This window comes from Ramlibacter sp., from assembly GCF_050250995.1.
In the GTDB taxonomy this organism is placed as follows: Bacteria; Pseudomonadota; Gammaproteobacteria; order Burkholderiales; family Burkholderiaceae_C; genus Ramlibacter.
The window spans coordinates 1-42,336 of the sequence record NZ_JBFWNP010000044.1; the positions used below are offsets into that span (position 1 = coordinate 1).

Genomic DNA, 42,336 nt, shown 5'->3' on the forward strand with positions numbered 1-42,336 from the left:
GGGGTGGCCCCTGCAGCGAAGTAAAGGAGGAGGAGCGCGCACGCGCGCGACGGGGGACATTCGCGGAAGGGGTCGCCCCCGTCCCGGTCCGGGGCGCGCCACTCCCTTCTGCCGCCCACACTCCTAGGCGCCTGGGCGGCAGAGGGCAGGTGAGCGTCCTCTGACCTTATCCACACGCCCGCACTAGCTTCCCCGGCAACGCACCCGTCGCCTCCCCATCCCGATACGTGATCTCGCCCGACGCCATCGTGATGCGATAGCCGCCCGCGCGCTGAAGCAGCCGCTTGCCGCCGCCGGGCAGATCGAACTCCAGCCGCGGCGGCGGCAGGTCGAGCTTCGAAGGATCGATCACGTTCAGGTCCGCCTTCAACCCCACCGCCACCACACCGCGATCCCGCAGCCCGATCGCACGCGCCGTGTCCGACGTCTGCCGCTTGATCAGCCACGAGAGATCGAACCCGTCCGCATTGCCGCACTCTTTCGACCAGTGCGTCATCAAAAAGGTCGGAAAGCTCGAATCGGAAATCGTCCCTACGTGCGCGCCGCCATCGCCGAGGCCGATGACCGTATGGGGGTCGGCGATGAGCTCGCGGCAGACGTCGAGGTTGCCGCCGTGGTAATTCGCGTGCGCGGCGTACAGCAATGCACGCCCCTCGTCCTCCAGGATCATGTCGTACGCGAGATCCAGCATCGTCCTGCCCTGGCGCCTCGCCTGCGCGCCGATCGACATCTCCATGGCGGGCTCATAGTCCGCGGGCTCGCCGAGCGCGAAGATGCGGTCGAGATCGAGTCGACGCCGTTTGCCCTCGAGTTCCTCCAGCACGCGCGACTTGAACGCGGGCTGGCGCATCGTCGCCACGCGCGACGCGAGCGGCTCCTCGGCGATCTCGCGATAGGCCTTCGACAGCGAGAACGGATTCAGGCTCGCCTGCAGCCCGAGCAGGACGCCGACCGCGCGCGGCGCGACCTGGCCGCGAATCTCCAGGCCATCGGCCACGGCCTCATGCACCATCGCGCGCAACTTGCGCCAGCTGTCCGGCTCGGTGTGCTTCTGGAACAGGCTGAACGACAGCGGCCGGCCCGACTGCGCCACCACGCGCCGCAGCATCGCGAACTCCTCCTCCATCGAGGGCTGGTCGAAGTCCGACAACAATTGCAGCACGCCCCGGCCCGCATCGCGCAAGCCCATGGCGATGCCCATGAGCTCCGCCTCGGCCGCGCGAAGCGAGGGTGTGGGATCGCCTTTCGTGCTGCGATGGTTGATCGACCGCGAGGTGCTGAAGCCGATGGCGCCCGCACGCATCGCCTCGGCGGCGAGCTCGCGCATGCGCGCGATGTCGTCGGCGTTCGCGGGCTCCAGCCGCAGCGCACGCTCGCCCATCACGTACACGCGCAGCGGCCCGTGCGGCAGCTGCGCGCAGATGTCCATGTCGTGAGGGATGCGCTCGATGGCATCCATGTATTCGGCGAAGGTTTCCCATTTCCAGTCGAGACCCTCGTGCAGCGCCACGCCGGGAATCTCCTCCACGCCCTCCATCAGTTCGATGAGCTTCTCGCGCGCTTCCGCACGCACGGGCGCGAACCCCACGCCGCAGTTGCCCATCACCACCGTCGTCACGCCATGCCAGCTCGACGACGCAAGGCGCGAGTCCCACATCGCCTGCCCGTCGTAGTGCGTGTGGATGTCCACGAAGCCCGGCGCGACGACCGCGCCCTTCGCGTCGACCTCTTCGCGGCCCGTGCCGGCGATCTTGCCGACGGCGGCGATGCGGCCGTCGCGCACGGCCACGTCGCCTTCGTGGAGCGGCGTGCCGAGGCCGTCCGCGATGCGGCCGCCGCGAATGACGATGTCGTAGTCGGGTTTCATCTCGAAGTTCCGTTTGTCCAGATATCCAGTGTTCAGATCACAGACGCCGCGCGCAGCGTCTCCAGCCGGTCCGCATCGAGCTTCAGCAGGCCGCGGTAAATCTCGTCGTTGTGTTCGCCGAGCGCGGGCCCCAGCGTGTCGAGCCGCCCCGGCGTGCGCGACAGGCGAGGCACGACGTTGGGTACCGTCACGTCGCCCGCCTGCGGATGCCTCATCGTGACGAGGTTGCCGCGTGCCTTGTAGTGCGGGTCGGCGAAGATGTCCGCGACGCTGTTCAGCGGCCCGATGGGCACATCGCATTCGAAACAACGGTCGAGCAGCTGCGCACGCGGCAGGCTCTTGATCCAGTCGGCCACGAGCCTGTTCACTTCGTCGCGATGCTCGACGCGGCGGTCGACATGCCCGTAGCTGTCCGCGCCCGCGAGTTCGGGCCGGCCCATCGCCTCGGCCAGGCGCGCGAACATGCGGTCCGTCGTGCAGGCCAGCGCGACCCAGTGCCCGTCCTTTGTTTCGTAGTGGCTGTGCGGCACCGCGTTCACCGTGTCCGCGCCCATGCGCTCGCGCACGAAGCCCGTGCGGGCGTACGCCGGCGCGAGTTCGTCGAGCATGCGGAACACGCCCTCGTACAGGCCGATGTCGACCATCTGCCCGCCGCTGTGCCCGCGGCCGATCAGGGCCACGAGCGCGCCCACCGCTGCATACAGACCCGTGACGTAGTCCGCAAGCGAGGTGGAGCCGGGAATGACCGGCGGCCCGCCCGCTTCGCCCGCGAGGAAGCTCAGCCCCGCGAAGCCATGCGCAACGCGCGCGAAGCCGGGGCGGTCCTTGTACGGGCCGGTCTGACCATAGGCCGAAACGCGCACGAAGATCAACTCGGGGCGGATCGCGCGCAGCACGTCTTCGCCCAGCCCCCACCGCTCCATCGTGCCGGGCCGGAAATTCTCGATCACGACGTCGCTCACCGCGATCAGCTCTTTCGCGACACGCGCGCCCTCGACCTGCCGGAGGTCCAGCGTCACCGACTTCTTGTTGCGCCCCTCGTTCAGCCAGTTCAGCGTCGAGCCGGACTCCGTCATCGTGCCGAAGCGGCGGAACGCGTCGCCGCCGTCGGGCTGCTCGACCTTGATGATCTCCGCGCCGAATTCGCCGAGGATCGCGCTGCAGAACGGGCCCGCGACCATCGTCGAGAACTCGACCACACGGATGCCGGCGAGGGGCAGCCGTGCGCGCTCGCTGGTGGGTGGCGATGCTTCCATGGTTGGCACTGTATTCATGCGCGCGACTTCTTCATAGATTCAATTCACTTAAACCGGATATCATGAAATTCAGATGCCAGCCCCTCGACCCGTCGCGACCGTGTTCCCCAGATGGAAGACGTTCGTCAAGGTTGCGACACTCGGCAGCCTCACGCGCGCCGCCGCCGCGCTCGACGTCCACCAGTCGGCCATCAGCGCGCAGATCGCCGCCCTCGAAGAGGAGTGCGGCGGCCGCCTCTTCAACCGCACGGGCCGCGGCGTCAAGCTCACCGAGCTCGGAGCCCGCGTGCTGCCGCAGGTGCAGGCGCTGCTGCAACAGGCGGACCAGTTCTCCGACGACATCCTCGCCAACGGCAGCGTGCCGCGCGGCGACGTCACCGTGGGCGTGGTCGCATCGACCGCGCGGCCCCTGATCCGGGTACTGTTCCAACGCACCCGCGAGCGATTTCCCGGCATCCGGCTGAACGTCGTCGAGGGCTTCAGCGGCAACCTCGACGAGTGGCTCGCGAGCGGCCTCATCGATGTCGGCGTGCTGCATCGCTACGGAACGACGCTCGGCCCGTCCGAGCAACGCCTCGCGATGGGCGAGACCTATCTCGTCGGCAGGACCGGCGAGCCTTTGTGCGAAGCGTCCGAGGTTGAATTCGCGCGGCTCGACCGCGTGCCGCTCGCCCTGCCCGCGAACCCGAGCAGCATGCGCAGCCTCGCCGAGCAGATCGCCCGCCGTGCCTCGGTCTCGCTCGACGTGGCATTCGAGACGAATTCGCTTCATCTCATGAAGGACATCGTCATCAACGGCGGCGTCTACGCGCTGCTGCCCTTCCAGGCGGTGTTCGCCGAAGTGCAGGCGGGCGTGCTGCGCGCTTCGCGCGTGGTCGGCCCGAGCATCGAACGCACGGTGGCGCTCGGCACGCGCAAGCATCAGCCGCTGTCGCTCGCCGCGCGCGAGATCGCGACGCTCCTTGCGGAGATCGCGACCGGGCTCATCGATTCGGGGGACTGGGACCCGCGCGCGCTGGCTCCGGCCGGCGCGCCGACTTGAGCGCGTCACTCCAGCGGAATGTTCGCGTCCTTCACCGCTTTCTTGTAGCGGGTGATGTCGTTGGCAAGTCGCGTGGCGAGCACGCTCGCGTTGCCGTACTTCGGCTCGAAGCCGAGCGCGCGGAACTGCTCGATGACATCGGGACGCGCCATGATCTTTCCGATCTCGTTCGTCAGGCGCTGCTGTACCGCGGGCGGAATGCCGGCCGGCGCATTGACGGACACCCACGACGAGTATTCGTACCCGGGGACGGCCTCCGCCACTGCCGGAATTTCCGGGTGAAGGAAATGACGCTCGGGGCTCGTGATCGCAAGCACCTTCACCTTGCCCGTCTTGAACTGCGGCGCGGCCGTGGTCGTCGTCTCGAAGATCATGTCGAGTCGTCCGCCGACGGTGTCGACCAGCGCCTGGCTGTTGCTCTTGTACGGAACGTGGTTGATCTGGATCTTCGCGGCCGTGTTGAAGATTTCGATGTTGGCGCGCGCGCCGCTGCTGCCCGAGCCATAGTTGAACTGGTTCGGCTTGGCGCGAACCATCGCGATGAACTCGCTCATCGTGTTGGCCGGCGAGTTGGCCGGCACGAGCACCGCGTAGTACACCTGGCCCAGGATCGCGATGGGCGCGAGGTCCGTCATCGGATCGTAGGAGAGCTTGCGGTACAGGGCCGGGTTGATCGCGAGATTGGGCGCGCTGCCGAGCAGGAGCGTGTAGCCGTCCGGCGGCGCTTTCGCGACCGCCTCGACGCCGATGATGCCGTTGGCGCCCGCCTTGTTGTCGACGATGACCTGCTGACCGAGTGCGTCGCTCAATCGGGTCGCAAGCACGCGGCCCAGCACGTCCGCCGCGCCGCCCGCAGCCTGCGCGACGACGAGTTTCACGGGGCGGTTGGGATAGTCCTGCGCATGCGCGGACGGGGTTGCGACGAGGGACGCGATCGCAAGCAGGGCGCCGCACAGCGTCGCTTTCAGGCGATGGATCGAATGCATGGTGTCTCCTTGTTTGTTGTACGTGGCGCGACTGCATGCCACGGGGATGTTCCACGCACAGCGTCGAGCGTCCGCTCGCGAACGTCAAACCGTCGCGAGGCAACGTTCCGTACAACGGGTCGTCGCGCGTCGAGCCATCACAAGGACTTGATAGCTTCTTTTAAGCGGCCTTGATCGCAGCCGCCCCATCGCCCTTTTCGACCCGGCGGCGCGGCCGCGCACGTCTATCCGTCCGGCACCGCCGGATTGCTCGCCCCCGCGGGAAAGACCGCCTCCACCCGCGTGCCCTTGCCCGGCGAACTCCATAGCGTGCCGACGCCGTTCAGAAGCTGGATGCGCTCCTGCAGTCCCCGGAGGCCCAGGGCCGTGCCCCGGCGCGGCGCGTCGACGTCGAAGCCGACGCCATCGTCCTCGATGACCACCGACAAGCCTCTTCCGCGGGCCGCCACGAAGATCTGCACCCGCGTCGCGGCCGCATGCTTGGCCGCATTCGACAAGGCCTCCTGCACCATCCGGTAGACCTCGGTCGAATGCACGCTGTCGACGTACAGGTCCGGCTCCATGTCGACGATGCAGCGCGCGCCCGTGCGCTCGGCGAACGTGTCCGCCAGGTGCTCCAGCGCCGCGGGCAGGCCGAGCTCGTCGAGGATCACCGGCCGCAGGTCCGCCGCGATGCGCCGCACGCCGACGATGCCCTCGCTCAGCACATGCCCCATCCTGCGCAGCTTCGTGCGCGCGGCATCCGTGAAGTTGCCGTTCTCGATGAGCCAGGCGATGTCGAGCTTCAGCGCCGCGAGCGTCTGCGCGATGTCGTCGTGCAGTTCGCGGGCGATGCGCTTCTTGTCGTGCTCGCGCAGCGCCGCCGCCCGCGCCGAAAGTTGGCGCAGTTCCTCGACGGCCCGCATCTTCTCGGACACGTCGCGCACGACCGCCGTGAAGAGCAGGCCCTGCGACGTCCGGACCTGCGAAATGGAAGCCTCCAGCGGAAACTCCGAGCCGTCCGCCCGCAGCCCGTGCACGATGCCGAGCGCGCCCATCCGCCGCGTGGTGGCGCCGGACGCCCCGAAATCGTCGACGTGGTGGCGATGCCCCTCCCGCAGCCGCGCGGGAATCAGGGTCTCGAGGCTCTGGCCGACGACTTCCGCGCGCGACTTGCCGAACATCTGCTCGGCCGCGCGGTTGAACACCACCACGTTCTGCTGCGCGTCGACGCTGACGATGCCGTCCATCGCCGACTCCACGAGGCCGCCGAGCCGATCGTTGGCCATGCGCAGCTCTTCCTCGCGCGCGGTCAGCTCGGCGTTCGCCTGCCGCAACTCGCTCGACGCCCGGGCGACGTGCGTGCTGAGTTCCTGCGCCTCCAGGAAACTGGCCTCGATCGACTCGACCGGCTGGCCCGCGCCCAGCCGCACGGCCTGGCGCTTCAGCTCCTGAACCGAGGCGCTGAGCCGACGGCCCTGGATGACGGCGAACGCGATGCTGGCGGCGAGAACGGCCAGCGTCCCCAGGGTCAGGAGGGTGAGCGCCTGCCGCAGTTCCCGGGTCAGGTCGGCCAGCGGCATCGACACGACCACGCGCCAGCCGGAGAGCGGCGCGGTGCTGAACGTCGTGAGCACGTCCACCCCCGAGAGGCTCGTGCCTTCCATGCTGCCCTCGGGCGCGGCATCGAGGCGCCCGCGCAGGGCATCGCGCACCGGCACGCCGACGAATTGCGCGTGATCGGCGGACCGTGCGACGACGGTCCCTTCCCGGTCGACGACGGCGGCCGTCCATCCCTGCGGAAGCGTCTGGCGCAGCAGGATTTCGCGCATGCTCTCCGGCGCGAGGCCGCCGACGAGCGCGTAGCGGGCCTCGCCCGCACGCACGACCGGGACGGCCATTGCGAAAGTGTGCATGCCGGTGAGCGAGCCGCGAAACAGATTCGTCGTCACGGGACGGCGCGACACGAAAAGATCGCCGAGATGCGCGGCCGACGACGGCGGCCGCAGTGCGCTGCCGACCGGCTGGGCCGTGTTCATCACGGGCCGGAGTTCACGGTCGACGAGCCCGATGACGGCGAGGCCCTGCATCGACTGGACTTCGCGCGCCTGCTCCTGAAAGGCGTGCAGGGTGTCGGGGGCGATCAGGCGAGATGTCGCGAGCACGTTCAGGGCGCCCTGCAGCCCCGCCAGCCGCTGGTCGATGGCCGTCGCCATCGCGCGCGCGGTGGCCGTTGTCGACGTCTCCAAGTGCAGGCGCTCCCGGCGATATTCGGAGACCAGCAACGCTCCGACCAGCAGCGCCGCCGGCAGGATGCTGACCAGCACCAACAGGATCAAAAGACGGCCGATCGGCGCGGGCTGCCTCTTCACGCGTATCTCCGCGGCTTGCGGGCGCCGCCTCTCCCGGGAAAGTTATCCCACGGGGCACGTCCCGACGCAAGAACGGCCCCAATGCGACAAGGGGCATCGCGGGCCCGCCTGGCCCGGCAATTCAGCGGTCCACGTCCCCGATGCAGAGGTACTTCATCTCGACGTACTCGTCGATGCCGTGGCGCGAGCCCTCGCGGCCGAGTCCCGACTGCTTCACGCCGCCGAAAGGCACGTGCTCCGTGGAGATGAGGCCGGTATTGATGCCGACCATGCCGTATTCCAGCGCCTCGCCGACGCGAAAGATGCGACCGACGTCGCGGCTGTAGAAGTAGCTGGCAAGGCCGAACTCGGTGTCGTTCGCGAGCGCGATGGCCTCCGCCTCGGTCTCGAACCTGAACACCGGCGCGAGCGGACCGAAGGTTTCCTCGCGGGCGCACAGCATCGATCGCGTCGCGTCGGCCACCACGGTCGGCTCGAAGAACTGGCCGTGCATCCGCCTGCCGCCAACGACGAGGCGAGCGCCCTTGCCCACCGCATCGGCGATGTGCCGCTCCATCCTGTCGAGCGCGGCCGGCTCGATCAGCGGACCCTGCACCACGCCGTCGTCGAAGCCGTTGCCGACCGCGAGCGACCCGACGCGCCGGGCAAACCTGTCCACGAAGGCGTCGTACACGCCCTCCTGCACGTAGATCCGGTTCGTACACACGCAGGTCTGGCCCGCGTTGCGGTATTTGGATGCGATCGCGCCCTCGACGGCCGAGTCGATGTCCGCATCGTCGAACACGATGAAGGGCGCATTGCCGCCCAGTTCCAGCGCGAGCTTCTTCACTGTCGGCGCGCACTGCGCCATCAGGATGCGGCCGACCTCGGTCGACCCCGTGAAGCTCAGGTGGCGCACCGTATCGCTGGCGCACAGCGATTTTCCGATGGCGATGCTGTTCGGGCCATCGGCCGTCAGCACATTGACGACGCCGCGCGGAATGCCCGCGCGCACGGCGAGTTCGGCGGCCGCCAACGCGGTCAAGGGCGTCAACTCCGCCGGCTTGATCACGACCGTGCAGCCCGCCGCGAGCGCCGGCGCCACCTTGCGCGTGATCATCGCCAAAGGGAAGTTCCACGGCGTGATGGCGGCGCACACGCCCACGGACTGGCGCAGCACGAGCACGCGCTTGCCGTTGTCCCAGGAGGGCAGCACCTCGCCGTCGACGCGCTTCGCCTCCTCGGCGAACCACTCGACGAAGCTCGCGCCGTAGGCGACCTCGCCCAGGGACTCGGCCAGCGGCTTGCCCTGCTCCGCGGTCATGATGCGCGCGAGGTCGCCCGCATGGTCCGTGAGCAGGTCGAACCACTTGCGCATCAGCGCCGAGCGCGCCTTGGGCGTGGTGCGCCGCCAGCCGGGGCCGGCGGCATCCGCGAACGCGATGGCCGCGTCGGCGTCGGCCGCGCCGAGGTTCGCCACGTCGGCGAGCTTCGCCCCCGTTGCGGGGTCATGCACGTCGAAGCGCGCCGCGCCGCGCAGCCACTCGCCGCCGACGAGCGCGTCCGTGCGCAATAGCGTCGGGTCGGCGAGAAAGGACAAGGGCGATCCGCTACCAGCCATGAAGCAGCATCCCGTCGGAATACGGCAGATCGCCCATGGCCGCCTCTTCGAGCCGGCGGTATTGCCCGCGGTAGAACACGAGCGGTTTGGGCGGCGTGCCCACGCGCGCCTGCATCGCCATCACCTCGCCGACGAAGATGACGTGGTCGCCGCCTTCGTATTGCGCATAAGGCTTGCACTCGAACCAGGCGAGCGAGTTGTTCAAGAGCGGCAGGCCCGCATACGCGCCCTGCCTCGGCATCACGCCTTCCCACTTGTTCGACATCGGCCGCGCGAAGCGGCTCGACATGTCCGACTGGTCCTGGCTCAACACGTTGACCGCGTACGCATCGACCTTGCTCCATTCGTCGAAGGCCTTCGCGCTCTTCGCGATGCTGAACAGGACAAGAGGCGGATCGAGCGACACGGAGTTGAACGAGCTCACGGTCGCTCCCAGCCGCTCGCCGCCCGGCGAGACGGCGGTGATGATGGCCACGCCCGTCGGAAACAGGCCCAGCGCGTCGCGGAAAGCCCGCGCGTCCACGGTCGCCGCCCCGGTGCTCATGCGTGGTTCAGCGCGTCGTCGACCATGGACGTGCAGCGGTTGAAGTCGAACGCGCGGTACATGTTCATCTTCACGAGGAACGAGGCGCCGCCGTAGAACTTCTCGTACTGTGCGCTGCGGTTGCCGAACTCCGAGCCGATGAAGTCCCAGGCGAGGCGCATCAACGCGATGCGAGACCGGGCGTCCGACGTCGCCGATGCCATGTACTTCCCGATGTCGCCGGCGGTGTGGGGACTGGTCAGGTCCTTCACCGACGAGGGCAGCGAGATCATCGCCGAGCCGGTGAGCTCGCGCACGATGTCGAGCATGCGCGGGTTGATCTCGGACTGCAGCGCCATCACCGAATACAGCGCGGTCTTCGACGGCCACACGACACCGTTGCGGTCGATGTCGGCCTTGACCTCCTGGCTCTCGAGCATGCCCTCGACGATGGCGATCAGCGCGGCGAGCTCGCCCATCTGCACCTGCACCGGCGGCGCGGCGTCGTTGCCGGTCATCTCGTTCATGCGCTTGGCGATGCCCATCATGAAGCGCAGCTTGGTCGCGTAGCGCGCCTGCGCCTGCAGGTTGCCGTACGAGTGCGCGGGGGTCTTCCACCACTGGTCGCGGCAGACCTCGATGTTCTTGTAGATGAAGACGTTCTCCCAGGGCACGAACACGTTGTCGCAGACGACGAAGCAGTCGGTCTCGTCGAAACGGCTGGAGAGCGGAAAGTCGAACTTGTTGTCCGCACGCAGGGCGAAGGGGCGGCGCGGATACAGGCGAAGGTTGGGGTCGCCCATCGGGATGACGACGCCGATGGCGTAGTTCTCGTCGCCGGGCGCGAGCGGATGAATGCAGCTCAGGTACAGGTAGTCGGAGAACACGCCGGCCGTCGCGAGCTGCTGGCCGCCCTTGATGACGATGCCGCCGTCGCGCTCTTCCACCACGCCCGCGTAGAGCGTCGGGTCCGACTGCTTGTGGCCCGGCTTGCTGCGGTCGATTTGCGGCGGCACGATGGCGTAGGTCGCCCACAGGTCGTTGTCGCGCGCCTTTCTGTAGAAGTTCGAGACGTTGTCGGCGAACTGCTGGCCGCCCTTGGCGAACACCTCCGGCACGGCCGCGTAGCCCGCGAAGTAGCCCGCCACGTGGTCGGGCGTGCGGCCGACCATGCCGTACGACACCTCGGCCCAGGTCTCGGAGGCGAGGCGCTTGGCCTTCAGGTCTTCGCGCGTCTTCGGGATCTGGTAGGCGCGCAGGTGCGAGCGGCCGGTGTCGGGGTCCGTGTAGCGCATGCGTTCGCGCATCGAGGGGTCCGCAGCCACGTCGAAGAGGCGCGCGCAGGTCTTCGCCGTCTCGGAGAACGCGGGATGCTTCGTCACGTCGCCGACGCGCTCGCCGTCGACGAAGACGTTGCGCCCGTCGTCGAGCGAACGCAGGTACTCGGCGCCGGTGCGGATCGTGCCGGTGGAGGTGGCTTTCTTGAGCATTTGGGGTTTACTCCAGGTGGGGACGGGGATGACTGACAGGGTGTGTTCGCAGCGGCGCTCGCGGGATCAAGCCGCCGCCATGACTTCGTCGAAGACGAGGCGCGCGCTGTCGCGCGCCTTCGTCACGTGCGCCACGGCGGCCGCCCGCGCGCTGCGCTTGTCCTTCTTCTCGATCGCGGCGAGCATCTCGCCGAGTTCCTTCGCGCTCTGGACGCCGCGGCCCGGGCGCGACATCGACTGCGCACGCAGGTAGTTGATGCGCGCGGAAATCTGGTTGAGCATCTCCTCGATCACCCTGTTGCCGCACTTGGCGAGCATGGCGTCGTAGAAGTCCTGCGTGCTCGTCACGCGGCCGGCGGCATCGTTCTTCTTCACCGCCGTCTCGAAGCGGCGCAGCGCCTCGCGCATCCTGCGCACCGTGTCCTCGTCGGCCAGTTCGGCGCAGCGGTAGGAGGCCTCGCCTTCCAGCAGGGCGCGCACGTCGTAGATCTCGCAAGCCTCCGGCCAGGTCATGACGGGGATCGACACGCCCTTGTTCGGCGTGGTCGTGACCAGCTTCTCGGCCTCGAGCTTGCGCAGCGCCTCGCGCACCGAGGGGCGGCTCACGCCGAGGCGCTTGCACAGGTCGGCCTCGACCAGGCGCTCGCCGGGGCGGAAGGTGCCGTTGAGGATGGCGCCGCGCAGCTTCTCCCATACCTGGGACTGCACGGTCTGCGCGATGACGCGCAGTTCGTTGTCGAGATCGGCGGTCATTCGAATTCCCTCTGTCCTGTGGCGAGTTGACGCGCGCCGTGTTTCGCGAACACGGTGTAGGCGCCCTTGAACCAGCTTTCCTCGGCCAGCTTCGCGCGCCATGGCGAGGCACGCGCCTTCGCGCGCTCGGGCGAATCGAGTGCGCCCGGCGTCTCGATGTAATGCAGCGCGAGCCGGGTGAAGGTACGCGGCTCGCCGGAGGCCACCGAGAAGCGGCGCGCGCCGCGCCAGTCGGCGCATTCCAGCAGCGTCGGCACGTGGTCCTGCTCGTACCAGGCGTCGAATTCCTCCTGGCGCTCCTGCGGGACGTCGAACCACACGGCATACAGAACGGGCGCTTCCAGCCCCGTGGTCGCGTCGAAGTTGCCGCCCCACGCCTCCCCGATCTGCTCGCAGGTGTAGCGGGTGAAGCCGGTCACTTCGCCCAGCATGCGCGCCGTGAGATCGGAAGGCTGCGTCTTGATCTTCCGATACGCCTCGGTGTCCAGCGCGCCCTTGGCCTCCAGCTCGTAAACCGCGAGATAGGAAGGTGCGTCGAGCAGCCGGTATCGCTGCGCCGAGACGAACCCTGGGCTCCGCATGCGGATCGGGATGTGCTCCGTGTCGTACCAGGCATGGAACTCGCTAACGGACGCGGTAGGAGGCGTCATTTCGGAGAAGAGGATCGCGTGGCCGGCGGTTTTCATGAATTTCCAAAAATCGTTTGCATGTCAGATTGTCTGACAATATAATGCCAGACACACGAACGAAATGCAAGAGGCCTCATGAACATTTCCATCAAGCGTCTTTACACGGTGACCGACTGCCTTCATGCGCCCGACGTCCCCGTCGGCGACTCCCTGCGCCGCTTCGCGGTGATCGCCGTGGTCGACAACCCGTATGCGGGCCAGTTCGTGCAGAACCTGCGACCGCTGATCGACGCGAGCGTGCCCATCGGCCACCGCATCGGCGAAGAACTCGCCCGCCTGGCCGGCGCGTACAAGGTCCAGAGCTACGGCAAGGGCGGCATCGTCGGCATCAACGGCGAGCAGGAACATGCGGCCGCCCTCCTCACCTCCGACTTCGCCGCGCCCGTGCGCGAGGCCGTGGGTGGCGGCAAGGCCTGGATCTCGTCCATGGTCAAGGTCGGCGGACCCGGCACCACCATCGACGTGCCGCTCGCGCACAAGGACGCGCTGTACGTGCGCTCGCACTACGACGGCATGTCGCTGACCGTGCCCGAGTGCCCCATGCCCGACGAGATCGCCCTCATCTTCTGCGCCGCCACGCGCGGCCGCCTGAACGCCCGCGTGGGCGGCCTGCGCGCGGAGGACATCCAGGGCCGGGACGGCCTGGTCTGAAGGAGGCGCCCCATGAAAACCGCGATCGTCAACATCGGCAAGATCGTCTCGGGCGAGTGGCGCGAGCCCCTTGCGGCCGGCGACTCGATCCTCATGGAGGCCGGCCGCATTTCGAAGGTGGGCGGCTTGAGCGACGCCGACCTCGCCGCTTGCGACGTCGTGATCGACGCCAACCGCAACGTGGCCATTCCCGGCCTGATCGACTCGCAGGTCCACAACACCTTCGGCGACTACACGCCGCGCCAGAAGACGGTGGGCTTCCTCGAGAGCTACGTGCATGGCGGCACCACCACCTGCATCTCCGCCTCGGAAGTTCACGTGCCCGGCCGCCCGAAAGACCCAGAGGGCGTGAAGGCGCTTGCCGTCGCCGCGAAGAAGTGCTTCGACGACTTCCGCCCCGGCGGCATGCGCGTGCATGCGGGATCGATCATCCTCGAGCCCGGCCTGACCGAAGCCGACTTCAAGGAGGTCGCCGACAAGGGCGTGTGGCTCGCCAAGGCCGGCTTCGGCGCGGTGAAGACGCCTTACGAATACGCCGAGATGGTTGGCTGGGCCAAGAAGGCCGGGATGATCACCACCGTGCATACGGGCGGCTCGTCGATCCCCGGCTCCTCGGGCATCTGGTTCGACCACCTCCTGCGCATGCAGCCGCACGTGTCCTTCCACGTCAATGGCGGTCCGGTCGCCATGCCCGACCGCGACTTCCCGCGCATCGTGAACGAGAGCGACATCGCGCTGCAGGTCTGCACGGCGGGCAATCTGCGCACGCTGCTGCTGATCGCGAAGCTCGCGCTCGAGGCGAAGAAGTTCGACCGCCTGCTCATCGCCACCGACACGCCGACCGGCAGCGGCATCATGCCGCTCGGCATGATGTACACGATCACGCACCTCGCGAGCCTGATGGATCTGCCGGTCGAGTGGGCCATCGCCGCGGCCACCGGCAACAACGCGCGGGTCTACGGACTGAACAACGGGTTCATCGCGCCCGGCAAGGACGCGGACGTCGTGCTGCTCGACGCCTGCGTCGGCGGCTCGAAGGACAACGCGCTCGACGCGCTCGCCAACGGCGACATCGCGGCGGTCTCCGCCGTCGTCACCAACGGCGTGCCGCGCTTCGTGGGCCGCAGCCGGAACACGCCGGCGCCGACGAATGCGCCGACCGTCGCGAAATGCACGGTCCCCATGGATTACAGCCTCGCCTCGCACTGAGCCCCCGCCAACCTCCCTCACATTTGGAGCAGTCAACATGCAGTTCTGGACCCGACGCCTCGCCACCTCGTTCGCCGTGCTCGCCTGTGCCGGCATCCTCGGCGCGGCCCCGGCGCGCGCGCAGGCACCCGCCCCCATCGTGATGAAGGTCGGCACGGCCACCTTGAACGACCTGCAGCACGAGTGGTACAAGCGCTTCGCCGCCGACCTCGACAAGCGAACCGGCGGCCGCGTGAAGGTGGAGATCTATCCGGCGAGCCAGCTCGGCGCCATCCCGCGCATGATCGAAGGCGTGCAGTTCGGCACCATCCAGGCGTGGAACGGCCCGCCGCAGTTCCTCGCCACGATCGACAGCCGCTTCAACGTGCTCTCGGCCCCCGGCGTGTTCCGGGACCATGCGCACGCGCACCGCGCGCTGCAGGACGCGCAGTTCTCCGACGCCTTTCTCGACCTCGCCACCGCGAAGGGCCTCAAGGGCATCGGCCTCTTCGTCACCGGCCCGACCGGCTTCGCGATGCGCACGCCCACGGTGAAGCTCAACGACATCGAAGGCAAGAAGATCCGCGTGATCGCCTCCGACATGGACCGCGAGCAGATCAAGCGCATCAAGGCCTCGCCCGTGCCCATGGCGCTCGGCGAGGTGCTGCCCGCCCTTCAGCAGGGCACCATCGACGGCGTGATGAGCGTGCTGCCCGTGCTCTCGGCGCTGCGCTACTACGACGTCGCGAAGTGGTTCTACGAGTCGAACCAGGCGATGGTGACGATCATCACCGTCGTCTCGCAGACCTGGCTCGACAAGCAGCCGCCCGAGATCCGGGCGGCCATCGCCGAATCGGGCAAGCAGGTGAGCCGCGACATCCTGCAGTTCGCCCTCGACGACTACGCCAAGTCGAAGAGCGACTGGGCCAAGGCCGGCGGCACCTTCACCACGATCAACGCCGCGGACCGCTCGAGCCTGATCAAGGTCACCGCGCCGATCGGCCCCGAAGTCGTCGCCAGGCATGCGCAGGACAAGGCGATCTACGACGTGCTGACGGCCGCCGCGAAGCGGGCCGAAGGGGCGAAGTAAAGTGCGGCCCGGCGCCCCCACTCTGAGGAGCCGCGTCGCCGACGCGCTGCTCTACGCGGCGGCGGCGATGCTCGTCGCCATCGTGTGCATCAACTTCGTCAACGTGACGGGCCGCTACCTGTTCGCGCACGCGCTCGAATGGGGCGAGGAGACGATGCAGTTCCTGATGATCGGGGGCGTCTTTCTCGCCACGGCGAAGGTGACGCTGGACCGCGAGCACATTCGCATGGACTTGCTGCTGCACCGGCTGGGCGCGCGGGCGCGCGGCTGGGCGGAGCTCGTCGTCGACGCGGTCGTTATCGGCACGCTCATGACGGTGACATGTGCCGGCTTTCCCGTGATCGTTAAGCTGATCCAGTTCGGGCAGAAGAGCGAGGGCTCCGGCATCCCCGTCGCGATTCCGCAGCTGGCCGTGCCCATCGGGCTGGGCACCGCCGCGCTGTTGCTGCTGATCGGGATCTTCGCGGATCGCACGCGCAACGGCGACGTCGCCGCGGAAGAAAGCACCGCACCCGTGGAGGTGCGCACATGACCGCGGCGGTCTATTTCGGCCTGCCCGTGCTCCTGCTGGTCCTGGGCGTGCCTATCTTCGCCATCCTGCTGATGGTGTCGCTGGCAGGCTTGGCGATGAACGCCGAGCTGCCGCTGCACTCGGTGCAGACGGTGGTGTTCGGTTCGCTCGACAGCTTCCCGCTGCTCGCCATTCCCCTGTTCATCCTCGCGGGCGACATCATGGGCACGGGCGGGCTCGCGCGCCGCCTCATCAACTGGGTGATGTCCATCGTCGGCGGCATTCGCGGCTCGCTCGGCCTGACCGTCGTGGGCTCCTCCACGCTGTTCGGCGCGATGTCGGGCTCGTCGGTCGGCTGCATCGCCGCCGTGGGCCGAACCTTGTACAAGCCCTTGAACGACGCCGGCTACGGCGCGAAGTTCAGCGGCGGCGTCATCGCGGGCACGGGCGCGATCGACATCCTGATTCCGCCCTCGATCCCGATGATCATCTATGGCATCGCCGCGCAGCAGTCGGTGCCGAAGCTGTTCATCGCGGGCATCGTTCCGGGGCTGCTCATGGCCGTCGTCGCGGCGGTGTACGTGCTCTGGTATGCGCGGCGCAACCGCATCCCGATGACCGAGAAGCCGACGATGGCCAAGGTCGTCGTGTCGACGAAAGAGGCGATGTGGTCGCTGGCCGCGCCGGTCTTCATCATCGGCGGCATCTACGGCGGCATCTTCACGCCGACCGAAGCCGCGGGCGTCGCGGTCGTGTATGCGGCGCTCGTCTCACGCTACATCTATCGCGAAATGAGCTGGAAGGACCTGTGGGCGACGACCTGTCGCTCGATGTTCCTCATGACGCAGATCCTGATCATCGTCGCGGCGGCGGGCCTCTACTCGTGGCTGGTGACGACAACGGGCATTCCGCAGATGCTGGTGAAGTTCCTCACCGACTTGCAGCTGCCACCGTGGCAGTTGCTCCTGCTGTTCAATATCCTGCTGCTCGTCGTGGGCTCGTTCGTCGAGCCGCCGGCCGCGATCCTGATCCTCGCGCCGCTGTTCCTGCCGGCCGTCACGGCGCTCGGCATCGACCCGATCCACTTCGGCATCATCATGACGATGAACCTCGCCATCGGCATGTTCACGCCGCCCTTCGGGCTGAACATCTTCGCCGTGAACGGCCTGTTCAAGGTGCCGCTGCCGACGCTCTACCGAGGCGTGCTGCCGCTGCTGGTGCTGTATATCGGCGTGCTGATGCTGGTGACTTACGTGCCGCAGATTTCGCTGGCGGCGTTGAAATTGATGGGGTAGGCGGACCTCCAGCGCCCGGCAGCGCGGACGCCCGCTCCACTCACCGCGGCGCCATCCGGATCGCCCCGTCGAGGCGGATCGTCTCGCCGTTGAGCATCGGGTTCTCGAGGATGTGCAGCGCGGTCATCGCGAACTCCGGCGGGCGGCCGAGGCGCGAGGGATGCGGGATGCCGGCGGCCAGGCTGTCGAGCACGGTCTGCGGCAGTTTCGCGAGGATCGGGGTGTCGAACACGCCCGGCGCGATGGTGCATACCCGGACCTGCTTCGCCGCGAGGTCGCGCGCGGCGACGATCGTCATGCCGACGATGCCCGCCTTCGACGACGCATACGGAATCTGCCCGATCTGGCCTTCGAACGCCGCGACCGAGGCGGTGAGCACGCACGCGCCGCGTTCGCCGTCCACCGACTCGTTGCGCACCATGCTCGCCGCGGCGAGCCGCAGGCTGTTGAAGGTGCCGACGAGGTTGACGCGCACGATGGCTTCGAACTTCTCGAGCGAACCGGGCTCGCCGCTCTTTTCCACGAGGCGCAGCGGCCCGCCGATGCCCGCGCAATGCATGAGCGCGCGCAGCGGCGCCATGGCGTTCGCGGACTCGATGGCCGCGGCCATCTGCTGCGGATCGCAGACGTCCGCACGCACGAAGCGCGCGCCGTCGCCCAGCGCCGCGGCGGCCTTCTCGCCGGTTTCGGGGTTGACGTCGGCGATGACCACGCGCACGCCGCGCGCGGCGAGCTGCTGCGCGCTCGCGAAGCCGAGGCCGGAGGCGCCGCCCGTGACGAGCGCCGACATGCTGCTGTCGAGTTTCATGAGTCCCGTGTTCCTTCCCGTGTTCCTAGATGCGTTCGACGATCGTCGTGTTGGCCATGCCGCCGGCCTCGCACATGGTCTGCAGTCCGTAGCGGCCGCCCGTGTCTTCCAGGTGGTGCAGCAGCGTCGTCATGAGACGCGCGCCGGACGCGCCGAGCGGATGGCCGAGGGCGATGGCGCCCCCGCGCGGATTGAGCCGCTCGGGATTCGCGCCCAGCGGCTTCATGTCCTTCAGCCACGCCAGCGGCACCTGCGCGAACGCCTCGTTGACTTCGTATGCGTCGATGTCGGCGAGGCTCATGCCGCTTTTCTCCAGCGCCTTGCGCGTGGAGGCGATGGGCGCGGTGAGCATGAGCAAGGGGCTGTCGCCCCGCGCGTCGAAGGCGACGAAACGCGCGCGCGGCTTCAGGCCGAGCTGCGCGGCCAGGCGCTCGCTCGCGATCAGCACGGCGGATGCGCCGTCGCTCATCTGCGAGGAGTTGCCCGCCGTGGTGTTCCACGCCATCGTGGGGAAGCGCGCGGCGTAGTCGTCGGTGCGGAACACGGCCTTGAGCGCGGAAAGCGATTCGGGCGTGGTGCCGGGACGGATCGTTTCGTCGCGCGTCACCCTGCCCGCGGCCGTCGCGATCGGCACGATCTCGCGGTCGAACAGTCCCGCCTCGCGGGCCGCGGCCGCGAGCGTGTGCGAACGCGCCGCATAGGCATCGGCGTCGGCCCGCGAGATGCCCCATCGCTCGCCGATCAGGTCGGCCGCCACGCCTTGCGGCACGAGGCCGGGCGCGTAGCGCGCATTGAACGACGGGCCGAGGGCGTCCTGCCCCATGCGCGCCGAGCCCATGACGACGCGGCTCATCGACTCGACGCCGCAGGCGATGACGAGGTCGTACGCGCCGGCCATCACACCCTGCGCGGCGAAGTGGATCGCCTGCTGGCTCGAGCCGCATTTGCGATCGATGGTGGTCGCGGGCACGTGCTCGGGGAAGCCGGCCGCGAGCCACGCCACGCGGCCGGGCGTCGCTGACTGTTCGCCGACCTGGCTCACGCAGCCGGTGATCACGTCGTCGACGAGACCCGGGTCGATCCGGTTGCGCTCGACGAGCTGCTTCAGGACCTGCGAGAGAAGCTCGGCGGGATGCAGGTCGGCGAACGCCGCCCCCGCCTTGGCGCGGCCCGTGGGGCTGCGGATCGCATCGACGATGTACGCCTGCTGCATGGGTGTCTCCTGGAAAAAAATCAGGTGCGGGGAACGATCGCGATCGGCGCCGGACGCTTGCATGCCGGGTCGGTCGCACGGGGCATCTCGCGTCCCGAGAGCTGCGCGTCGTCGGCGGGCGCGTCGTCCGCGTTCTCCGCACGCAAATCGTCGAGCGCCAGCAGCGCCGCGCCGAACGCGCCCGCGATCTGAGGATTCGGCGCGAGGCCGAGCGGTATGCCCAGCGCACGCTCGATGAACTTCACCGCCGCCGGGTTCTGCGCCACGCCGCCGGTCATCACCGCTGGCTGCCGCACGCCGACGCGATTGACGAGGCCCACGGTGCGCGCGGCGACGGACGCATGCACGGCGGCGAGGATGTCGTCCTTGTTCTTGTCTTCGGCGAGCAGCGAGATCACCTCGGTTTCGGCAAAGGTCGCGCACAGGCTCGAGATCGCGAGCGCGTCGCTGCCGCGCAGCGCCATCTCGCCGATGTCCTCGATGTCCACGTCGACGCAATCCGACAGCACCTCGAAGAACTTGCCGGTGCCGCCCGCGCAGCGGTCGTTCATGGCGAAGTTCTCGACGAAGCCGTTCTCGTCGATGGCGATGACCTTGCTGTCCTGCCCGCCGATGTCGATGACCATGCGTACGCCGGGGCACAGCACCGCTGCGCCTCGCGCGTGGCAGGTGATCTCGGTGAACGCACGATCGGCGGTCTCCACCATGCGGCGACCATAGCCCGTGCTGACGGTGCGCGCGATGTCCTCCTGCGCCAGCCCCGCCTGCTGCAGCGCCTCGGCCATCGACGACTTCGCGCCGCGCCGGCTGACCGAGCCCATCTTCACCACGCTGGACGTCACCATCGCGCCCCGCGCATCGAGGATGACCGTCTTGGCGGTGTTCGAGCCGAGGTCCACGCCCATCACGTAGGGCGCGACGAACGCGCCGGGCTTCGTCACGCGGCGACCCGCTGGCGTTGCATCTCGATGGACTCGAGCATCGCTTCGAGCCGCGTCGTCATGATCGCGTCGTCATAGAAAGCCACGTCGGCCACGTCGCCTTCGAACATCATCGTCTGCAGGCCCAGCTTGCGCTGCGCGGCTTCGGCCATGACGTACTGCGGGCTCGTCATGGAGCGGCAGGTGCGCGAGACGTGGAACACCATGCCGTCGACACCGTACTTCACCGAGTCCTCCAGCGCGAAATCGACCTGGTCGAAGACGCTGTGGTTGAGCGGGCACAGCAGGAAGTGCTTGGCGATGCCGGGCAGCGGATCGTTCACGTCGATCAGGTGCGGCTGCGTCCAGAACGCGCGGTGCGTGTAGCGCCCGCACATGACGGTGGCGCCGTAGGAGGCGAACTTCTTGGAGAGCAGCCCGAGGTTGTTCCAGTTCATGATGCCGTCGAAGTACAGGCGGTACTTCTCGTCGCGCACCGCGCCTTCGCCGCGCGCGATGCGCTCCTCGATCTCGGTCTTCACGCCCGCGTAGTAGTCCACGAGCGCCTGCGACGCGGGCATGAAGTTCAGCGGCGCGATGCTCGCGATCCAGTCGAAGTACGAGGCCGGCGAGGGCCGCGCGGAACACAGCGCCATCGCCTCGTTGCGCAGGATCGCGGCCTGCTTCACGTACGACATGATGCGGCACAGTTCGTCCATGTCGAATGGGCGGCCGGTCTGCTGCTCGATGAAGGCGATGGACTCGCGCAGTTGCTGCGTCAGGTAGCGCACGGCGCCTTCCCACTCCGGCCCCTCGATGCCGTCGCCCTGGTTGCCCCAGAGGAAGGGAATGTTGACGTTGAACACCGGCAGCTTCTGGCCGAAGAGTCGGCCGAGCGCATCGTCCCACTGCTGGCCGCTGCTGCAGCCGGGGTAGGCGCTGATCAGCATGTCGGGCACGGGCAGTCCGCGCGCCATCGCCTCGGCGTCGGGCATTTCGCCGGGGGCCGGCGGCGGCGCGCCGCCGGAGTCGCCGGCCAGCGCGCAGCCCATGTGCGTGCGGCTGTACGAACACACTTCCTGCATGAAGCCGTGGTCGCTCGCCGCCTTCTGTGCGGGGCCTTCGAGGTGCCGTGCCGCGAGCAGCGCCGAGTAAGCCTCGCCATGCACCCACGCCACGCCCGCAGCCTGTGCGAACACGTTCATTTTCTGGCCGTTGTACCAGAGGACCTTGCGGCCTTCCTCGCGCGCCCGGTAGAGGCTGCTCCAGTACTCGTTGACCATGCGGCCGCTGTTGCGCGTGGAGCGCAGCCGGTTGTCGCGGCCGGGCGTGCGGACCAGTGCATCGATCGTCATGCGTTCTCCTCGATTCGGGGGGCGGCGGCGCGGCGGCCGCGGCGGCTTCGGATGCTCTCGACGAAGCTCTCGAGCCGCGTGCGGATGGATTCGAGCGGCATGCCTTCGTGCTCGGTCTCGATCAGCAGGTGGGGGATCGACCGCGCCTGCAGCGCATCGCCGATCTCGGGGATGAGGTACATGTGCGGTTCGCAGAATTTCACGAGAAGCGTGATGACGCCCTCGGCGCCGGCGCCGGTCGCGGCATCGGGCAGCGACTCGCTCCAGCGCGTCGGCGTGTGCGTGCGCGTCGGGCACGGCGTCGCGATGTTGCGCGCGAAATACCAGGCGACGAGGTCGGCCCGCGGATCGCCGGTGGCGGGCACGTCGGTGGCGAACCAGCGCGCGCCGTGGAACAGGTCGTCGTTCACCACTTCCGCGCCGCAGTCCTCGATGAGGTCGAGCAGTTCGGGCTTCGGCGCCTGGCACAGGTGGCCGGAAAGATGCACGCGCACCCTGCCCGCGCCATGCGGCGCGGCCGGCATCTCGAGCAGGAACTCCAGCACCTTGCGCAAATGGCTGTTGAATTCTTCGCGTTCCATCACCATGCCGGCCTTCACGAGCACCTGCATGTCACTCGCCGCCAGCTCGCGGCCCGTGCGGCGCAACGCCTGGATCTGCCGAAGCATGTGGCGGCCGTGGTTGTGGCGCGCGATGGACTCGCGCAGCGCGTCGTCGTCGACGGCCGCGCCGGTCAGCGATGCGAGTTCGTCGCGCAGCTGGCCGTACACGCGCGTCGCGGTGTCGCGCGTGGAGCTGCCGGCCTTCATCGACGGATCGATCTGGAAATAGCGCACGCGCAGCGCGTTCAGCCGCGCGCGCACGACATCCGCCGCGCCGATCAGCTGCACGCAGTTGTCGACGAAATAGAGCGCATCGAGCATGCCGAATTCGCCGCGCATCGCCTGGTCGACCAGGCTGCGCGTGAAGCCGCAGTAGAACGTGGGAAACATCGCGTTGCCCAGCGTGATGGCGTCGCGCGACTCCTGCAGTTGCAGGGGCAGCGCGCCCGCGGCGGCCACGAGCTCGGGCGGGAAGTTCATCGGCAGGCAGCCGACGACGCGGCGGCCGGTGCGGGCCTTCCACTGCGTCGCGTAGCCGGCCGGATCGTTCGCGGCGGCCGCGAGGATCGTGAAGGAAGGATGGTCCATGGTTTCGTGCTTCGATGTCGCGTGGCGTCAGGCCGCGGCCGGCGCCTTGATGCGTGCTCGCGTGACGCCCGATTCGTGCAGGGTGGCGATGCGGTCGGCATCGAGCCCCAGTTCGCGCAGGATCTCGCTCGTGTGCTCGCCGAGCCCCGGCGCATGGCGCGGCGCCCGGTCGGGCACGCTCGCGATCTCCATGAAGGGGCTCGGGTAGCGCAACGTTCCCTCGGTCGGATGCTCCATCGTGCGCCAGAAGCCGCTGCTGACGAGGTGCGGCTCGGTCAGCAGGTCCTGGAGCGCATTGACGCGGCTGTAGGGCACGTCGGCGGCGGACAACTGCGCCACCCAGTCTTCCGTGGTGCGCTGCGCGACGCGGCGTCCGATTTCCGCGTAGAAGCCGGCGAGGTCCTTCTGCCGCGCGTTGTGCGTGCGCCAGCGTTCGTCGTTCGTCAGCGCGTCGTCGCCCACGATCTTGCAAAAGCGCGCCCAGTGATGGTCCGTATACGGCAGCACGCAGACGTGTCCGTCGAGCGTGGCGAAAGGCCGGCGCGAGGCCTGGCTCACCGGCACGTAGCCCATGGGCGCGAGCGGCGGCTCGAAGATCGCGCCCCACAGGTGTTCGACCGTGTTGAAGGCCACCATCGTCTCCATCATCGGAATGACGACGTCCTGGCCCTGCCCCGTGCCCACGCGCTGCATCAGCGCGGCCATCACCGCGAACGCGCAATGCACGGCGCTTACCTTGTCGGCGATGACGGAGGGCACGAAGCGCGGCTCGCCGGCCACGACGGACTGCAGCATGGCGAGGCCGCTCGCGGCCTGGATCACGTCGTCGTAGGCCGGCATGCCCGCATAGGCCCCGCGCTCCGAGTAGCCCTGCGCGTGGCACACCACGAGCTTCGGATAACGCTCGCATAGCTGGTCGTAGCCGAGGCCGAGGCGGCGCGCGGACGGCGTGCGGATGGAGTGCAGCAGCACGTCCGCGCCGTCGAGCAGCTTGTGCAAGACCTCCTGCCCCTCGGGACGCTTGATGTCGAGCACCACGCTGCGCTTGTTGCGGTTGCTGTTGAGGTAGAAGGCCGCCATGGCCGGGTGGCGCTGCGGCCCGATGTAGCGCGTGAGGTCGCCCTCGGGCTCCTCGATCTTGATCACGTCCGCCCCCTGGTCGCCGAGGTACTGCGTCGCCATCGGCCCCAGGATCATCGTGGTGAGGTCCACGATGCGCACGCCCTCGAGCGGCCGGCGGGCAGGGGCGGAACGGTCGGAAGTCATGGAAAACAAATTTACCATCAAAAACGTCATTCTCGATGGGAAATTTCTTCAACCGCGCCTCGGTATCGACTAGAGGGAAGCAATGACGAAAAACTCCAATCGCCGATCCATTGAAATGCCGGGGCGCGTATTCACTATGTTGCATACATTGCCGAATCGTGAATAATCGAACGACTCAGCCGGCGCGCGCCCTCGTGCCCCTCACGCCACTTCACGTACGACAGGAGACGGACTTGCAACACCCCATCCACGCCACGCGGCGGCACTTCCTCGGACAACTCGCCGGCGGCGCGGTCCTGGCCTGCGGAGCCACCCCGTCATGGGCCCAGGCCGGCGGCTGGCAGCCGCAGCGATCGATGCGCATCATCGTGCCGTCGACGCCCGGCGGCATCTCCGACACGCTCGCGCGAGTCGTGGCCGAGCACCTGTCGACGAGCTGGGGCAAACCGTGCGTCGTCGAGAACAAGCCCGGCGGCGGCGGCATCACGGGCAGCCAGGAACTGCTGCGCCATCCCGCCGACGGCCACACGCTGCTGACCTGCAGCCCCGGGCCGCAGGCGACCGCGTATTCGCTCTTCCCCAAGCTGCCGTACAAGGAAGGCGACTTCGCCGCCGTCTCGGGCATGGTCAAGATGCCCAACGTGCTGGTGATCCATCCGTCCGTGCCGGCCTACACCGTCTCCGAGTTCGTGGCCTATGCGCGGGCGAATCCGAACAAGCTGAACTACGGCGGCCCCATCGGCTCGAGCCTGCACCTCTCGGGCCTCTGGTTCAACCAGCTGACGCGCACGCGCGCGACGCACATTCCCTACCCCGGCTCCGCGCAGGCGGGCGCCGCGCTGCTCTCCGGCGAAATCCAGTTCATGTTCGACAACCTCGCGAGCTACGTACAGCACGTCAGGTCCGGCAAGATCCGCGCGCTGGGGGTGAGCACGGCCGAACGCAGCGCCTTGCTGCCCGACGTCGTCACGGTGAATTCGACGATGCCCGAACTCGCCGAATTCGAGGTGGCCACCTGGGTCGGGCTCGTGACCGCCGCGGGCGCGCCGCCCGAGGCGCTGGCCGCGATCAACTTAAAGGTGCGCGAGGCACTCGCGAAGCCCGCGGCCATCGACCGCATCAACGCCGTGGCGGGCCGCGCCGACTGGCAGCCGGTCGACAAGTACGACGCCTTCGTGAAGTCGGAGGTGCGGCGCTGGTCCGGCATCATCAAGCGCGCCGGCCTGCAGCTCGAGATCACCTGAGAAGCCGGGCGGAGGCCGCTACAGTCTCGTCCATGGACCAGATGACAGTCGGCAAGGAGGTCGGCGCGGTGACGCAGGCGGTGAACATCCTGCGCGCCATCGCCGACGCCGAGGCCCCCATGGGCGTGACCGCCCTCGCGCGCGCGGCGAACGTATCGCCTTCGACCACGCTCAACATCCTGCGCACGCTGATCGGCCAGAAGCTGGTCGGCTTCTCCGCGCACAACAAGACCTACCGGCTCGACGTCGGGCTGCTGGAGCTCGCGCGATCGCTGCTCAATAGCTCCGCGATGAACCTGCTGATGCCCGAGCTGCAGGACCTCGCGCGCCGCTTCGAGGCCACGGTCACGGTGTGGCAGATGCATGGCGAGCGGCATCTCCTCGTCGGCCGCGTCGTGCCCGAGGAGGGCGTCCACATCGAGTTCCCGGTCGCCAGCCGCGTGTCCGCGTATGCGGGCGCGACGGGCCGCATGATGCTGGCGCTCGGCCACTACAGCGAGGCGCAGATCCGCGCGGCCATCGAGGGCCTGCCGTGGAACGAGCCGGTGCCATTCGCCCGCTACCTGAAGGAGCTGAAGCAGGCGCGCGAGAACGGCTATGCCATCGACGCGGGACACCTGCTGCGCAGCGTGACGAGCGTCGCCGCCGCCATGGTCGACGTGGAGGGGAGGCCGCGCCTCGCGATCTCGCTGCACACGTTCCTGGGCCAGCATTCCCCGGCCGCGCTGAAGGAGCTCGGCGAGGCGCTGACGGCGATGTGCAGGCGCAACGAGGTGGCGATGTTCGGCAAGCGCGCCTAGGCAACCTGGCCGCGCGCCGATCGCGCAGAGTACGGAACGACCGCGCCCCGACGCGTCGACCCCGGCCAATGGCTGAGCTATAGTCGGCCGCGTCCTCCGGACGACATGTCCGGCTCGATTGCGGAGAGCGACATGGCGTTCTGCCTCTACTGCCGGGATACCAACCACGTTGCCGCCTCATGCCCGCGCATGAGGGCGTCGACGAAGACGATGGTGCGCGCGACCGCGCCGCCCGCGCCCATGCCCGTGTTCGCCGGCATGCGCGCCTCCACGCACCACCGGGTGCGGGTGGATGCGCTGTCGATGGCGCATGCGCCGCCCGCCTACACGGCGGCCGCTTCGGGCGGAGCCGCCGGGACCGGTGCGGCCGGTGCAGTCCAGCCGATGGTGCGGCAGCGAATCGTTCTCGCCAATGCGGCACGTGCCGTAAGCTCCCCAAGGGACGTCATGTCTGCCGCGCTGGCGGCCATCGAGTACGTTGCCCGCGAGGTGAGTGCCCCCAACATCGTCGGGAGACAAACCGCGAGGGCATCGAATCGGGCAGGTGCGGCCGCTTCCGCATCGCACGCGATGGGAGCTGCGTCAGCGGCAGCAGCCGCCTCGAAGGCGGCGGCGGCGGCGGCATCCACCGCGACCGCGGCCGCTTCTTCAGCGCCCGAGCCCGCATGGCAAAAGCTGTTCACCTTGAGGACGACCAACGCCGACGCGATTAGCGCACTCTTCGCCGCCGAGCGCCAGCGCTTGGAGCTCGACATCGTTACTCTGGCCCACGCGGCCCTGTCGGCGCACGTCGGCAATTGCCAGGAACAGGCCTGCATCGCCTACGAGTATCTGTTCGGGGCGTCCATCGGCCCGCTCAATCTGGTGTCCTTCGAGCGGGGTGACTTCAACCATGTCGTCGTGCTGATCGGCGACCCGTCGCGATGGCCTGACAGCGGGTTCGTCTGCGACCCGTGGGCAGGCATATGCGTGTCCGCGTCCCACTACAAGGCCGCGATGCACACCCGGATGCTAGCCTGGGACCGGGCCGGGACGAAGATCGGGAACCCGAGGGGCGCGGACGTCCAAGCGAGCCAGTGGTTCAATCAACTCGCCGGCGCGGGACTGAGAATCGGGCGGATCTGCTACTCGCAGCTGATGGAGGTGGATGGCGCCATGCATCCCTGATGCAGGTGGCGCAGGTGGCGCGGGTGGCGCGGGTGGCGCGGGTGGCGCGGGTGGCGCGGGTGGCGCGGGTGGCGCGGGTGGCGCGAATGTAGTCCTCGATACAACGCGTGCGGAGGGGCTGCGGCATAGTGGGCGGCATCGCCACCTTCTCCACGGAAATCGACATGGGCCTTCGCCTCGACCTGCCGGGCCTTGCCCGGCGCACCTTCATTCGCGCGGCCGCCCTCGGCCTGCTCTTCGCATCGAGCGCCGCGCTCGCCGCCTATCCCGAGAAGCCGGTCCGGCTGCTCGTGCCCTTCGCGGCCGGCGGGCCGACCGATCAGCTCGCGCGCAGCTTCGCGCAACGCCTGTCGAAGGAACTCGGACAACCCGTCATTGCCGAAAACCGCGTGGGCGGCAACTCCGTCGTCGCCATCCAGGCCGTGGTCCAGTCGGGCGCCGACGGCTACACGCTGGTCTTCGCGGGACAGGGTCCGCTGGTCGTGAGCCCGCAGCTTTCCTCGAAGATCCCGTACGACATCGAGAAGGACCTCGTGCCGCTGGGCGTCGTCGCCAACATGCCGCTCGTGGTGCTCGTCAATCCGTCGCTGCCGGCGAGCACGCTGCAGGACTTCGTGAGGCATGCCAAGGCGAATCCCGGCAAGCTGAACTACGGCTCGCCCGGCACCGGCAATCCGCTGCACCTCGCCGTGGAACTGTTCAACGCCGGGGCGGACATCAAGATGACGCACGTGCCCTTCAACGGCACGGCGCCTGCACTCACCGCCCTCATGGGCGGCGAGTTGCAGACCGTGTTCGACGTGGTGAGTTCGGCGGCGCCCTTCGTGAGTTCGGGCCGGCTGAAGGCGCTCGCCGTGACCTCCACGCGCCGCAGCGCGCTGATGCCGAACGTGCCGACCGTGGCCGAGAGCGGCATGCCCGGCTACGAGGCGTCGAGCTGGTTCGCGCTCGCCGCGTCGTCGAAGGCGCCCGCGGCCGTCCACCAGACACTGGCCGCCGCGACGCAGAAGGTGATGGCCGATGCGGAGTTCACGAGCGCCCTCGAGAAGACCGGCCTGCTACCCTACCCGCCCATGAACGCGCAGCAGATCCAGGGCTTCCTCGCGGAGCAGAAGGCGCGCTGGGGCGACGTGATCCGGAAGAACAACATCCGGCTGGATTGAGCCTCGGGCCGGGGTTGTCCTTGCGCACCGGGCGCAATGCGTGAAAAACCGGGGCAACCCCCTCCCCTAACGAATCGCGCGGCGCAGCAAAACTGTACTTCCGTCTCGAGTTGCGACTCCACGTCAGCGCCTCGAATTCGCGTTGAGTCGCGACATCACTTGAAATAGATTCGCATCCCATTCACGTGCGATGAATGCGATAGGGTCTCGCTGCCTTCGTTGCCTACGCACAGTACACAAAACCTAACCGATAGGTTATCATCTTGGGCAAGATCGCAACTGTCGGCGCAGCGAAGATCGTCGTGCGAACGCGGGACGAGCACTGCGACCCGCACGTTCATGCGTTTCACGAAGGCGAGGGGCGGGAGATGAGGATTTTTTTCTCGTACGTCTCATCGGCAGTCCTGCCCGAGCTTCCGCCGTTGGCGGGATCGCCGAGTGCCAGGCAGGTGCAGGCATGCATGAACAGGGTTACCGACAAGCTCGACGCATGTCGCGATGCCTTCTGGAATGCGGTGCAGAACGTGTGCCTGCGCAATCGCCATGTCGTCCTGCGTCGCGGCTACGTCCACGAGTCGACTGTGGGCACGCCAACCGCGTTGAAGGTCATGGCCGCGCACTACATCGCCGCTGCGAATTCGATCGAATTCAAGGCGCTGGGGCAGATCAAGACATTCACGGGCAGGTGCCCCTAGGACACGACATGACGACTGCACGCCGCGCATATACGAAACTGGACACCGGCGACATCAAGTTGCTGGCAGCGAGACATGTCCCCCCAGCTGCAAACCCATGGGCGGTCACGAGTGTGTCGATCCGCAGGGCGAAGGATGGCGCTCGACTCGTTCTTGTCTTCGACAGCGGAGACATGCTCGGCATTCCGCTTGCGCTCGTTTCCGAACTCGCGGGCGCAACGCGCGAACAGCTGCAAGAGCTGCGGCTGAGCCCCGCGCGAGACACGATCATTGCGGACAAAGTCGATGCCTACATCAGCGTCAAGGGACTGATCCGGGACTACGCGAGACAGGTGCCGCCGTTCGCCGATCGCATGGGCGCCGTGTCCGCGGCACGAGCCGGGGCGAAGTCGAGCACTGCCAAGCGTCTCTCATCGGCCGAAAACGGCAGGAAGGGCGGCCGACCGCGACGAAATGCCACGGAACATGCGGTAGCGGCAAAATCTTCTCGCGCGCGGAAACCTGCAGCGAAGTCCTGACGGCGCTCGGGTCGAACGGAGAACACTCCACACTGTGGAACATCTGCTCGGCAACGCCATTGTCGGCGTCGAAGTTCCCTGCCTAGACTGCGCCGGAACAACGAAGGAGACGCCATGATCACCCGCCGCCAGACCCTGCTTCTCGCCGCCGCCGGCGCCGCGCCCGTGCTGAGGAACGCGCACGCACAGGACGCGTATCCGTCCAAGCCCATCCGCCTCGTCGTGCCCGTCAACGCGGGCACCGCCACCGACCAGATCGCGCGCTACATGGCGACCCGGCTCGGGCAGGTGTGGAAGGCGCCGACGATGGTGGAGAACAAGATCGGCGCGAGCGGCATGATCGCCACCGACTTCGTGGCGAAGTCGCCGGCCGATGGCTACACGCTGCTCGCCACGTACGCGGTCCACTACAGCAACCCCTGGCTGATGGACAAGATGCCCTACGACGCGCAGAAGGACTTCGAGCCCCTCGTCAAGCTCGCGAACTCGAAGCTCGTTTTCATCGTGCCGACGGATTCGCCGTATCGCACGCTCGGCGACCTCGTCGAGGCCGCGCGCAAGAACCCCGGCCAGATCACGTATGGCACCGCCGGCGTCGGGACGATGGGGCACGTGTGCGCCCTGCGGCTCGCTTCCATGGCGAAGATCGACCTGAAGCACGTGCCGTACAAGAGCTCGACCCAGCCGATCACCGATGCGGTGTCGGGCCAGGTGAACCTGACCATCACCGGCATCGCGGGCGCCATCGGCCTCATCAAGGCGGGTCGCCTCCGGCCGCTCGCCACCACGGGCATCAAGCGCTCCGGCACGCTGCCGGACGTGCCGACCGTCGACGAGGCCGGGTACAAGGGCTACGACGTCACTTCGCCCGTGTGGATCATGGCGCCCGCCGGCACGCCGCGCGTGGTCGTCCAGAAGCTGTCGTCGACCATGTTGCAGATGGCGCAGCTGCCCGAGTTCAAGGACCTGTGCGCCGCCCAGGGAATGGATGCGGAACTCGAGGACGTCTCGGGTCCGCGCAATCCGGCCACGGCGGAACTGCGGCGCTGGAAGGAACTGATCGCGCTGACGGGCGCGAAGAGCGGGAGCTGATCGGCACCCGGCAAGCGGGCGAAGAAAAAAACGCCACCCGAAGGTGGCGTGGGAAGATCACTTCAACTCGCCCGCTTCTCGCTTCAGCCGCGCCCAGCGGTTGAAGTCCTTCTCGAGCGCGTCGCGGAAGGTGCGGCCGTCCGAGAACACCGCCTTGTTGCCGCCCTGCAGCGACATCTTCACGTAGCCCTCGCTCTCCACCGCCTTCTTCAGCGCGTCGGCCAGCTTCTGGATGACCGCGGCCGGCGTGCCGACCGGCGCCACGAGGCCGTTCGCGCCTTCGTACTCGAAGTCCTCGATGCCCTGCTCCGCGACGGTCGGAATGTCGGGGAACATCGTCGAGCGCACGCTGCCGCCGGAGGCGATCACGCGCAGGGCGCCCGACTTCGCATGCACGCCGGCCTGCGAGGCGTCGGTGATGATCATGCCGATGCGGCCCGCCATCACGTCGAGCAGCGCGGGCTGGATGCCCTTGTGCGCGACGTGCGTGACGTTGAGTCCGCGGCGCTTGGCGAACACCGTCATCACGATATGGCTCGGGCTGCCGTGGCCCGAGGACGTGTAGGGCGCACCGGGGTTGGCCTTGTAGTACGCGATGAGCTCGGCCATGTTCTTCACGTCCATGGTCTTCGGATTCACGACGATCACCGTCGGCTGCACGATGGTTCCGCCGATCGCGGTGAAACGCTTGTCGATGTCGAGCGGCTTGTCGGTGGCGAGCAGCGCCACCGTCGTGACGTTCGGCATCAGCAGCACGGTGTACCCGTCGGGCTTGCTGTTCGCGAGCGCCTCGAGCCCGATGAGCCCCGTGGCGCCCGGCCGGTTGTCGATGAGGATGTTCTGACCGAGCGTCGCCGACATTTCCTTGCCGAGATAGCGGCCGATCGAGTCGGTGGGCCCGCCCGGCGGGAAGCCGACGATCATCTTGATGGGCTGTTCGGGGTAGCCCTGCGCCCACGCGCGCGCGAAGGGCGCGGCGAGCAACGATGCGGTGAACAGCCGGCGGCTGGAATTCATGAGATTGTCTCCGTAGAAGTGTCGAGGCGAAATCGTGACCGCAGGATAGCGAGGACCGGGGGGCCGCAGCCTTCGGATTTTCACGGGTCACCTGCACCTGCACGCGCCGTCGCTCTACCATCGGCCGATTCCGATCGGAATGATCGATCCACACAACGGGGGTATCCCGGATGAATCGAAGCCCCAGCGCATGGCGAGGCCCCGAACTCGCGGCGCGCGAAGACGAATGGATCCATCGCCTCACGGCGGACGAAGTCGCCGAGCTGGAGGACGCGCACGCGCAATGGCGCGCTCGCGGAGCCGGGACGATGGAGACGATGACGCGGCTCGACTTTCCTCTGCCGCGCTTCGGCCGCGTGCTCGCCGCGCTCGGCGAGGAGATCGAATCCGGCCGCGGCTTCGGTTTCCTGCGCGGGTTGCCGGTGGGCCGCTGGGGCGTCGAGGCGTCGCGCGATATCTACTGGGGCCTTGCCAACCACCTCGGCGCACCGGTCCGGCAGAACGCGCGCGCGGAGCGTCTCGTCAAGGTGCGCGACGAAGGCGGCGCCGAAAAGGCGACGTCGCGCGCGCCGCAAAGCCGCAGCAACCTGAACTTCCATTCCGACTTCTGCGAGGTCGTGGGCCTGCTGTGCATCAACGCCGCAAAATCCGGCGGCGTGAGCCGCATCTGCAGCACGCACGCCATCCTGGAGCGCATGGAAGCGGAACACCCGGAATATCTCCCGGTCTTCGAGCAAGGCTTCCATTTCTTCCGCAAGGGCGAAGAAGCCGTCGGCGAGCCGCCCGTCAGCGCGCGCCGCCTGCCGATGCTGGACCGCAGCGGCAAGCTGCCGATGTTCCTGTACTGGCCGGGCTTCGCCACGCAGGGCGCGCATTTCAGCGGCGTGCCGCTCACCCAGCTCGAGAAGGATGCGCTCTCCTTCGTCAACCGCGTCGCCTGCGATGCGAGCTACCACCTCGACACCCATTTCCAGCCGGGCGACGTGCAGTTCCTCAACAACTACCGCATCACGCATTCGCGCACGGAGTTCGAGGACTGGCCCGAGCCCGAGCGCCAGCGCTATCTCGAAAGGATCTGGCTGCGCACGTCCGAGCCGCGCAATCTTCCGCCCGGCTTCACCGACCTGCACGGACCGAACTCGCTGCTGGAGGGATTCCCGATCGTGCCGCCGGAACTCGTCGCAGAACGCGAGCTTGCGCTGCAGGCGCTCTCGCAACGGCTCGCGGCCGGGGCCGCGCCGCAGATGTACCTCGGCTCGTCCGGGCCGCTCGAGATTTCCGGGTCCCCGGCCGCGGGCCGCTAGCGCCAGGCGTTCAGTTCGCCAGCAGCTTCAGTTCGCGCAGCAGCGGCACGCCCACATCGCGTCCCTGCGACATGAGCCGGCTCATGTCGGAAGGCGAGAAGTATTTCGGCATGAGGCCGGTCGGCTCCACGGCCTTCCTGAAATCGGGGTCCTCCACCGCCTTGCGCAGCGCGTCGTGCAACACCTTCACGCGGTCGGCGGGCGTCTTGCGCGGAAGCGCCAGGACCAGGACGCTGTTGAACGGCGCGGTGTTGCGGATGCCCTTCTCCTCCGCGGTCGGCACGTCGGGATACTCGGGCAGGCGTTCCTCGCCGAACACGAGCACGATGCCGAGCGAGCCGTCCTTCAGCTGGGGCGCGAGGCCGGAGACGGCCACGATGCCGCTCTTCACGTGCCTGCCCAGCACGGATTGCGCGATCTCGTTGCTGCCCTTGAAGTTCACGTGCGTGACGTCCAGGCGCGAATGGCGCGCGACGATCTTTCCGAGCAGGTCGGGCGCCGAGCCGTTGCCCGATGCGCCGTAGTCCATGGCGCCCGGCCCGCTCTTCGCCTGCGCGACGTAATCCTCGTACTTGCGAAACGGCGCATCGCCGCGCACGAAGAGCACGTGCTTGAACTGCGTGTAGCCCATCAGCACCCCGATGTCCGCCGGGTCGAAGGGCATCTTCTGCTGCAGCACCGTGAGGCTCAGGAAGCCGTCGGTGGTCATCGCGATCGTGTAGCCGTCGGGCTCCGCGGCCGCCAGTTCGCCCATCGCCACGGCCTGCGAGGCGCCCGGCTTGTTGACGATGACGAGCGGCTGGCCCACGTGCCTGCCGGCCACGTTCATCAGCGCCCGCAGCGAGATGTCGGGCGCGCTGCCCGGCGGGAAGCCCACGAGCACGCGAATCGGCTTCGACGGGAATCGCTCCTGCGCGGCGGCCGGCACGGCGGCGGACCCCAGCAACAGGCCCGCGATCAGCAGGGACAGGACGCGCTTCGAACGGTGGATTCGCATGGTCTTCTCCGCGGCACAAGTGAAATCATTCGGCCTTGATGCCGGTGGCGCGCACCAGCGTCGTCCAGCGGTCGAGCTCGCGCCGGATGAGCGCATCGACCTCCGCCGTCGCGAGCGGATTCGGCTCGATGCCGAGTTCGCCCAGGCGGCGGCTCGTCTCCGGCATCTGCAGGATCGTGCCGATGTCGCGGTGCATCTTCTCGACCACGTCGCGGGGCGTTCCGCCCGTCGTGACCACCGCGAAGAAGCTCTGGACGTTGAAGCCGGGCACGACGCCGAGTTCGGACACCGTGGGAATGTCCGGCGCCAGCGCCGAGCGCTTCGCGCCGGTCAGCGCGAGCGCCTTCAGCTTGCCGGCCTTCACGTGGGGCAAGGCCGAGTACAGCGGATCGACGAGCAGGTTGACGCGGCCCGACATCACTTCGGGATAGGCCATGGCGCTGCCGCGGAAGGGCACGTGCAGCACGTCCACGCCCGTGGTGTGCTTCAGGAGCTCCATCGACAGGTGCAAGGCGCTTCCGCTGCCCGGACTGGCGTAGCTGAACTTCTTCGGCTGGCTCCTGATGAGGGCGATGGCCTCCGGCAGCGTGTTCGCCGGGAAAGACGGGTTGGCCGCGATCAGGATGTTGGAGACGCCGAGGACCGCGACGCCCGACAGGTCCTTCGCCGTGTCGAAGGGCATCGTGCGCAGGCTCGGGTTGATCACGTGCGATGTGGGCACGACCGCGATCGTGTGGCCGTCGGGCGGCGCCTTGGCCACGATGTCCGTGCCGATCACGCCGTTGGCGCCGGGCTTGTAGTCGAAGACGACGGGCATGGACCACATCGCCTGCAGATGCGGCTGCAACAGCCTCGCGAGCGTATCGATGGGGCCGCCGGGCGACGACGGCACCACCAGCGTGACGTTGCGCCGCGGAAAACCCTGCGCTTGCGCAGGAAAACCCTGCGCTCGCGCAAGGGACGGGGCGGAAAGCGCAAGGGCTGCGGATCCCAGCCGGGCCATGAGGTCGCGACGATGCATCTCGGCTGACTCCTCGGGTTGCGAAGAACGTGATCGATCTTCTGCAAATCCAGTGTAGTCAGTATTATTCGTCGATGATCGTCGAAAAAATCGAACCGCTTGCGCTCAAGACCGAATCGTGGTCGCTCGTGCTGTGCCGCGTGACGACGACGTCCGGCATCGTCGGCTGGGGAGAGAGCCTGTGCCTCGGCGCGTCGATGCAGCAGGCGCTCGTCGCCACGCTGCGCGATGCGATCGCGCCGCACTACATCGGGAAGTCCGCGGCGGACCGCGATGCACTGAATCTGGACATGCGCCGTCGCTACGCGAGCTTCGGCCGCGCCGGAACGGTGCTCAACGCCCTGAGCGCCGTCGACATCGCGCTGTGGGACATCGCGGGCAAGAGCGAGGGCCGGTCCGTGTCCGACCTGCTGGGCGGCGCGAAGCGCGCGAGCGTGCCGCTGATGGCGAGCCTGGCCAAGTGCGACGACAAGGCCAAGGTGCGGGCGCGCCTCGAACAGGCCCTGGCCGCGGGCGTGAAGGCGGCCAAGGTGCATGAAGCGAACTTCGACGTCATCGAGGAAGCGCGTGCCGTCGTGCCGCGCAAGATGCCGTTCATCGTCGACAGCAACAACGCGCATACCCTGGCCGACGTCCGCCGCGACGAGGCGCGCTGGCGTGCGCTCGGCCTTCTCTTCTTCGAAGATCCGTTCTGGCCGCCGGAGGATCTGCTTTCGATGGACGCGATGCCGGGCGTGCCCTTCGGCATGGGCGCGGACCTCGGCTCGGCGGAGCAGATTGCGGTGTATGCGAAAGCGCCGGCCATCGCGGTGCTGCAGCCCGACGTGTGCATGCTGGGCGGAATTGGCGAAGCGCGCCGCGCCGTGAAGGTGATCGAAGCCGCCGGCAGGACGCCGGCGCCGCACACGCCCTTCATCGGGCCGGCGGCGCTCGCGTCATTGCACCTGCTCGCGACGGCCGAGGAAGAGAATTATTTCGCAGCGCTCGATCCGCTGGACGGGCGCGACCTGTACGGGAAGGAATTGATCCGCTGGCGTCCCAGCATCGACGTGCCGACGGGGCCGGGGCTCGGGTGGGAACTCGATGAAGGGCTGCTGCGGCGGTATGCTTGCTGACCCGTCGATGAACGGGACGAAAGCCGACGAATGAGCCTGCACGATCTGCCCGACGGCCTCGTCGCCGTCGTCAAGCGCGACTGCCCGACCTGCGTGCTCGTCGAGCCCGTGCTGCGCCAGCTGGCCGCGGCCGTCCCCGGTTTCAGCGTCCTGACCCAGGACGATCCGCGTTTCCCCGAAGGCCTTGCCGGTGTCGTCGACGACACCGCGCTGGAGCGTTCGTTCGCGCTGCGGATCGAAACCGTGCCGACGCTGCTGCACCGGGCGGCAGGCAGCGAGACCGCGCGCGCCATCGGCTGGCACCGCGGCGAGTGGGAGGCGCTCAGCGGCATCGCCGCCCTGGGCGCCGGGCTGCCCGACCAGCGTCCCGGCTGCGGGTCGCGAAACGCGGACCCCAACATCGCCGACGAACTGGCCGTGCGCCTGGGCGCCGTGCGCTTCGACTCGCGCACCGTCGATCTCGGCGATGACGAGGACGAGCACGAGGCCTGCTTCGACCGTGGCTGGACGGACGGCCTGCCCGTGGTGCCGCCCACGCGGGTGCGCGTGCATCGCATGCTGCAAGGGACGCAGCGCGACCCGAAGGAGGTGCTGGGCCTCATGCCGTCCGACCTCGAGCCCTGCACGATCGAGAAGGTCGCCATCAATGCCGTGATGGCGGGATGCCGTCCCGAGTACATGCCCGTGCTGATCGCGGCCGTTGAGGCCGTGCTCGACGAGGAGTTCGCGCTGCACGGCGTGATCGCGACCACCATGTACATCGGCCCCATCGTCATCGTCAACGGTCCGGTGCGCAAGGCCATCGGCATGAATTCGGGCGTCAACGCGCTCGGCCAGGGCAACCGCGCGAATTCGACGATCGGGCGCGCGCTGCAACTGGTGATCCGCAACGTGGGCGGCGGCAAGCCGGGCGGCGTGGACCGCGCGACGCTCGGCAACCCCGGCAAACTGGGCCTGTGCTTCGCCGAGAACGAGGAAGATTCGTGCTGGGCGCCGCAGTCGGTGGAGCGCGGCATCGAGCCGGGCAAGTCCTCGGTCACGGTGTTCGCCGGCTTCGGCGTGCAGGGCGTGGTGGACCAGGTGTCGCGCACGCCGGAGTCGCTGGTGCGCAGTTTCGCGGCCTGCCTGGGCGCCATGGGTCATCCGAAGCTGTGGGCGCCGTTCGACGCGATGATCGTCGTCGTGCCCGAGCATCTGCGCGTGTTCCGCGAGGCCGGCTGGTCGCGCGAGCGTTTCGTCGCCGAGCTCATGGCGCTCACCACGATCCCCGCCGAGCATGTGCTGGCCGGCGCAGGCGGCATGGCGGTCGGCGCGCCCGAATCCACCCGCGGCAAGATGCTGCGCAAGCTGCGCGAAGGCGGCGTGTGCGTCGTCCACGCAGGCGGCGGCGCAGGGTTGTTCTCGGCCATCCTGCCGGGCTGGGGTCCCCAGTCCCAGTCCCGGATCACGACCAAGGAAGTGAGGCACTGACATGACGACACTGCTGGACCCCACCGGCGAACACGAGGTCGCGGCACGCGCGCAATCGCCCCGCCCCGCCTCGCTCGACGCCATCGCCGTCGGCGTGCTCGACATCGGCAAGCCGCGTGGCGACGTGTTCATGAAGCGCGTGGCCGAGCGCCTGGAAGCGCGCGGCATTTCGGTGAAGCGCTATGCGAAGCCCGGCCCGAGCCGCGTCGCCGTACTCGAGACGCGGCAGCGAATGCGGGCCGAGACGCAGGCGGCCGTCATAGGCCTCGCCGACTGAGGCTCCTGCGTGTCGTGCAGTGTGCATGACGCCAGGAATCTCGATGGCCTCGGCATCCCCTCGGTCATCGTCGCCACGACGGAATTCGTGCAGGCCGCGCAGGCGCAGAGCGAGTCGCTCGGGTTCGAGCCTGCGATGGTGTGGGTGCCGCATCCGATCCAGGACCGCACCGACGAGGAATTGAACGCGCTGGCGGATCGCGTGCTGGAGGAGATCGTGGCGAAGATGACGGCGGGCTGAGACACGGCGCGCCTTCGCCCCGTAGTGCCATGGGCTAACCCTCGCTCGCCATTCTCTTCAATCGTTCGGCATTCGCCTCGCAGATCCGTCGGAATGCGGTCGAGATGCGATCGTCATCCGCGGCCGCGCGCCAGAAGAACTCCGCAGCAGGCACCGCCCGCGCCCAGGCCGAGCGTTCCGCCGGCAGCGGCAATGCGGGCTGGAATGCGCGCTCGGGCACCTCCACGCCGCGTTCGGGCGCATAGGTCATCGGAAGCATGTCGTACGCCGGGGCAAGTTGCAGCCCGGGGCGGAACGACAGGTTGCCGTCGTGCATGTCCGTGTTTCCGATCAGCCGGCCGAAGTGCCAGAGCAGCTCGATCCTGTCCTTCGTGTCCCGATCGACATGGCCTGCGGCTTCGAGGGCCTGGGCACCGGCGCTCCACCCTGCGCCGGCCATGCCGAAGAGCGCGGCATTCAATGCGAACCAGGAGCAGACCTGCGAGCGACCGTGCGCCCCGTGCCTGTCGAAACGCTTCACTTCGAGAAAGGTTCTTCCGCCGAACTTGTGGATCGCGCTGTCCGCCGCGTCGACCTTCAGGCGATCTCGCAATGTCCGAGCGGCCAGATGCTCGCAGACCAGGAGGTCGCTCCACCGGAGGGTACCGGGCGCTTCGTCCGAACCGGAGAATTTCACGATGACGTGCGCGTACTCGCCGCGGGTGCGTCTCACCGCGGTGAATTTGGGAAACTCTCCGCCGGCGGAAGAACCGGCAAACCGGTCCTGCATCGCCTCGGCCGCAAGTCCGGGGTAGGCGCGATCCAGCTCGTCGTCGGCAATCGACGGCGGATCGTCCTGCCGTCGATTGAACCACTCACGCAGCGCGGCTTCGCCGACGATGTACGCCCCAGGCTGGTCGGACCCAAGGACAGAAAGCGAGTGCAGGACGTCGTCCTCGCTCCACTGGCGCGGATCCGTGGAGACCTGGAGCAGCGCGGCATGGACCCGTGCGAAGCTGCGCCCCAGGAAGCCCTGCGGACGCATGTCCTCCATGGGATACGGAAGCCCATCGAACCACCCGTCCTGCATCGCCGGATCCAGGGGCCAGGCTAACGCAGCCCTGAACGCAACGGCGGTGCCCTGGGGTTGGAGAGGCGTGAGGGCGGCGACTTCCTCGACCTTCGCATTCGCATCGATCGAATAGAGGGGGTAGTCCCGCAGGCCACCCCGGACGGCCCTGCGGGCTGCATAGGCCGTGCGGCGAGCGCGTCCCCGAACCACGATTTTGGAGTCCAGGGCATGAACCGCACGCGTCAAGGTTGGACGACTGATGCCGAGACGGCGCGCGACCTCCCCGGCGGGAAGCCGCCCCCAGGTGCGGACCAGTCGGAGCAAGTCATCCGGCACAGACATGAAACGATTCTAGACCGTTATTTTTTCTGACCTCTCATCGTGGATGGATCACCACCAGAGCTTCAAAAATGAAACGATTTTCGAAACGATTCGATCAGCGGCATGCGAAGCCAGCTCGAACCGTCCCGGCCCCTCGCCTCTAACCGGCCTGCAGCACCCGGATCAGCGCATCGATCACGTCCTCGCCGTCCGGCGACTTCAGGCGGTGGCGCTTCAGGGTCTGCGTCAGCTCGCCCGAGCCGAGCACACGGTGATTGGCTCGAATCAGCAAGGCGGCAATGGCGCGCTGCGCCGGCAGGGACTTGGCGAGCGGGAACATCCGCGCGATCTCGCGCAGGCTCTCGGGATCGGACACGCGCTGCTGCGCCAGCGTCTCGATCGCGCGCACCTGCGACAGCGAAGCGGGCATGCGTCCGATGGCGGTCGCGACGGCGCGCACCTCGGCCGCATCGACGAGCGGGCGCTGGCGCAGGTAGGCCCGCGCGATGTCGATCTCTTCCGGGTCATGGCTCGTGACGGCGCGGACCACACGCTCGCGCGCCTGCGCGCTGCCCAGGCAGGCGAGCGCAGCCGCCGGCGCGACCTTCGCGTACTTCAGCGCGCCGCCGAGCAATGGCCGCACGGCGGCATCGTCTTCGCCGCCGCGCGTGCAGGCGAGGTTCACTTCCTCCATGCCGAGCGCATCGCGCGCCATGCGCTCGCCGATCATGCGCACGAACTCGGCCTGCTCCTGGACGGGCGTGAGCCAGCCCAGCCGGGTGGCTAGCGCCATCATGCGCGTGCGCATCGCGGGTTCGTCGGCGTCGCGTGCAAAGGCGAGGTAGCGCTCACGCGACGCATGGTCGGCGGCCACACGCGCGAGAGCCTCGGCAGCATCGGGCCTCAGCGTTCCGGCCACGCCCAGCGACGACATGAACCGCTCCATGTCGCCCAGATGCATGCGCACCTCCGGCATGTCGCGCTTGAGCATGTCGTGGAAGAAGGCAAGCTTGTGGGCGGGCGAGATGCGGTCGTCAACGAAACGGCAGGCGTCGGCGCGCGCTCGGGCCTGGGGCTCGCCGTCGCGCAAGCCCGCCGTCACCGTCATCGAACTGGGACCGAAGAGGCTCAGCAGTTTCTGACTCACCTGGCCGCTGCCGATTTCTCCCGGCGGCGCCGTCTGGAAGTATTTTTCGAGCAGCGGCCCCGCGTACTTGCCGAGCGGCGCCTTGGACGAGAAGCCGTAGATGACCGGCACGTCCTTGAAGATCTGGCGCATGCGGTCGCGGTTGCTTCTCGCATGGGTGTCGCCCAGCAGGGCGGAGAGGCGCGCCGCATCCGACGGCGATTGCCCCGAGCGCAGCAACGCGCGGGTGATGTCCGCGCCGGCGACCTGCCGCGGCTCGGTCTTCAGCGTGTTGCAGCCGAAGAGGTACACCTCTTTCAGTTGCGAGAACACGCCGGGGCACGAGTCGCTGCACGAAGTGCGCTCCATCTCCAGCACGGTGAGGTATTCGCTGACGTCGAAGCGGTCGGTGTAGAACTCGTCGCCATCGTCGAAATGGCCCGAGATCACGAGCGAGTCGCACTGCACCTTCTGCTCGCATGCCGAAGCGAGCCAGTCCTTGCGGCCACGCTCCACCAGCTCGACGAAGTTGTAATCGCCCGGCGGAAGGTTGCGGCGGAAGGTCTCCTTCTCGTCGGGCGAATTGACCGTGATGGTGCAGATGGTCTTGGGCGCGGCGCTTGCCGCAAAGGGCAGCGCGGCGGCGAACAGGCTGGCGGCCAGCGCCAGGCCGCGGAAGGAGGACGACATCATGAACAGGTACTGCAGGTGCGAGGTCGACGCGCCCGCGACTGAAACGACTTGCGCGGGCCGCGTCAGTATTGCACGGCTATCGCTACCTGCTCAGCTGTTACACCACGGCTCAGCCAGCGTGCGGCATGCAAGCGACTGATCAGGACAGGCTCTGCATCTGCGCGATCAATGCGTCCACCAGCGTGTCGCCCGACGAGGCACGCAGGCGGCTTTCGCGCAGCGTGCGCAGCAGCTCCGGCGACTTCACCGAACGGTCGGCTCGGATCAGCACGCCGGCAATCGCGTTCTGCACGGCCATCGACCGAGTCTTCGCGAACAACTGCTTCAGGGTGTCGACGCTTTCGTGGTCCGAGAGATAGTGCCGGCCGAGCACGTCCAGCGCGCGCGTCTGCGCCTCCGGCGCGTTCATGCCTGCGACTGCGCGCGTCACCACGCGCAGCTCGGACGCATCGGTGAGGGGCCGCTGGCGCAGGTAGGCCTGCGCGATGCGCACGTCGGCATCGGACGGGCTCGCCAGGGCTTCGAGCACACGGTTGCGCGCACCGGCGTCGCCCAGGCACGCCATCACCGCCGAACGTCCGACGTCCTGCACGGCGGCGCCTTTGGAGGCAAGCGTCGCCGCCGCCTCCGCGAGTTCGCCTCGGTTGTTGAGCGTGCAGGACAGGTCGACATCCGGTGCGCCGATGTCTTTGCGGGCCATCAGCTCGCCGAGCAGGCGCACGTCCTCCTCGCGGCGCTGCTGCGGCGACAGCCAGGTGAGGTCCTGCGCGACTTCGAGCAGTCGGGCGCGCGTGACGAACTGGTCCGCGTCGCGGGCGAAGGAGAGGAACCGCTCGCGCGAACCGCTGTCGTTCGCTGCCTATTCCACTGATCGCGGGCACCCATTCCACGCGATGGCGGGCAGCGTTCCATCGTGATCGCGGGCAACGTTCCGCCGTGATGGTGGGCAGTCGCGCGTGGCCCGGAGTGACGGTGGAATCG

38 protein-coding genes are annotated in these 42,336 nt (G+C 68.1%); 17 read left to right on the forward strand and 21 right to left on the reverse strand.

Going from position 1 to position 42,336, the window contains the following annotated elements; translation table 11 throughout:
* Positions 1-166 precede the first annotated feature (166 nt).
* Together AB7E83_RS21605 and AB7E83_RS21610 are read right to left on the reverse strand one after the other, a co-directional pair.
* On the reverse strand, positions 167-1,867 hold the full coding sequence (locus AB7E83_RS21605; RefSeq protein WP_428572882.1) for an N-acyl-D-amino-acid deacylase family protein: 1,701 nt from the start codon (positions 1,865-1,867) through the stop codon (positions 167-169).
* Positions 1,868-1,899: 32 nt separating this feature from the next.
* The gene (locus AB7E83_RS21610) at positions 1,900-3,141 is read right to left on the reverse strand and encodes a CaiB/BaiF CoA transferase family protein (RefSeq protein WP_428572883.1); all 1,242 of its coding nucleotides are present in this window, start codon (positions 3,139-3,141) and stop codon (positions 1,900-1,902) included.
* Positions 3,142-3,196: 55 nt separating this feature from the next.
* Between AB7E83_RS21610 and AB7E83_RS21615 the strand changes: the two genes are divergently transcribed.
* On the forward strand, positions 3,197-4,165 hold the full coding sequence (locus AB7E83_RS21615; protein ID WP_428572884.1) for a LysR family transcriptional regulator: 969 nt from the start codon (positions 3,197-3,199) through the stop codon (positions 4,163-4,165).
* Between the two features lie 5 nt (positions 4,166-4,170).
* On the opposite strand, the gene AB7E83_RS21620 is transcribed toward AB7E83_RS21615, so the two are convergent.
* The 7 genes from AB7E83_RS21620 to AB7E83_RS21650 all read right to left on the reverse strand — a co-directional run bounded on the left by AB7E83_RS21620 (position 4,171) and on the right by AB7E83_RS21650 (position 12,554).
* Complete coding sequence (locus AB7E83_RS21620; protein WP_428572885.1) at positions 4,171-5,151, reverse strand: Bug family tripartite tricarboxylate transporter substrate binding protein; 981 nt, start codon at positions 5,149-5,151, stop codon at positions 4,171-4,173.
* A gap of 224 nt (positions 5,152-5,375) precedes the next feature.
* Positions 5,376-7,502: a sensor histidine kinase gene (locus AB7E83_RS21625; protein WP_428572886.1), complete on the reverse strand. Its 2,127-nt coding sequence runs from the start codon at positions 7,500-7,502 to the stop codon at positions 5,376-5,378.
* Positions 7,503-7,623: 121 nt separating this feature from the next.
* The gene (locus tag AB7E83_RS21630; protein ID WP_428572887.1) at positions 7,624-9,102 is read right to left on the reverse strand and encodes an NAD-dependent succinate-semialdehyde dehydrogenase; all 1,479 of its coding nucleotides are present in this window, start codon (positions 9,100-9,102) and stop codon (positions 7,624-7,626) included.
* Positions 9,092-9,646: a flavin reductase family protein gene (locus tag AB7E83_RS21635; RefSeq protein WP_428572888.1), complete on the reverse strand. Its 555-nt coding sequence runs from the start codon at positions 9,644-9,646 to the stop codon at positions 9,092-9,094. The genes AB7E83_RS21630 and AB7E83_RS21635 overlap by 11 nt, the downstream gene beginning before the upstream one ends.
* A complete protein-coding gene (locus AB7E83_RS21640; RefSeq protein ID WP_428572889.1) occupies positions 9,643-11,115 on the reverse strand; it encodes a 4-hydroxyphenylacetate 3-hydroxylase family protein in 1,473 nt (490 codons plus the stop codon). The genes AB7E83_RS21635 and AB7E83_RS21640 overlap by 4 nt, the downstream gene beginning before the upstream one ends.
* 66 nt (positions 11,116-11,181) lie before the next feature.
* Positions 11,182-11,868, reverse strand: coding sequence for a GntR family transcriptional regulator (locus tag AB7E83_RS21645; protein WP_428572890.1), 687 nt, complete (start codon positions 11,866-11,868; stop codon positions 11,182-11,184).
* Positions 11,865-12,554 carry a hypothetical protein gene (locus tag AB7E83_RS21650; protein ID WP_428572891.1) on the reverse strand — a complete coding sequence of 230 codons (690 nt, stop codon included), beginning with the start codon at positions 12,552-12,554 and terminating at the stop codon, positions 11,865-11,867. The genes AB7E83_RS21645 and AB7E83_RS21650 overlap by 4 nt, the downstream gene beginning before the upstream one ends.
* 78 nt (positions 12,555-12,632) lie before the next feature.
* Between AB7E83_RS21650 and AB7E83_RS21655 the strand changes: the two genes are divergently transcribed.
* The 5 genes from AB7E83_RS21655 to AB7E83_RS21675 are packed head-to-tail and all read left to right on the forward strand — an operon-like array spanning position 12,633 to position 17,292.
* A complete protein-coding gene (locus tag AB7E83_RS21655) occupies positions 12,633-13,208 on the forward strand; it encodes an amino acid synthesis family protein (protein WP_428572892.1) in 576 nt (191 codons plus the stop codon).
* Between the two features lie 12 nt (positions 13,209-13,220).
* Positions 13,221-14,417 carry an amidohydrolase family protein gene (locus tag AB7E83_RS21660; protein WP_428572893.1) on the forward strand — a complete coding sequence of 399 codons (1,197 nt, stop codon included), beginning with the start codon at positions 13,221-13,223 and terminating at the stop codon, positions 14,415-14,417.
* Between the two features lie 37 nt (positions 14,418-14,454).
* Positions 14,455-15,486, forward strand: coding sequence for a TRAP transporter substrate-binding protein (locus AB7E83_RS21665; RefSeq protein ID WP_428572894.1), 1,032 nt, complete (start codon positions 14,455-14,457; stop codon positions 15,484-15,486).
* 1 nt (position 15,487) lies between these two features.
* Complete coding sequence (locus tag AB7E83_RS21670) at positions 15,488-16,018, forward strand: TRAP transporter small permease (protein ID WP_428572895.1); 531 nt, start codon at positions 15,488-15,490, stop codon at positions 16,016-16,018.
* On the forward strand, positions 16,015-17,292 hold the full coding sequence (locus tag AB7E83_RS21675) for a TRAP transporter large permease (RefSeq protein WP_428572896.1): 1,278 nt from the start codon (positions 16,015-16,017) through the stop codon (positions 17,290-17,292). The genes AB7E83_RS21670 and AB7E83_RS21675 overlap by 4 nt, the downstream gene beginning before the upstream one ends.
* 40 nt (positions 17,293-17,332) lie before the next feature.
* Here AB7E83_RS21675 and AB7E83_RS21680 read toward each other — a convergent pair whose 3' ends face one another.
* Genes AB7E83_RS21680 through AB7E83_RS21705 form a run of 6 tightly spaced genes read right to left on the reverse strand, consistent with a single transcriptional unit; the run spans position 17,333 to position 24,044 of the window.
* Positions 17,333-18,100, reverse strand: a complete 768-nt coding sequence (locus AB7E83_RS21680) for an SDR family NAD(P)-dependent oxidoreductase (RefSeq protein WP_428572897.1) — start codon at positions 18,098-18,100, stop codon at positions 17,333-17,335.
* A 25-nt stretch (positions 18,101-18,125) separates the two neighbouring features.
* On the reverse strand, positions 18,126-19,313 hold the full coding sequence (locus AB7E83_RS21685) for an acetyl-CoA C-acyltransferase (protein WP_428572898.1): 1,188 nt from the start codon (positions 19,311-19,313) through the stop codon (positions 18,126-18,128).
* Between the two features lie 20 nt (positions 19,314-19,333).
* Positions 19,334-20,254: an acyl-CoA dehydratase activase gene (locus AB7E83_RS21690; protein WP_428572899.1), complete on the reverse strand. Its 921-nt coding sequence runs from the start codon at positions 20,252-20,254 to the stop codon at positions 19,334-19,336.
* Positions 20,251-21,588 carry a 2-hydroxyacyl-CoA dehydratase subunit D gene (locus tag AB7E83_RS21695; protein ID WP_428572900.1) on the reverse strand — a complete coding sequence of 446 codons (1,338 nt, stop codon included), beginning with the start codon at positions 21,586-21,588 and terminating at the stop codon, positions 20,251-20,253. Before AB7E83_RS21695 ends, AB7E83_RS21690 begins: the two co-directional genes overlap by 4 nt.
* Complete coding sequence (locus AB7E83_RS21700; protein WP_428572901.1) at positions 21,585-22,778, reverse strand: 2-hydroxyacyl-CoA dehydratase subunit D; 1,194 nt, start codon at positions 22,776-22,778, stop codon at positions 21,585-21,587. The genes AB7E83_RS21695 and AB7E83_RS21700 overlap by 4 nt, the downstream gene beginning before the upstream one ends.
* Positions 22,779-22,805: 27 nt before the next feature.
* Complete coding sequence (locus AB7E83_RS21705; protein ID WP_428572902.1) at positions 22,806-24,044, reverse strand: CaiB/BaiF CoA transferase family protein; 1,239 nt, start codon at positions 24,042-24,044, stop codon at positions 22,806-22,808.
* Positions 24,045-24,277: 233 nt separating this feature from the next.
* Between AB7E83_RS21705 and AB7E83_RS21710 the strand changes: the two genes are divergently transcribed.
* The 7 genes from AB7E83_RS21710 (at position 24,278) to AB7E83_RS21740 (ending at position 30,723) form a co-directional block, all read left to right on the forward strand.
* Positions 24,278-25,288, forward strand: a complete 1,011-nt coding sequence (locus AB7E83_RS21710; RefSeq protein ID WP_428572903.1) for a Bug family tripartite tricarboxylate transporter substrate binding protein — start codon at positions 24,278-24,280, stop codon at positions 25,286-25,288.
* A gap of 32 nt (positions 25,289-25,320) precedes the next feature.
* Positions 25,321-26,088 (forward strand): IclR family transcriptional regulator, encoded by a 768-nt coding sequence (locus AB7E83_RS21715; protein WP_428572904.1) that lies wholly within the window; start codon positions 25,321-25,323, stop codon positions 26,086-26,088.
* A 105-nt stretch (positions 26,089-26,193) separates the two neighbouring features.
* Positions 26,194-27,255: a hypothetical protein gene (locus AB7E83_RS21720; protein WP_428572905.1), complete on the forward strand. Its 1,062-nt coding sequence runs from the start codon at positions 26,194-26,196 to the stop codon at positions 27,253-27,255.
* A 164-nt stretch (positions 27,256-27,419) separates the two neighbouring features.
* Complete coding sequence (locus AB7E83_RS21725; protein ID WP_428572906.1) at positions 27,420-28,418, forward strand: Bug family tripartite tricarboxylate transporter substrate binding protein; 999 nt, start codon at positions 27,420-27,422, stop codon at positions 28,416-28,418.
* A gap of 263 nt (positions 28,419-28,681) precedes the next feature.
* The gene (locus AB7E83_RS21730) at positions 28,682-29,113 is read left to right on the forward strand and encodes a hypothetical protein (protein WP_428572907.1); all 432 of its coding nucleotides are present in this window, start codon (positions 28,682-28,684) and stop codon (positions 29,111-29,113) included.
* Positions 29,114-29,121: 8 nt separating this feature from the next.
* On the forward strand, positions 29,122-29,631 hold the full coding sequence (locus AB7E83_RS21735; RefSeq protein ID WP_428572908.1) for a DUF2442 domain-containing protein: 510 nt from the start codon (positions 29,122-29,124) through the stop codon (positions 29,629-29,631).
* A 114-nt stretch (positions 29,632-29,745) separates the two neighbouring features.
* On the forward strand, positions 29,746-30,723 hold the full coding sequence (locus AB7E83_RS21740; protein WP_428572909.1) for a Bug family tripartite tricarboxylate transporter substrate binding protein: 978 nt from the start codon (positions 29,746-29,748) through the stop codon (positions 30,721-30,723).
* Between the two features lie 57 nt (positions 30,724-30,780).
* Here AB7E83_RS21740 and AB7E83_RS21745 read toward each other — a convergent pair whose 3' ends face one another.
* A complete protein-coding gene (locus tag AB7E83_RS21745) occupies positions 30,781-31,740 on the reverse strand; it encodes a Bug family tripartite tricarboxylate transporter substrate binding protein (RefSeq protein WP_428572910.1) in 960 nt (319 codons plus the stop codon).
* Positions 31,741-31,910: 170 nt separating this feature from the next.
* On the opposite strand from AB7E83_RS21745, the gene AB7E83_RS21750 reads away from it, so the two are divergent.
* Positions 31,911-33,044: a TauD/TfdA family dioxygenase gene (locus AB7E83_RS21750; protein ID WP_428572911.1), complete on the forward strand. Its 1,134-nt coding sequence runs from the start codon at positions 31,911-31,913 to the stop codon at positions 33,042-33,044.
* Positions 33,045-33,054: 10 nt separating this feature from the next.
* Here AB7E83_RS21750 and AB7E83_RS21755 read toward each other — a convergent pair whose 3' ends face one another.
* Entirely contained in the window at positions 33,055-34,041 is a 987-nt protein-coding gene (locus AB7E83_RS21755; RefSeq protein ID WP_428572912.1) for a Bug family tripartite tricarboxylate transporter substrate binding protein, read from the reverse strand.
* A gap of 25 nt (positions 34,042-34,066) precedes the next feature.
* On the reverse strand, positions 34,067-35,062 hold the full coding sequence (locus AB7E83_RS21760; RefSeq protein ID WP_428572913.1) for a Bug family tripartite tricarboxylate transporter substrate binding protein: 996 nt from the start codon (positions 35,060-35,062) through the stop codon (positions 34,067-34,069).
* 74 nt (positions 35,063-35,136) lie between these two features.
* On the opposite strand from AB7E83_RS21760, the gene AB7E83_RS21765 reads away from it, so the two are divergent.
* Genes AB7E83_RS21765 through AB7E83_RS21775 form a run of 3 tightly spaced genes read left to right on the forward strand, consistent with a single transcriptional unit; the run spans position 35,137 to position 38,164 of the window.
* Positions 35,137-36,177, forward strand: a complete 1,041-nt coding sequence (locus AB7E83_RS21765) for a mandelate racemase/muconate lactonizing enzyme family protein (RefSeq protein WP_428572914.1) — start codon at positions 35,137-35,139, stop codon at positions 36,175-36,177.
* 30 nt (positions 36,178-36,207) lie between these two features.
* The gene (locus AB7E83_RS21770) at positions 36,208-37,647 is read left to right on the forward strand and encodes a hypothetical protein (protein ID WP_428572916.1); all 1,440 of its coding nucleotides are present in this window, start codon (positions 36,208-36,210) and stop codon (positions 37,645-37,647) included.
* A 1-nt stretch (position 37,648) separates the two neighbouring features.
* The gene (locus AB7E83_RS21775; RefSeq protein WP_428572917.1) at positions 37,649-38,164 is read left to right on the forward strand and encodes a UGSC family (seleno)protein; all 516 of its coding nucleotides are present in this window, start codon (positions 37,649-37,651) and stop codon (positions 38,162-38,164) included.
* A 34-nt stretch (positions 38,165-38,198) separates the two neighbouring features.
* On the opposite strand, the gene yjjJ is transcribed toward AB7E83_RS21775, so the two are convergent.
* From yjjJ to AB7E83_RS21790, 3 genes are all read right to left on the reverse strand, one after another.
* Complete coding sequence (gene yjjJ, locus AB7E83_RS21780; protein ID WP_428572918.1) at positions 38,199-39,557, reverse strand: type II toxin-antitoxin system HipA family toxin YjjJ; 1,359 nt, start codon at positions 39,555-39,557, stop codon at positions 38,199-38,201.
* A 139-nt stretch (positions 39,558-39,696) separates the two neighbouring features.
* Positions 39,697-41,355 (reverse strand): hypothetical protein, encoded by a 1,659-nt coding sequence (locus tag AB7E83_RS21785; protein ID WP_428572919.1) that lies wholly within the window; start codon positions 41,353-41,355, stop codon positions 39,697-39,699.
* 139 nt (positions 41,356-41,494) lie between these two features.
* Complete coding sequence (locus AB7E83_RS21790; RefSeq protein ID WP_428572920.1) at positions 41,495-42,055, reverse strand: hypothetical protein; 561 nt, start codon at positions 42,053-42,055, stop codon at positions 41,495-41,497.
* Positions 42,056-42,336 lie beyond the last annotated feature (281 nt).

Coding starts and splice junctions, on each gene's coding strand:
- AB7E83_RS21605 (WP_428572882.1), bottom strand. CDS start 1,867: ATGAAACCCGACTACGACATCGTCATTCGCGGCGGCCGCATCGCGGAC.
- AB7E83_RS21610 (WP_428572883.1), bottom strand. CDS start 3,141: ATGAATACAGTGCCAACCATGGAAGCATCGCCACCCACCAGCGAGCGC.
- AB7E83_RS21615 (WP_428572884.1), top strand. CDS start 3,197: ATGCCAGCCCCTCGACCCGTCGCGACCGTGTTCCCCAGATGGAAGACG.
- AB7E83_RS21620 (WP_428572885.1), bottom strand. CDS start 5,151: ATGCATTCGATCCATCGCCTGAAAGCGACGCTGTGCGGCGCCCTGCTT.
- AB7E83_RS21630 (WP_428572887.1), bottom strand. CDS start 9,102: ATGGCTGGTAGCGGATCGCCCTTGTCCTTTCTCGCCGACCCGACGCTA.
- AB7E83_RS21635 (WP_428572888.1), bottom strand. CDS start 9,646: ATGAGCACCGGGGCGGCGACCGTGGACGCGCGGGCTTTCCGCGACGCG.
- AB7E83_RS21640 (WP_428572889.1), bottom strand. CDS start 11,115: ATGCTCAAGAAAGCCACCTCCACCGGCACGATCCGCACCGGCGCCGAG.
- AB7E83_RS21645 (WP_428572890.1), bottom strand. CDS start 11,868: ATGACCGCCGATCTCGACAACGAACTGCGCGTCATCGCGCAGACCGTG.
- AB7E83_RS21650 (WP_428572891.1), bottom strand. CDS start 12,554: ATGAAAACCGCCGGCCACGCGATCCTCTTCTCCGAAATGACGCCTCCT.
- AB7E83_RS21655 (WP_428572892.1), top strand. CDS start 12,633: ATGAACATTTCCATCAAGCGTCTTTACACGGTGACCGACTGCCTTCAT.
- AB7E83_RS21660 (WP_428572893.1), top strand. CDS start 13,221: ATGAAAACCGCGATCGTCAACATCGGCAAGATCGTCTCGGGCGAGTGG.
- AB7E83_RS21665 (WP_428572894.1), top strand. CDS start 14,455: ATGCAGTTCTGGACCCGACGCCTCGCCACCTCGTTCGCCGTGCTCGCC.
- AB7E83_RS21675 (WP_428572896.1), top strand. CDS start 16,015: ATGACCGCGGCGGTCTATTTCGGCCTGCCCGTGCTCCTGCTGGTCCTG.
- AB7E83_RS21680 (WP_428572897.1), bottom strand. CDS start 18,100: ATGAAACTCGACAGCAGCATGTCGGCGCTCGTCACGGGCGGCGCCTCC.
- AB7E83_RS21685 (WP_428572898.1), bottom strand. CDS start 19,313: ATGCAGCAGGCGTACATCGTCGATGCGATCCGCAGCCCCACGGGCCGC.
- AB7E83_RS21695 (WP_428572900.1), bottom strand. CDS start 21,588: ATGACGATCGATGCACTGGTCCGCACGCCCGGCCGCGACAACCGGCTG.
- AB7E83_RS21700 (WP_428572901.1), bottom strand. CDS start 22,778: ATGGACCATCCTTCCTTCACGATCCTCGCGGCCGCCGCGAACGATCCG.
- AB7E83_RS21705 (WP_428572902.1), bottom strand. CDS start 24,044: ATGACTTCCGACCGTTCCGCCCCTGCCCGCCGGCCGCTCGAGGGCGTG.
- AB7E83_RS21715 (WP_428572904.1), top strand. CDS start 25,321: ATGGACCAGATGACAGTCGGCAAGGAGGTCGGCGCGGTGACGCAGGCG.
- AB7E83_RS21720 (WP_428572905.1), top strand. CDS start 26,194: ATGTCCGGCTCGATTGCGGAGAGCGACATGGCGTTCTGCCTCTACTGC.
- AB7E83_RS21725 (WP_428572906.1), top strand. CDS start 27,420: ATGGGCCTTCGCCTCGACCTGCCGGGCCTTGCCCGGCGCACCTTCATT.
- AB7E83_RS21735 (WP_428572908.1), top strand. CDS start 29,122: ATGACGACTGCACGCCGCGCATATACGAAACTGGACACCGGCGACATC.
- AB7E83_RS21740 (WP_428572909.1), top strand. CDS start 29,746: ATGATCACCCGCCGCCAGACCCTGCTTCTCGCCGCCGCCGGCGCCGCG.
- AB7E83_RS21745 (WP_428572910.1), bottom strand. CDS start 31,740: ATGAATTCCAGCCGCCGGCTGTTCACCGCATCGTTGCTCGCCGCGCCC.
- AB7E83_RS21750 (WP_428572911.1), top strand. CDS start 31,911: ATGAATCGAAGCCCCAGCGCATGGCGAGGCCCCGAACTCGCGGCGCGC.
- AB7E83_RS21755 (WP_428572912.1), bottom strand. CDS start 34,041: ATGCGAATCCACCGTTCGAAGCGCGTCCTGTCCCTGCTGATCGCGGGC.
- AB7E83_RS21760 (WP_428572913.1), bottom strand. CDS start 35,062: ATGCATCGTCGCGACCTCATGGCCCGGCTGGGATCCGCAGCCCTTGCG.
- AB7E83_RS21765 (WP_428572914.1), top strand. CDS start 35,137: ATGATCGTCGAAAAAATCGAACCGCTTGCGCTCAAGACCGAATCGTGG.
- AB7E83_RS21770 (WP_428572916.1), top strand. CDS start 36,208: ATGAGCCTGCACGATCTGCCCGACGGCCTCGTCGCCGTCGTCAAGCGC.
- yjjJ (WP_428572918.1), bottom strand. CDS start 39,557: ATGTCTGTGCCGGATGACTTGCTCCGACTGGTCCGCACCTGGGGGCGG.
- AB7E83_RS21785 (WP_428572919.1), bottom strand. CDS start 41,355: ATGATGTCGTCCTCCTTCCGCGGCCTGGCGCTGGCCGCCAGCCTGTTC.
- AB7E83_RS21790 (WP_428572920.1), bottom strand. CDS start 42,055: ATGGCCCGCAAAGACATCGGCGCACCGGATGTCGACCTGTCCTGCACG.